General features: G+C 69.5%; 58 protein-coding genes, 2 pseudogenes and 1 riboswitch (2 of these 61 running past the window's edge). Of the genes and pseudogenes, 32 read left to right on the top strand and 28 right to left on the bottom strand.

Going from position 1 to position 55,020, the window contains the following annotated elements:
• From alaS to ACWF7A_RS14870, 4 genes are all read right to left on the bottom strand, one after another.
• Positions 1-103 carry the start of an alanine--tRNA ligase gene (gene alaS / locus ACWF7A_RS14885; protein ID WP_452250993.1) on the bottom strand. 2,567 nt of this gene lie to the left of the window's left edge, so only the first 103 of its 2,670 coding nucleotides appear in the window; its start codon is at positions 101-103; its stop codon lies beyond the left edge, outside the window.
• Positions 104-163: 60 nt separating this feature from the next.
• Positions 164-433 (bottom strand): hypothetical protein, encoded by a 270-nt coding sequence (locus ACWF7A_RS14880; RefSeq protein WP_452250992.1) that lies wholly within the window; start codon positions 431-433, stop codon positions 164-166.
• Positions 430-822 (bottom strand): DUF948 domain-containing protein, encoded by a 393-nt coding sequence (locus ACWF7A_RS14875; protein WP_452250991.1) that lies wholly within the window; start codon positions 820-822, stop codon positions 430-432. Before ACWF7A_RS14875 ends, ACWF7A_RS14880 begins: the two co-directional genes overlap by 4 nt.
• Positions 823-915: 93 nt before the next feature.
• Positions 916-1,407, bottom strand: a complete 492-nt coding sequence (locus tag ACWF7A_RS14870) for a DinB family protein (RefSeq protein WP_452250990.1) — start codon at positions 1,405-1,407, stop codon at positions 916-918.
• Between the two features lie 134 nt (positions 1,408-1,541).
• Between ACWF7A_RS14870 and ACWF7A_RS14865 the strand changes: the two genes are divergently transcribed.
• Positions 1,542-2,120: a GNAT family N-acetyltransferase gene (locus ACWF7A_RS14865; protein WP_452250989.1), complete on the top strand. Its 579-nt coding sequence runs from the start codon at positions 1,542-1,544 to the stop codon at positions 2,118-2,120.
• On the opposite strand, the gene ACWF7A_RS14860 is transcribed toward ACWF7A_RS14865, so the two are convergent.
• The 3 genes from ACWF7A_RS14860 to ACWF7A_RS14850 are packed head-to-tail and all read right to left on the bottom strand — an operon-like array spanning position 2,117 to position 4,538.
• Complete coding sequence (locus ACWF7A_RS14860; protein ID WP_452250988.1) at positions 2,117-2,752, bottom strand: maleylpyruvate isomerase N-terminal domain-containing protein; 636 nt, start codon at positions 2,750-2,752, stop codon at positions 2,117-2,119. The two genes, ACWF7A_RS14865 and ACWF7A_RS14860, sit on opposite strands and share 4 nt — an antisense overlap.
• 19 nt (positions 2,753-2,771) lie before the next feature.
• Positions 2,772-3,158 carry a RidA family protein gene (locus ACWF7A_RS14855; RefSeq protein ID WP_452250987.1) on the bottom strand — a complete coding sequence of 129 codons (387 nt, stop codon included), beginning with the start codon at positions 3,156-3,158 and terminating at the stop codon, positions 2,772-2,774.
• Between the two features lie 30 nt (positions 3,159-3,188).
• Entirely contained in the window at positions 3,189-4,538 is a 1,350-nt protein-coding gene (locus ACWF7A_RS14850) for a replication-associated recombination protein A (RefSeq protein WP_452250986.1), read from the bottom strand.
• Positions 4,539-4,575: 37 nt separating this feature from the next.
• Between ACWF7A_RS14850 and ACWF7A_RS14845 the strand changes: the two genes are divergently transcribed.
• From ACWF7A_RS14845 to ACWF7A_RS14820, 6 genes are all read left to right on the top strand, one after another.
• The gene (locus tag ACWF7A_RS14845; protein ID WP_452250985.1) at positions 4,576-5,154 is read left to right on the top strand and encodes a uridine kinase family protein; all 579 of its coding nucleotides are present in this window, start codon (positions 4,576-4,578) and stop codon (positions 5,152-5,154) included.
• A gap of 70 nt (positions 5,155-5,224) precedes the next feature.
• A complete protein-coding gene (locus tag ACWF7A_RS14840) occupies positions 5,225-6,235 on the top strand; it encodes a hypothetical protein (protein WP_452250984.1) in 1,011 nt (336 codons plus the stop codon).
• A complete protein-coding gene (locus ACWF7A_RS14835; RefSeq protein ID WP_452250983.1) occupies positions 6,222-6,821 on the top strand; it encodes a DUF4129 domain-containing protein in 600 nt (199 codons plus the stop codon). The genes ACWF7A_RS14840 and ACWF7A_RS14835 overlap by 14 nt, the downstream gene beginning before the upstream one ends.
• Positions 6,818-7,849, top strand: a complete 1,032-nt coding sequence (locus tag ACWF7A_RS14830) for a DUF4350 domain-containing protein (protein WP_452250982.1) — start codon at positions 6,818-6,820, stop codon at positions 7,847-7,849. The genes ACWF7A_RS14835 and ACWF7A_RS14830 overlap by 4 nt, the downstream gene beginning before the upstream one ends.
• The gene (locus ACWF7A_RS14825) at positions 7,846-8,808 is read left to right on the top strand and encodes an AAA family ATPase (RefSeq protein ID WP_452250981.1); all 963 of its coding nucleotides are present in this window, start codon (positions 7,846-7,848) and stop codon (positions 8,806-8,808) included. The genes ACWF7A_RS14830 and ACWF7A_RS14825 overlap by 4 nt, the downstream gene beginning before the upstream one ends.
• A 1-nt stretch (position 8,809) precedes the next feature.
• Positions 8,810-10,099, top strand: coding sequence for a DUF58 domain-containing protein (locus ACWF7A_RS14820; protein ID WP_452250980.1), 1,290 nt, complete (start codon positions 8,810-8,812; stop codon positions 10,097-10,099).
• Here ACWF7A_RS14820 and ACWF7A_RS14815 read toward each other — a convergent pair.
• Positions 10,096-11,103 carry a stage II sporulation protein M gene (locus ACWF7A_RS14815; RefSeq protein WP_452250979.1) on the bottom strand — a complete coding sequence of 336 codons (1,008 nt, stop codon included), beginning with the start codon at positions 11,101-11,103 and terminating at the stop codon, positions 10,096-10,098. The two genes, ACWF7A_RS14820 and ACWF7A_RS14815, sit on opposite strands and share 4 nt — an antisense overlap.
• 19 nt (positions 11,104-11,122) lie before the next feature.
• Between ACWF7A_RS14815 and ACWF7A_RS14810 the strand changes: the two genes are divergently transcribed.
• Both ACWF7A_RS14810 and ACWF7A_RS14805 read left to right on the top strand, forming a co-directional pair.
• Entirely contained in the window at positions 11,123-11,905 is a 783-nt protein-coding gene (locus tag ACWF7A_RS14810) for an RDD family protein (RefSeq protein WP_452250978.1), read from the top strand.
• A 40-nt stretch (positions 11,906-11,945) separates the two neighbouring features.
• Positions 11,946-12,233, top strand: coding sequence for a hypothetical protein (locus ACWF7A_RS14805; RefSeq protein WP_452250977.1), 288 nt, complete (start codon positions 11,946-11,948; stop codon positions 12,231-12,233).
• A 24-nt stretch (positions 12,234-12,257) separates the two neighbouring features.
• On the opposite strand, the gene ACWF7A_RS14800 is transcribed toward ACWF7A_RS14805, so the two are convergent.
• Positions 12,258-13,163 carry a phosphotransferase gene (locus ACWF7A_RS14800; RefSeq protein ID WP_452250976.1) on the bottom strand — a complete coding sequence of 302 codons (906 nt, stop codon included), beginning with the start codon at positions 13,161-13,163 and terminating at the stop codon, positions 12,258-12,260.
• A complete protein-coding gene (locus tag ACWF7A_RS14795) occupies positions 13,160-13,576 on the bottom strand; it encodes a nuclear transport factor 2 family protein (RefSeq protein ID WP_452250975.1) in 417 nt (138 codons plus the stop codon). Before ACWF7A_RS14795 ends, ACWF7A_RS14800 begins: the two co-directional genes overlap by 4 nt.
• A 76-nt stretch (positions 13,577-13,652) precedes the next feature.
• On the opposite strand from ACWF7A_RS14795, the gene ACWF7A_RS14790 reads away from it, so the two are divergent.
• The gene (locus ACWF7A_RS14790) at positions 13,653-14,168 is read left to right on the top strand and encodes a TetR/AcrR family transcriptional regulator (protein ID WP_452250974.1); all 516 of its coding nucleotides are present in this window, start codon (positions 13,653-13,655) and stop codon (positions 14,166-14,168) included.
• Here ACWF7A_RS14790 and ACWF7A_RS14785 read toward each other — a convergent pair.
• The 4 genes and pseudogenes from ACWF7A_RS14785 to ACWF7A_RS14770 form a co-directional block, all read right to left on the bottom strand.
• The gene (locus ACWF7A_RS14785; protein ID WP_452251155.1) at positions 14,147-14,893 is read right to left on the bottom strand and encodes an energy-coupling factor ABC transporter ATP-binding protein; all 747 of its coding nucleotides are present in this window, start codon (positions 14,891-14,893) and stop codon (positions 14,147-14,149) included. The two genes, ACWF7A_RS14790 and ACWF7A_RS14785, sit on opposite strands and share 22 nt — an antisense overlap.
• Positions 14,894-14,923: 30 nt before the next feature.
• Positions 14,924-15,562: pseudogene (gene cbiQ, locus ACWF7A_RS14780) on the bottom strand (cobalt ECF transporter T component CbiQ); the annotation flags it as partial.
• Entirely contained in the window at positions 15,559-15,843 is a 285-nt protein-coding gene (locus ACWF7A_RS14775) for a PDGLE domain-containing protein (RefSeq protein WP_452250973.1), read from the bottom strand. The pseudogene cbiQ and the gene ACWF7A_RS14775, both read right to left, overlap by 4 nt.
• The gene (locus ACWF7A_RS14770; RefSeq protein WP_452250972.1) at positions 15,840-16,526 is read right to left on the bottom strand and encodes an energy-coupling factor ABC transporter permease; all 687 of its coding nucleotides are present in this window, start codon (positions 16,524-16,526) and stop codon (positions 15,840-15,842) included. Before ACWF7A_RS14770 ends, ACWF7A_RS14775 begins: the two co-directional genes overlap by 4 nt.
• 102 nt (positions 16,527-16,628) lie before the next feature.
• Here ACWF7A_RS14770 and ACWF7A_RS14765 point away from each other — a divergent pair, with 102 nt between their 5' ends.
• On the top strand, positions 16,629-18,929 hold the full coding sequence (locus tag ACWF7A_RS14765) for a glycosyl hydrolase family 95 catalytic domain-containing protein (protein ID WP_452250971.1): 2,301 nt from the start codon (positions 16,629-16,631) through the stop codon (positions 18,927-18,929).
• Between the two features lie 51 nt (positions 18,930-18,980).
• A complete protein-coding gene (locus ACWF7A_RS14760) occupies positions 18,981-20,330 on the top strand; it encodes a pyridoxal phosphate-dependent decarboxylase family protein (protein WP_452250970.1) in 1,350 nt (449 codons plus the stop codon).
• A 94-nt stretch (positions 20,331-20,424) separates the two neighbouring features.
• On the opposite strand, the gene ACWF7A_RS14755 is transcribed toward ACWF7A_RS14760, so the two are convergent.
• Positions 20,425-21,000, bottom strand: coding sequence for a MarR family winged helix-turn-helix transcriptional regulator (locus tag ACWF7A_RS14755; protein WP_030481763.1), 576 nt, complete (start codon positions 20,998-21,000; stop codon positions 20,425-20,427).
• 304 nt (positions 21,001-21,304) lie between these two features.
• Here ACWF7A_RS14755 and ACWF7A_RS14750 point away from each other — a divergent pair, with 304 nt between their 5' ends.
• Both ACWF7A_RS14750 and ACWF7A_RS14745 read left to right on the top strand, forming a co-directional pair.
• Positions 21,305-22,639, top strand: a complete 1,335-nt coding sequence (locus tag ACWF7A_RS14750; protein ID WP_452250969.1) for a glutamine synthetase family protein — start codon at positions 21,305-21,307, stop codon at positions 22,637-22,639.
• Between the two features lie 10 nt (positions 22,640-22,649).
• The gene (locus tag ACWF7A_RS14745; RefSeq protein WP_452250968.1) at positions 22,650-25,136 is read left to right on the top strand and encodes a DEAD/DEAH box helicase; all 2,487 of its coding nucleotides are present in this window, start codon (positions 22,650-22,652) and stop codon (positions 25,134-25,136) included.
• A 3-nt stretch (positions 25,137-25,139) separates the two neighbouring features.
• Here ACWF7A_RS14745 and ACWF7A_RS14740 read toward each other — a convergent pair whose 3' ends face one another.
• Positions 25,140-26,405, bottom strand: coding sequence for a hypothetical protein (locus ACWF7A_RS14740; protein WP_452250967.1), 1,266 nt, complete (start codon positions 26,403-26,405; stop codon positions 25,140-25,142).
• Between the two features lie 279 nt (positions 26,406-26,684).
• On the opposite strand from ACWF7A_RS14740, the gene ACWF7A_RS14735 reads away from it, so the two are divergent.
• The 5 genes from ACWF7A_RS14735 to ACWF7A_RS14715 all read left to right on the top strand — a co-directional run bounded on the left by ACWF7A_RS14735 (position 26,685) and on the right by ACWF7A_RS14715 (position 31,454).
• A complete protein-coding gene (locus tag ACWF7A_RS14735) occupies positions 26,685-26,972 on the top strand; it encodes a hypothetical protein (RefSeq protein ID WP_452250966.1) in 288 nt (95 codons plus the stop codon).
• Between the two features lie 246 nt (positions 26,973-27,218).
• Entirely contained in the window at positions 27,219-28,130 is a 912-nt protein-coding gene (locus tag ACWF7A_RS14730) for a LytR/AlgR family response regulator transcription factor (RefSeq protein ID WP_452250965.1), read from the top strand.
• Between the two features lie 44 nt (positions 28,131-28,174).
• Entirely contained in the window at positions 28,175-28,528 is a 354-nt protein-coding gene (locus tag ACWF7A_RS14725) for a hypothetical protein (RefSeq protein ID WP_452250964.1), read from the top strand.
• Entirely contained in the window at positions 28,525-30,267 is a 1,743-nt protein-coding gene (locus ACWF7A_RS14720) for a sodium/solute symporter (RefSeq protein ID WP_452250963.1), read from the top strand. The genes ACWF7A_RS14725 and ACWF7A_RS14720 overlap by 4 nt, the downstream gene beginning before the upstream one ends.
• 11 nt (positions 30,268-30,278) lie before the next feature.
• On the top strand, positions 30,279-31,454 hold the full coding sequence (locus ACWF7A_RS14715; protein ID WP_452250962.1) for a sensor histidine kinase: 1,176 nt from the start codon (positions 30,279-30,281) through the stop codon (positions 31,452-31,454).
• A 70-nt stretch (positions 31,455-31,524) separates the two neighbouring features.
• Here the strand turns inward: ACWF7A_RS14715 and ACWF7A_RS14710 are convergent.
• Positions 31,525-31,923, bottom strand: a pseudogene (locus tag ACWF7A_RS14710) (transposase); the annotation flags it as partial.
• A gap of 633 nt (positions 31,924-32,556) precedes the next feature.
• On the opposite strand from ACWF7A_RS14710, the gene ACWF7A_RS14705 reads away from it, so the two are divergent.
• The 3 genes from ACWF7A_RS14705 to ACWF7A_RS14695 all read left to right on the top strand — a co-directional run bounded on the left by ACWF7A_RS14705 (position 32,557) and on the right by ACWF7A_RS14695 (position 35,595).
• Positions 32,557-33,375, top strand: a complete 819-nt coding sequence (locus ACWF7A_RS14705; protein ID WP_452250961.1) for a metallophosphoesterase family protein — start codon at positions 32,557-32,559, stop codon at positions 33,373-33,375.
• A gap of 2 nt (positions 33,376-33,377) precedes the next feature.
• The gene (locus ACWF7A_RS14700) at positions 33,378-34,031 is read left to right on the top strand and encodes a 4'-phosphopantetheinyl transferase family protein (protein ID WP_452250960.1); all 654 of its coding nucleotides are present in this window, start codon (positions 33,378-33,380) and stop codon (positions 34,029-34,031) included.
• Between the two features lie 85 nt (positions 34,032-34,116).
• A complete protein-coding gene (locus ACWF7A_RS14695) occupies positions 34,117-35,595 on the top strand; it encodes a glutamate--cysteine ligase (RefSeq protein WP_452250959.1) in 1,479 nt (492 codons plus the stop codon).
• Positions 35,596-35,645: 50 nt separating this feature from the next.
• Here the strand turns inward: ACWF7A_RS14695 and ACWF7A_RS14690 are convergent, their stop codons facing one another.
• Complete coding sequence (locus tag ACWF7A_RS14690; RefSeq protein ID WP_452250958.1) at positions 35,646-37,334, bottom strand: cellulase family glycosylhydrolase; 1,689 nt, start codon at positions 37,332-37,334, stop codon at positions 35,646-35,648.
• A gap of 156 nt (positions 37,335-37,490) precedes the next feature.
• Between ACWF7A_RS14690 and ACWF7A_RS14685 the strand changes: the two genes are divergently transcribed.
• The 4 genes from ACWF7A_RS14685 to ACWF7A_RS14670 are packed head-to-tail and all read left to right on the top strand — an operon-like array spanning position 37,491 to position 41,542.
• Positions 37,491-38,552 (top strand): AAA family ATPase, encoded by a 1,062-nt coding sequence (locus ACWF7A_RS14685; protein ID WP_452250957.1) that lies wholly within the window; start codon positions 37,491-37,493, stop codon positions 38,550-38,552.
• Positions 38,549-40,165: a vWA domain-containing protein gene (locus ACWF7A_RS14680; RefSeq protein ID WP_452250956.1), complete on the top strand. Its 1,617-nt coding sequence runs from the start codon at positions 38,549-38,551 to the stop codon at positions 40,163-40,165. The genes ACWF7A_RS14685 and ACWF7A_RS14680 overlap by 4 nt, the downstream gene beginning before the upstream one ends.
• A complete protein-coding gene (locus ACWF7A_RS14675) occupies positions 40,165-40,833 on the top strand; it encodes a DUF3800 domain-containing protein (RefSeq protein WP_452250955.1) in 669 nt (222 codons plus the stop codon). The genes ACWF7A_RS14680 and ACWF7A_RS14675 overlap by 1 nt, the downstream gene beginning before the upstream one ends.
• Positions 40,826-41,542, top strand: a complete 717-nt coding sequence (locus ACWF7A_RS14670; protein ID WP_452250954.1) for a class I SAM-dependent DNA methyltransferase — start codon at positions 40,826-40,828, stop codon at positions 41,540-41,542. Before ACWF7A_RS14675 ends, ACWF7A_RS14670 begins: the two co-directional genes overlap by 8 nt.
• 52 nt (positions 41,543-41,594) lie before the next feature.
• Here the strand turns inward: ACWF7A_RS14670 and ACWF7A_RS14665 are convergent, their stop codons facing one another.
• The 7 genes from ACWF7A_RS14665 to ACWF7A_RS14635 all read right to left on the bottom strand — a co-directional run bounded on the left by ACWF7A_RS14665 (position 41,595) and on the right by ACWF7A_RS14635 (position 45,485).
• Entirely contained in the window at positions 41,595-41,756 is a 162-nt protein-coding gene (locus ACWF7A_RS14665) for a hypothetical protein (RefSeq protein WP_452250953.1), read from the bottom strand.
• Positions 41,757-41,809: 53 nt separating this feature from the next.
• Positions 41,810-42,148, bottom strand: a complete 339-nt coding sequence (locus ACWF7A_RS14660) for a hypothetical protein (RefSeq protein WP_452250952.1) — start codon at positions 42,146-42,148, stop codon at positions 41,810-41,812.
• Between the two features lie 11 nt (positions 42,149-42,159).
• Complete coding sequence (locus tag ACWF7A_RS14655) at positions 42,160-42,726, bottom strand: TIGR03086 family metal-binding protein (protein ID WP_452250951.1); 567 nt, start codon at positions 42,724-42,726, stop codon at positions 42,160-42,162.
• Entirely contained in the window at positions 42,726-43,136 is a 411-nt protein-coding gene (locus ACWF7A_RS14650; RefSeq protein ID WP_452250950.1) for a hypothetical protein, read from the bottom strand. The genes ACWF7A_RS14655 and ACWF7A_RS14650 overlap by 1 nt, the downstream gene beginning before the upstream one ends.
• Positions 43,061-43,768 (bottom strand): DUF998 domain-containing protein, encoded by a 708-nt coding sequence (locus ACWF7A_RS14645; RefSeq protein ID WP_452250949.1) that lies wholly within the window; start codon positions 43,766-43,768, stop codon positions 43,061-43,063. The genes ACWF7A_RS14650 and ACWF7A_RS14645 overlap by 76 nt, the downstream gene beginning before the upstream one ends.
• Positions 43,769-43,869: 101 nt before the next feature.
• A complete protein-coding gene (locus tag ACWF7A_RS14640) occupies positions 43,870-44,610 on the bottom strand; it encodes an SDR family NAD(P)-dependent oxidoreductase (RefSeq protein ID WP_452250948.1) in 741 nt (246 codons plus the stop codon).
• A 17-nt stretch (positions 44,611-44,627) separates the two neighbouring features.
• On the bottom strand, positions 44,628-45,485 hold the full coding sequence (locus tag ACWF7A_RS14635) for a LysR family transcriptional regulator ArgP (protein ID WP_452251154.1): 858 nt from the start codon (positions 45,483-45,485) through the stop codon (positions 44,628-44,630).
• Between the two features lie 98 nt (positions 45,486-45,583).
• Here ACWF7A_RS14635 and ACWF7A_RS14630 point away from each other — a divergent pair, with 98 nt between their 5' ends.
• The 3 genes from ACWF7A_RS14630 (at position 45,584) to ACWF7A_RS14620 (ending at position 51,180) form a co-directional block, all read left to right on the top strand.
• Positions 45,584-46,132 carry a LysE/ArgO family amino acid transporter gene (locus ACWF7A_RS14630; RefSeq protein WP_452251153.1) on the top strand — a complete coding sequence of 183 codons (549 nt, stop codon included), beginning with the start codon at positions 45,584-45,586 and terminating at the stop codon, positions 46,130-46,132.
• Positions 46,133-46,328: 196 nt separating this feature from the next.
• Positions 46,329-46,540, top strand: a riboswitch (cobalamin riboswitch).
• Positions 46,541-46,648: 108 nt separating this feature from the next.
• Entirely contained in the window at positions 46,649-50,137 is a 3,489-nt protein-coding gene (locus ACWF7A_RS14625) for a ribonucleoside-diphosphate reductase subunit alpha (RefSeq protein WP_452250947.1), read from the top strand.
• Positions 50,137-51,180: a ribonucleotide-diphosphate reductase subunit beta gene (locus ACWF7A_RS14620; protein ID WP_452250946.1), complete on the top strand. Its 1,044-nt coding sequence runs from the start codon at positions 50,137-50,139 to the stop codon at positions 51,178-51,180. Before ACWF7A_RS14625 ends, ACWF7A_RS14620 begins: the two co-directional genes overlap by 1 nt.
• On the opposite strand, the gene idi is transcribed toward ACWF7A_RS14620, so the two are convergent.
• Positions 51,166-51,750, bottom strand: a complete 585-nt coding sequence (idi, locus tag ACWF7A_RS14615; protein ID WP_452251152.1) for an isopentenyl-diphosphate Delta-isomerase — start codon at positions 51,748-51,750, stop codon at positions 51,166-51,168. The genes ACWF7A_RS14620 and idi overlap by 15 nt on opposite strands.
• A gap of 112 nt (positions 51,751-51,862) precedes the next feature.
• Here idi and ACWF7A_RS14610 point away from each other — a divergent pair, with 112 nt between their 5' ends.
• Positions 51,863-52,051 (top strand): MbtH family protein, encoded by a 189-nt coding sequence (locus ACWF7A_RS14610; RefSeq protein ID WP_189156868.1) that lies wholly within the window; start codon positions 51,863-51,865, stop codon positions 52,049-52,051.
• A gap of 29 nt (positions 52,052-52,080) precedes the next feature.
• On the opposite strand, the gene ACWF7A_RS14605 is transcribed toward ACWF7A_RS14610, so the two are convergent.
• Positions 52,081-53,373 carry a YVTN family beta-propeller repeat protein gene (locus ACWF7A_RS14605; protein ID WP_452250945.1) on the bottom strand — a complete coding sequence of 431 codons (1,293 nt, stop codon included), beginning with the start codon at positions 53,371-53,373 and terminating at the stop codon, positions 52,081-52,083.
• 33 nt (positions 53,374-53,406) lie between these two features.
• Entirely contained in the window at positions 53,407-53,892 is a 486-nt protein-coding gene (locus tag ACWF7A_RS14600) for a GNAT family N-acetyltransferase (RefSeq protein WP_452250944.1), read from the bottom strand.
• Positions 53,893-53,971: 79 nt separating this feature from the next.
• Between ACWF7A_RS14600 and ACWF7A_RS14595 the strand changes: the two genes are divergently transcribed.
• A complete protein-coding gene (locus ACWF7A_RS14595; RefSeq protein ID WP_452250943.1) occupies positions 53,972-54,463 on the top strand; it encodes an RNA polymerase sigma factor in 492 nt (163 codons plus the stop codon).
• Positions 54,456-55,020, top strand: partial view of a hypothetical protein gene (locus ACWF7A_RS14590; protein WP_452250942.1) — the 5' portion only. Its footprint extends 293 nt past the window's final position; 565 of the gene's 858 nt are visible here — the first part of the coding sequence; its start codon is at positions 54,456-54,458; its stop codon lies off the right edge, out of view. The genes ACWF7A_RS14595 and ACWF7A_RS14590 overlap by 8 nt, the downstream gene beginning before the upstream one ends.

Raw genomic sequence — 55,020 nt, 5'->3', positions numbered from 1 at the left:
GCAGGTTCGGGTCGTCGAGCAGCAGCGAGGCGCTGGGGATGTACTTGTGCCCGGCCTTCTCGAAGTGCTCGCGGAAACGCTTGATGATCTCGTGGGTCTGCACGGGAAGTTCCTAAGTGTGTTGCTGGGGATCGTCAGGGCATGGGCACGAGGCGAACGGTGATCAGTGCTTCCCGTTCGCCCTGGGCGCTCGGCGCCCCGGCGTGAACCCCGTCTGACGTTCCACGGTCTCCTGCAACTCCTGCTCCCGCTCGGTCATTCCCGCGCGCACCTCGGCGCCGAAGGACCCGATGGCGCCGGCGAGCTCGCGCAGACCTTCACCCACGTTAGCTCCGATACCGGCCGGAGTCGCCTGCTTTGTCACCTCGGCGGCCTTCTTCGCGACGAAGAGACCGGCGGCGGCGCCCAGGCCGAACCAGAAGAGGCGGCTCACTTCGCACCTCGCCGGGGACGGCGCTTGGTGTGCTTGTTCGGCTGCTCGGCGGCCTTGCGGCGGGCCTTCACGGCCTTGCTCACGCCGTAGGACAGCGCGGCGGCCTTGACCAGCGGACCGCCGAGAGTGGCGGTGAACAGGCTGGTGAGCGCCGAGACGTTGCCCGTCACGGCGCGCGCGTTGGCCGTGATGCCGTCGACGCGCTCGAGCTGCGTGTTCACGTGCGTGAGCGTCGTGTTGGCCTCGACGAACAACGGGTCCGTGTTCTCGTGTGCCTTGCGCATCGCGATCGTCGCCTCGTCGAAGAACCGTGCCGCTTTGATCCCGACGAACACCAGCACGATCACGAGCAGAACGAAAGCACCGGCGGCGAGCCACCCTGGCGACACGGATCCTCCTGGTGAACAGGCGTTCAGGCTTGGTTGCGAGTGAGGTTACCGGGTGGGTCCGACACTCAAATGGGCGGCACCATTTGTTGATCTTCAACGACCGGTGGCGCCGTCGATCTGCTCGCGGAGAACGTCGGCGTGGCCCGCGTGCCGTGCGGTCTCGGCGGTCATGTGCGCGAGGACCCACCTCAGCGTTTTCGGCGCGTCGTCGATCGGAACCGCCGTCGGGGTCTCGGGGTGGCGGCCGCTGACGGCCTTGTCGCTGTCCGCGATCGCGGCACGGTAGTCCGCGACCACCTCGTCGGCCGAACGGTCCCGCGCCACGGTCATGTCCAGGGCGTCGTCGCCGGGGTCCTCGCCACCGGCCACGACGTGGGTGAACCAGAAGCGCTCGGCCCCGGCCAGGTGCTGGACCAGCCCCAGGATCGAGGTGCCGCTCGCGACCAGCGGCCGGCGGAGCTGCTCGTCGGTCAACCCCCGCGCCTTCTTGAGGACGCAGTGGCGCTGGAACGCGAGGAACGCGAGGGCGGTGTCGAGCTCGCCGGTGTCGACGCGGGGCACCGGCTCGCGCTGGGTCTCCTGCATGCCGAGAACGTACGGGACAGCTCATTGACGCGCGGCCGTCACAGCCTGTGAAATACCCGTCACACAGGGCTTGACACCGCGGCCTTGCGCAGTTGAAGTAAGGCAACCCTAAGTTGATCCGCGCAGGAGGCCCAGTGAAGCCGGTGTCGCACCTGGACTCCTACCGTCTCCAGATCACCGCGGGCCCGCCGCCGGTCCCGGAGCTGTCGATGCCGTGGGACGCCCGCGTCGCGCGGTCGGACGGCTACGACCTGCACCTCGTGCACCGCTGGAACCAGGCACCGCACGTGGCGGCGTTCTGGCGGCAGGCGTGGACGTTGCCGCACTGGGAGGAGGAGCTCCGGGCCCAGCTCGACGGCGACGACGTCCGGCCGGTGCTCATCAGCTGGCACGGCCGCCCGGTGATCTACGCCGAGGTCTACCGCGCGGCCCGGCGCGCCGTCGCCCGCTGCTACCGGGCGCGTCCGCACGACCTGGGACTGAACCTCGCGGTCGGCGAGCTGGCGATGACCGACCGCGGGCTGGTGCGGTCGGTGCTCCCCCGGCTCACCGACGCGCTGTTCGAGGCCGACCCGCACTGCACGCGGATCGTGCTGGAACCGGACGTGCGCAACACACGGGCCATCAGGTCGTTCGAAGCCGGTGGTTTCGTGGCCGCGGACGAGATCATGCTGCCAGGCAAGGTCGCACTGCTGATGGTGTGCAAGCGCTAGAAGGCAGTGATGTCCTGCGGTGCGCGTTCCTTGCGGCTGAGCGCGCGCACCAGGTCGATGGCGCGGTGCTTGTTGAGCGACATGCGGGTCAGCAGGTCGATGACGGTCTCGTTGACATGGCGCGGGAACTCGGGGGTCTCCACGCCGACGCTCACCGCGAGGTCGTCGGCGTGCACGACGAACTCCATGAGCCGGCTGACCAGGTACTCGTCGACCTGCACGGACCACGGGCCCCAGTGCGGCATGCGCAGACCGCGGTCCTCCAAGCCGGGCAACGACTTCTCGAGCTCCCGCAGCGTCCGCTCGAACCTGTCCGCCAGCGCTTCGGGTCCCTCCGCGGCCAGCTTCTCCCCGCCCGCCCGGATGCGCGTGTGGAACTCGGAGTCGACGTCCAGGTCGGTCCACTTCGCCCGCGCGTAGTGCTCCATCAGCGAGACGACCGGCTCGTCACCGGCAGGGGTCTCGATCATCGACGGCAGCGGCAGCACCTGGTAGGCGAGGTGGCCCGCGAGGCCGCTGACCCCGAACTCCGGCAGGGCGCTCGGCCTGTCCCAGTGCGCCGCGACCTGCTCGTGGCGCAGGAGGTCCAGGGCGATCCGGGCGGTGGTCAGGAAGTCTTCTCTGGTCGTCACCTCGCCGAACCTACCGACGTCACCCGGCGGCGATCACCTCGATTTCCACCAGCCAGTCGCTGACGAGCGTGGTGGCGACGATCGCCGTCGTCGGCACCGCCCTGCCGCCCAGAGCCGCGACGCGCGCGGCCGCGTTGGCCTCGGCGTAGGACGCGTCGCGCAGGTAGCTGGTGAGCCGGACGACGTTGTCGACGGTCATGCCGGCGGACGCGAGGATCGTGCGGATGTTGGACCAGATCAGGTCGAGCTGCTCGGCAAGGCCGGCGCCGGGGTCGCCCGCCGGGTCGAGGCCCATGGTGCCCGAGACGAACAAGAACCGTTCGGCGCCGCGGACCTCCATGGCGTGCACCCAGTCGCCGCCCGTCGCGTAGACGCCGTCGGTGGGGTCGTGCGGTACGAGTTCCATGCGTCGATCATGCGCGGGAAGCCAAGCGGTTTACTCGCCGCGGATGACCCTGCGCAGCCGGGGCAGCCGTTCCGCGACAGCGCGTTCGTTGCCGCGGCCGGTCGGCTCGTAGTAGTCGCGCCCCACCAGGTCGTCCGGTGCGTACTGCTGCGTCAGCACGCCCTCGGGCACGTCGTGCGGGTAGCGGTAGCCCTGCGCGTTGCCCAGCTTCGCCGCGCCCGCGTAGTGACCGTCGCGCAGATGGGCGGGCACGGACCCGATGGCACCCTTGCGCACGTCCTCGATCGCGCCGTAGATCGCGGTCGTCACGGCGTTCGACTTCGGCGCGGTGGCGAGGTGGATCGTGGCCTGCGCGAGGTTCAGCGCGCACTCGGGCAGCCCGATGAGCTGCACGGCCTGAGCCGCCGCCACGCACGTCTGCAACGCCGTCGGGTCGGCCATGCCGACGTCCTCGCTGGCGTGGATCACCAGCCGCCGCGCGATGAAGCGCGGGTCCTCCCCCGCCTCGATCATCCGTGCGAGGTAGTGCAGCGCGGCGTCGACGTCCGAACCGCGGATCGACTTGATGAACGCCGACGTCACGTCGTAGTGCTGGTCGCCGTCGCGGTCGTAGCGCACCGCCGCCTTGTCCACGGTGGACTCCAGCAGCGCCAGCGTGATCACGCCCTCGTTGGACGCGAGTGCCGAGTCCGCCGCGGCCTCCAGCGCCGTGAGCGACCGGCGCGCGTCACCCCCGGCCAGGCGGATCAGGTGGTCCTCGGCGTCGGGTTCGAGCTGGACGGACCCGCCCAGGCCGCGCTCGTCGGACACCGCGCGCCGGATCACCGCGCGCACCCCGTCGTCGGTCAGCGACTTGAGCTGCAGGACCAGCGACCGCGACAGCAGCGGCGACACGACGCTGAAGAACGGGTTCTCCGTGGTGGCCGCGACGAGCAGCACGATCCGGTCCTCGACCGCGCCGAGCAGCGCGTCCTGCTGGGTCTTGGAGAACCGGTGCACCTCGTCGATGAACAGCACGGTCGACTCTCCGGAGCGCACCAGGCGGCGCCGGGCCTCGTCGATGACGGCCCGCACCTCCTTGACGCCCGCCGACAGCGCCGAGAGGGCGACGAACCGGCGCCCGGTCGCCTTGGAGACCAGCGTCGCGAGGGTCGTCTTGCCGGTGCCGGGAGGGCCGTAGAGCATCACGGACGCCGGCGTGGCGCCCTCGACCAGGCGGCGCAGCGGGGCGCCCGGTCCGAGCAGGTGGTCCTGGCCGACGACCTCGTCCAGCACGGCCGGACGCATCCGCACGGCGAGCGGGGCGTTGGCCGCGATGCGCTCGGCCTTCTCCTCGTCGGTCGCGCCGAAGAGGCCCTCGTCGAACAGACCTTCGCTCATGCGTTCGAGCCTAGGTCATGTGCGAGGATCGCGTTCCGTGCCCATCCCTCGTGCCGTGCTGCTCGCCGGACCCTCCGGCTCCGGCAAGTCGACGCTCGCCGCCCACCTCGGCTGGCCGGTCCTGCGCCTCGACGACTTCTACCGCGACGGCGACGACCCGCTGCTCCCCCGCGACGAGCACGGCCGGGCCGACTGGGACGACATCGGCTCGTGGAACGCGGACAAGGCGTTGCAGGCCGTGATCGAGCTGTCGAACACGGGACGGGTCGAGGCGCCGGTCTACTCGATCAGCGAGGACCGCGCGGTCGGCACGCAGACGATCGAGCTCGGTGACGCGCCCGCGTTCATCGCGGAGGGCCTGTTCGCGGACCTGCTGGTGCGCGGTGCGAGAGAGGCCGGGGTGTTGCGGGACGCGATCGTGCTCGCGCCGAGTCCGCCCGTCACGTTCGTGCGCCGGTTCGCCCGGGACGTGGCCGAGGCCCGCAAGCCGGTGCCGACGCTGGTCAGGCGCGGGCTGCGGCTCATGCGCGAGCAGCCGCAGGTGGTCAGGAGGTGCGTCAGCGCGGGCATGCGGCGCACGACACCGTCCCAGGCGCGGACCGAGCTCGTTTCGTGATCAGGTTGCCGGGTGGCGGTGGCCCTGATCTGGCAGGATGCCGCTCACACCACGACCGGGGGTAGCCGAGATGTCCGAAACGCCCGGCTGGTCGTCACCCGACCAGCCATCCAACCAGCCGCAGCAGCCGCCGCACGGGCAGCAGCCGCCCCAGTACGGTCAGCAGCCGGGCTACAACGCCCCGCCGCCGCCCGGAGCGGGCCCGACGATCAAGCCCGGTGTGATCCCGCTGCGGCCGCTCGCCGTCGGCGAGATCGTCGACGGCGCCATCACGACGATGCGCCGCTACCCGAAGCTGATCATCGGCGCGGCGGCCGTCGTCGCCGCGGTCACGCAGATCGTCGGCCTGCTGGTGCAGCTGCCGTTCCTCGACGACCTCTCCGCGGTCGTGACGCTCGACCCGAACACGGTCACGCAGGAACAGGCGATGGACCAGCTCACCACGGCCATCACCGGGTTCTTCACCGGCACGCTGCTCAGCGTCCTGCTGCTGCTGATCGGCACGGTGTTCCTGTCGGGCTTCATCACCGTCATCGTGGGCCACGCCGTGCTGGGCAAGCCGGTCACGTTCGCGCAGGCGTGGGAGGAGTTCAAGCCCCGGCTGCTCCCGCTGCTCGGCGCGACGCTGCTCTCCGGCCTCGTGATCACCGTCGGCCTGATCCTCTGCATCGTGCCCGGCATCTGGCTGTGGGTGCTGTTCGCCCTGGTCACGCCCGCGCTGGTGCTGGAGCGCGCCGGCATCACCGCCGCGTTCGGCCGCTCGAAGAAGCTCGTGGACGGCGCCTGGTGGCGGACGTTCGGCATCCTGCTGCTCACCGTCGTCATCGGCTGGGTGATCAGCTGGATCATCAGCCTGCCGTTCGGTCTGCTGGGCGCGGCGACGACCGGCTTCTCCGCCGACCCGTCGGCGGCGTTCACCGCCGGTTCGCTGGTCCTGTCGACCATCGGCGCGATCATCGCCTCGACGATCACGCTGCCGTTCAGCTCCGCGGTGACCGTGCTGGTCTACGTCGACCGCCGCATGCGTTCCGAGGGCATGGACATCGAACTCCAGCGGGCCGCAGGGCATGGCGGTATCTGACGTACCGGTAGATCTCGGCCGCGACGAGGCGAGGGAGGCGGCCGTCCGGGAGCTCAGCGACCCGGCGTACGTCTCCGACGACCCGAACCCGCTGGAACGCGCCGTCGACTGGGTGCTGGAACGCCTCGGCGAGCTCTTCGCCGGGGCGGGCGGCATGAGCGGCCTCACCGCGGTCGTGATCGTCGTGGCGGTGGTGGTGCTGATCGTCATCGTCGTCCGCCTCCGTGTCGGGCGCACGAGCCGTGCGCTGCGCTCGAGCGGCAAGGTGTTCGGCTCGACCGTCCTGACCGCGGCGGAGCACCGGGCCGCCGCCGAGAAGGCCGCGGCGGAGGGCGACTTCGCCGAGGCCGTGCGTGAACGCTTCCGCGCGGTGGCGCGCGAACTGGAACAACGCGGCGTGCTCGACGCACGGGCCGGACGCACCGTGGACGAGGTCGCTTTCGAGGCGGGGCAAGCGCTTCCGGTGCTCGCCGGTGACCTGCGCGGCGCGGCGGTGCAGTTCGACGACGTCTGGTACGGCGGCAGGCCCGCGACGGCGGAGGGGTACCAGACGCTGGTCTCCGTGGACGGCAAGGTGCGCGGATGACGGCGGTGTCCCCCGACGCCGGGAGGATCTGGACTGCCGCGCGCGGTCCCGTGCTCATCGGCGTGATCATCCTCTTCGCGGCGATCGTGATCACGTTGCTGCGCGGCGGCGGCGAGGGCGGCGCGCTCGACCCCCGCTCGTTCCGGCCGGAGGGCAGCCATGCGGTCGCCGAGCTGCTGGAGCAGAACGGTGTGCGCGTCGAGCTGACCGACAACGCGTCCTCTGTGGACGGTGCGACGCTCTTCGTGACGCAGCCGAACCTGATCGACCCGGACCGGCTCGCGGACCTGAGCAGCCGGGCCTCGGCGACCGTGCTCCTCGCACCCGCGACGGGCGTGAGCAGGCTCGAACCCGAGACCCGCGAGCCGGGCTGCCCGCTCGCGGCGAAGGCCGGCCGGGCGACCACGGGCGGGTTCGTCTACGAGGGCGAACAGCAGTGCTACGACTCGACGCTGGTCCGCACCGGCACCGTGACGATGATCGGCTACGGCGGCATCTTCACCAACCGCGACATCGACTCCGAGGGCAACGCGGCACTCGCGTTGTCGTTGCTGGGCCAGCACGAACGCCTGGTCTGGTACGTGCCGTCGGCGGCGGACCGGTCGCAGCAGAAGTCGCTGACCGACCTGATCCCGGACGGCTGGAAGTTCGGCGCGCTGCAGCTCGGCATCGCGGCCGTGCTGATCGCGCTGTGGCGGGCCCGCAGGCTCGGGCGGGTGGTGCCCGAACCGCTCCCGGTCGTCGTGCGCGCCGCCGAGACCGTGGAGGGCAGGGCGCGGCTGTACCGCCGGTCGCACGCCGCCCCGCACGCCGCCTCCGTGCTGCGCCAGGCGGCCCGGGACCGGCTGGCGCCGCTGCTCGGGGTGCCGCAGGGCGACGATCCGTCCGAGGAGATCGCCCGCAGGACTTCGCGTCCCGTCGCAACGGTACGGGCGCTGCTTGACGACAGGGAGCCGGTGGACGACCGGGGGTTGGTCGCGCTGGCTCACGAGCTGGACGTTCTGGAGAACGAGGTGCGCAAGGGATGACGGCAGTGGTCACCACCGAGGAAGCCCGCACGGCGCTGGTGGCGTTGCGCGCGGAGATCGGCAAGGCCGTGGTGGGCAACGACGCCGCCGTGACGTCGTTGATCCTCGCGTTGCTGTGCAAGGGACACGTGCTGTTGGAGGGTGTTCCGGGCGTCGCGAAGACGTTGCTCGTGCGTGCTCTCGCGCGCGCGTTGGACCTGTCGACGACGCGTGTGCAGTTCACGCCGGACCTGATGCCCGGCGACCTGACGGGGTCCCTGGTCTACGACTCGCACAACGCGGCGTTCTCGTTCCGCGAGGGCCCGGTGTTCACGAACCTCCTGCTGGCCGACGAGATCAACCGGACGCCGCCGAAGACGCAGTCCGCGCTGCTGGAGGCGATGGAGGAACGGCAGGTGTCCGCCGACGGCAAGACGCGGCCGCTGCCGTCGCCGTTCATCGTCGTGGCGACGCAGAACCCGGTGGAGTACGAGGGCACCTACCCGTTGCCCGAGGCGCAGCTCGACCGGTTCCTGCTCAAGGTGACGATGCCGATCCCGGCGCGGGAGCACGAGATCGACGTGCTGACCCGGCACGCGTCCGGCTTCGACCCGCGGGACCTGTCGTCGCTGAACCCCGTTGCGAGCGCTGCGCATCTGGACGCGGGAACGGCGGCGGTGCGTTCTCTGGTCGTGGCTCCCGAGGTCATCGCTTATGTCGTGGACGTGTGCCGCGCGACCCGGCAGTCTCCGGCCGTGCGCCTGGGCGTCTCTCCTCGTGGCGCGACGGCTCTGCTTGCTGCTGCGCGCGCGTGGGCATGGCTCTCGGGCCGTGACTACGTGACGCCGGACGACGTGAAGGCGCTCGCACGGCCCGCGTTGCGGCACCGGCTGGAGCTGCGGCCGGAGGCCGAACTGGAGGGCGTGACGGCGGACGGCGTGCTGGACGGCGTGCTCGGCGCTGTTCAGGTGCCGCGCTGACGTGGCGCTCACGGGCCGCGCGGGGCTGCTCGCGCTCATCGGGGTTCTCGTCGTCGGGCTTCTGTTGCCTTCGTGGCAAGGGATTCTCCTCCTGCTCGGGGTGGTAGTGGCGTGTGTGGCCGTCGACCTGGTGCTGGCCGCCGGTGTCCGGCGGTTGACGTTCTCTCGCGCGGGAGCGACGTCTGTGCGCACGGGAGAGCCGTGTGCGGTGCAGCTGACGGTGCACAACCCTGGTCGTCGGCTGCGTGGCGTTCTGCGTGACGCATGGGCGCCTTCTGCCGGTGTGGTCGCCGATCGTGTTGCGGTAGACGTGCCCGCTGGCGGGTCGCGTGTGCTGTCGTTCGAGCTACGGCCCGTGCGTCGTGGCGATCGCGTTGCGGACCGTGTGACCGTGCGTTCGTACGGCCCGTTGGGCATCGCGGCACGGCAAGGCTCACACGTCGTGCCGTGGACAGTGCGCGCGTTGCCGCCGTTCCACAGCCGCCGCCACCTCCCGCCACTGCTGGAACGCCTGCGTGAACTAGACGGCCGCCGCGCGTCGTTGATCCGTGGCGCGGGCACGGAGTTCGACTCGTTGCGCGCGTACGTCATCGGTGACGACGTGCGTTCGATCGACTGGCGTGCGTCGGCCCGGTCGTCGGACGTCGTGGTGCGCACCTGGCGCCCGGAACGCGACCGTCAGGTGACGATCGTGCTCGACACCGCCCGCACCTCGGCGGGCCGCGTGGACGGCGCCCTGGGCGGCCTGCCGCGCCTGGACACGTCGATGGACGCCGCGCTGTTGTTGTCCGCCTTGGCATCGCAGGCCCGCGACCAGGTCGACTTCCTGGCGTTCAGCCACAAGGTGCGCGCATCGGTGCCGCGGGCCACGCTGCCCGTCCTGGTGCAGGCCATGGCGCCGCTGGAGGCGGAACTGGTCGAGTTCGACGCCCGCGGGGCCGTCGCCGAGGTGCTGCGCCGCGCCGGTCGCCGCTCGCTGGTCGTGCTGCTGACGTCGCTGGAGCCGTCGATCGAACACGGCCTGATCCCGTTGCTGCCGACGCTGGCCACGCGGCACCACCTGTTGATCGCCTCGGTGGCCGACCCTGCGGTGCACGCGATGGCCGCCGGACGTGACGACCTGGAGGCCGTTTATGCCGCTGCTGCCGCGGAACGGACTCTGGCCGAACGCCGCCGGCTCACCGCGTTGCTCGCACGGCACGGTGTCGACGTCGTGGACGCACTGCCCGATGACCTGCCGCGCGCTCTCGCGGACCGCTATCTCTCGTTGAAGGCCGCGGGCAAGCTCTAGACCGCGACGGGCGCGACGTCCTCACGTTCGCTCGCGTCCATGTCGCCCGTCTCGCCCTGCTTCGCGGCCCTGCGCCCGATCACGAAGACGTAGAGCAGGAACAGCACCTCGGCCACCACGCCGATGCCGACGCGAGCCCACGTCGGCAGCCCGGACGGCGTCACGAAGCCCTCCAGCACACCGGAGACCAGCAGGACCAGCACCAGCCCGAGCGCCACCGCGACGACCGAACGGCCCTCCGTCGCCAGGGCTTGGGCACGGGTGCGCTTGCCCGGGTCGATCACCTGCCAGCCGAGCCGCATGCCGATGCCCGCAGCCACGAACACGGCCGTGAGCTCCAACAGTCCGTGCGGCGCCAACAGCCCGAGGAACAGCTCTCCGCGGCCCGCGCCGAACATCACGCCGATGCCGACGCCGACGTTCAGCGCGTTGGTGAAGAGCAGGTAGATCGGCGGGATCGCGAACAGCACGCCCAGCAGCAGGCAGGCGGCGGCGATCCAGGCGTTGTTCGTCCACACCTTCGCCGCGAACGAACCGGCCGGGTCGCTGGAGTAGTAGGACTCGTACCCGCCGCCGACCCGCGTCATCTCGCGCAGCTCGTCGGGCGCGGCGATGGTCGCCTGCACGTCCGGGTTCGCCGCGATCCACGCCGCGATGATGCCCGTGACCAGGTAGAACGCGAGCCCGGCCGGTACCCACCACCGCCAGCCGCGGTAGATCGCGGCGGGCAGCCGGTGGGTGAAGAAGCGCGTGAACGTCCGCCAGGCAGGCGTGTGCGTGCCCGTGAGCACCGACCGCGCCCGTGCGACCAGCGCGGAGAGCCGTTCCACCGTGGCGGGGTCCGGCATCTGGCTGCGCACGACCGACAGGTGCGTCGTCACCTGCTGGTAGAGCTCGATCAGCTCGTCGGCCTCGGCCCCGTCGAGCCGGCCGGACCGCTTGACCAGCTGCTCGAGCCGCTGCCACGACGCGCGGTGGCGATCGATGAACACGTCCAGATCCACGATGAGTCACACTATCCGCGTGGGGGACCTCGTCACCGGTGAAGCGGTAGTTCTGGACCTGCGCGTCGCACAGCTGGCGAGCAGGGCGGTCGCGTTCGCGATCGACGTGGCCGTGCAGTTCGGCCTGCTCGTGCTCGTGTTCGTCCTGGCTCCGGTCGACGTCGACACCGCGCTGCAGTCCGCGCTCGCGCTCTCGCTGCTGATCGTCGTGATGATCGGCTTCCCGACCGCGGTGGAGACCGCGACGCGGGGGCGGTCGCTCGGCAAGCTCGCCATGGGCCTGCGCGTCGTGCGCGACGACGGCGGCGCGATCCGCTTCCGCCACGCCCTGGTGCGCTCGCTGACCGGTTTCGTCGTGGACTTCTGGCTCCTCGGCCTGGGCGGCGCCATCGCGCTGTTCGTGTCGCTGTTCTCCGAGAAGGGCAAGCGGGTCGGCGACTACCTCGCGGGCACCGTCGTGATCCACACGCGTGTGCCCCGGCAGGAGGTGGAGCTCGCCGTCATGCCGCCGCAGCTCGCGGACTGGGCTTCCGGGCTCGACCTGTCGCAGCTGCCGGACGAGCTGGCGCTGGCGGCACGGCAGTACCTGAGCCGCTATCACGAGCTCTCCGAGCAGGCCCGGTGGGATCTGGGGACCCGGCTGTCGGACGACGTGGGGGCGGCGATCCGGTCGCCCCGCGTGGAGTACACGCATCCGCACCCGTACCTGTCGGCGGTGCTGGCGGAGCGTCGGCGGCGCGCAGCAGGCCAGGAGCAAGCGCGCGATACCGGTCCACGGCAGGAGCAACCCCCTCGCACCTGACGCGTCCGACAAGTCGAGATCGACTTGGGGGGTAAGAAGAATGCGCGTTCCCATCACACTGTTGTTCGCCTGCCTGGCCCTGACCGCGTGCTCCGAGCACCGCATCGAGGCCGACCCGACGTTCCTCGTCCTCGACGTCCAGGAGACCAGGTACGAGATCAACGTGACCACCGGCCGGCCGGAGAACCTGCGGTCGGACAACTGGCACCGTGCGATGGTCGACAAGACGGAGTTCGAGACCGAGGTGCGGAAGGGTGACCACGTGGTCTGCCATCTGACGGAGACCGACGCCGTCCGGGTCACGAAATGCCGGAAGTCCACGCCCTGACCGCGAGGTGAGCAGGCCCGCCGGTCACGCGTTCGCCAGCCGGAGGCGCTCGGCGGCCTGCTCACGCACCGCGTCACCGGACGGCGTCGGATCGCCGTGCAGCACCTCCCACCGCGCGTTGTGCACAGCGGTCCACAAGCTCGCGGCCCACGCGATCTCCATTTCCTCCAAGGAGAACGCACGTCCGCGGACGCGTTGATACGTCTCGATGAACGCCGCCGAGCTCTCCACCGGCACCAACGAGGGCGGCGAGAAGTTGGCGAACGCTCCGGCCGCCGCACCCACCAGGGCCGATTCCGGTTGCCACGCCAGGCTGTCCCAGTCGTGCACCGCCAGCACCTCGCCGTCCTGCCAGGTCAGGTTCTGCGCCTCGAAGTCCGCGTGCCCCAGCACGCACGGCAACGAGGTGGCCAGCAGCCGCGCGCGAACCCGTGCGGCGACGTCGAGCACGAACGACGGCACCACGCTCTGGTCCCGCGCGTCGAGGAAGTCGATCGCCGGCCACAGCCCGGGATCGCCGTGGTCCCACCGGGCCCAGCGCGGTGAAGGCAGCGGCGGCGGGACGGAGACGTCGGCCAGCAGGGCCATCAGCCGGGCGAACACCTCCGCGTAACGCCGGACCACCGAGGGGGAGGTGCCGAGCAGCATCTCACCACCCGGCAACGGTTCCTCGGCGTGCACGGCCACCCCGTCCGACACCACCACCGACGTCAGCGGGCGGGGACACGGGAATCCCCGCGAGGCCAGAAAAGCCTGTGCGGCAAGGCACGACGCGCCGCGGCCGTCGTCCGGGCGGGCCTTCACGTAGACCTCGCGACCGTCCACCAGGCGCACGCCGAAGACCGACGAGATCGACTCGCGCGAGTAGAACACCGAGGACGAGGCGCTGCCGAGCGCCGAGGTGCACCAAGCGGACAGGTCGAACGTCATACGCCGAGGAGTTCCTGCAGCAGCAGCGGGTTCATGTAGTCGTCGTAGCGGACGATCTCGCCGTCGCGCAAGTGGATGATCGCCACGGCGGTGAACGTGTAGTAGTCCTGCTTCACCTTCGACCAGCCGCGGTGGGTGGTCTCGGCGATGACGACGGACGGGTCGTCGGTGCGCCAGCCCTGGGTTTCCACGTCCTGGACCTCGATCTTCTCCCGCACGTTGGCGCCCCGGACCTTCCCGAAGTACGCGCGGATCTCCTCGCGGCCCTGGATCTCCGGCGGCTGGTGGTGCGTCGGGAACCGGTAGGCCATCACGCCGTCCTCGGCGAAGAGGTCGGCGAACTGGCCGTGCGTCTGCTCCCCCGCCACCATCCTGCGGACGTGTTCGACGATCTGCTCGGGTGTGCGCGTCATGTCGTCTCCCCAAAAGTAGAATCGGAACGGTGACCCCGCTTAGGACGATACGGAACGCGCGCCCCGGTTGGCAACGATGAGAGCCGACGCGGTGCGGAACCGCGAGAAGGTGCTGGACGCGGCACGGGAGCTGTTCGCCTCCCAGGGCTTCGAGGTGCCGCTGGACGAGATCGCCGCCAGGGCAGGCGTGGGACCGGGGACGGTCTACCGGCACTTCCCGACGAAGCAGGCGTTGTTCCAGGCCGTCACGGAGACGCGGGTGGCCGCCATGATCGCGTCGGCGGAGGAGCCCGCGGACAGCCCCGAGCAGGCCCTGTTCGCGTTCCTCACCAAGATGGCGGACGAGGCCGCGGTGAAGCGGGACATGTCCGACGCGATCACCGTGTCACCCGAGCTGCGCAAGGGTCTGCACAAGACCCTCGGCGGTCTCCTCCAGAAGGCTCAGGAGGCGGGCGGCGTGCGTCACGACGTCACGGCGACGGACCTGGTGGTGCTCATGAAGGGGATGCTGCAGAGCATGCACGAGGGGGCGAACCCCGTCGTGCTGCTGGAGATCGTGCTCAACGGCCTTCAGTCGAGGCGGAAGCCGTAGGGCAGTTCGAGGCGGTGGCGGGCGAGCAGTTCCGAGTCGGCGAGGATCTCGCGGGTCGGCCCGTCCGCCACGACGACGCCGTCGTCGATCAGCACGCTGCGGGGGCAGATCTGCAGCGCGAACGGCAGGTCGTGCGTGACCATGAGCATGGTGGGCGCCAACGAGAGCAGCAGCTCGGCCAGTTCGCGGCGGGCCACCGGTTCGAGGTTCGCCGACGGCTCGTCGAGCACCAGGATCTCCGGCGCGCACGCCAGCACGGAGGCCAGGGCGACACGGCGGCGCTGGCCGCCCGACAGGTGCAGAGGTGAGCGGTCGGCCACCGACTCCATGCCGACCGCGCCCAACGCCCTCGACACCCGTTCGTCCACATCGGACATGCCGAAGTTGCGCGGCCCGAACGCGACGTCCTCGGCGACCGTCGGGCAGAACAGCTGGTCGTCGGGATCCTGGAAGACGAGCCCGACGCGGCGCCGGATCTCGCGCAGGTTCTGCCTGCGGACCTCGAGGCCCGCGACCGAGATCGACCCCGAGCCGCCGGAGAGGACTCCGTTGAGGTGCAACGCGAAGGTGGTCTTGCCGGCGCCGTTCGGGCCGAGCACCGCGACGCGTTCGCCCTGCTCGACGCGCAGGTCGACGCCGAACAGCGCCTGGTGCCCGTCGGGGTAGGCGAAGGCCAGCTTCGAGACCTCCAGGGCAGCGGCGGCGGGGGTCTCCGGCACGATCATCGCGGAACCTCCGGGGCTGCCCGTCCAGCCGCGCGACACCATCGCGAGGTGCACCCTCTCTCCGCGTTCGTAGGACCGGATGAACAACATGCCGACCGCACGTGCGGTCGCGCCCGCCTGCCACAGGAACCGCGGGTCGTCACCGCGGGAGATGCGGGCGACGCGCATGCGCTTCGCCTCACCCATGACGACCTCGCCGTAGCGCAGCATCAGCGTGGCGATCATGATCAACGGCGCGGGCACGCGCAACGTCTGCAGACCGCGCAACAACTCCCCCGGCGCCGTCGTGGCGGCCAGGGTCAGGCTGATCAGCACGCCCAGGGTGCCCTTGGCGAGGATGTTCCAGCCCGCCAGAGAGCCCTCGATCGACACCGAGAGCCCGAGGAGCTCGGTGCGCGGGTCCGTGCCGAAGATCGGCAGCAGGAACGCGAGCACCACGAACGGCACCTCGATCACCGCGCGCTTCAGGAACCACAGCACCGGTACCCGAGCGACGAACCACACCGCGACGATCACCAGCAGGTACAGGCCGAACAGCGGGAACACCGTGCGCGGCGTCGCCACGACACCCAGCACCGCCCCGAACGCCACGAGGATCTTCACGTGGGGTGCGAGGCGGTGCACCGGCGAGTCGCCGGCGTGGTGCAGGACGTCGTGGCTCCCGCTCATCGAACGTCGGACTTCTTGCGCAGCAACCAGAAGAGACCGAACGAGAGACCGAGCACCACGACCACGCCGAGCACGCCCGCGAGACCGGTGAACTTGTCGTCACCGCCGAGCGCGTAGTCGGCGAACGTGCTGCCGGAGAACGGGTGCTCCTGCGCGTGCTCGGCGATGCCGGTGTCCTCGACGGTCTTGTCGAGGCCGTCCGGGTCGCCGGACGCGAAGTACGAGAGCACCCCCGCGATCAGCAGCGACACGAACGCGAACCCGATGAAGAACTTCTTCACGACCGCACCTCCAGCGGCTTGCGGCCGCCCTTGAGCAGGTGGACGAGATCAGGGCGGATCGACGCGACCGACGTGACGGTGACGGCGGTGATCAGGCCCTCGCCGATGCCGATCAGCGCGTGCAGGCCCCACATCAGCAGCGCGACCTTGCCGATCTCCACGCCGCCCGCGCCGCCGATCGCGTACTCGACGACGAACCCGGTGGCGGCCAGCATCGTGTTGACGAACGCCGAGACGAACGCGACGGCCGCGAGACCGCCCTTGCCCTTCTCGGCGAGCCTGCGCAGCGCCACCGCGACGAGGAACCCGGCCGCGGTGCCGATCAGCGCCATGTTGGTGACGTTGGCGCCCAGCGCGGTGAGGCCGCCGTCCGCGAACAGCAACGCCTGCACCACGAGCACGATCGTCACGCACAGCGCGCCGACGTACGGACCGACCAGGATCGCCGCGAGCGCGCCGCCGAGCAGGTGGCCCGAGGCGCCGGGCAGGATCGGGAAGTTGATCATCTGGACGGCGAAGACGAACGTGGCCACCAGGCCCGCCATCGGCGCCGTGCGGTCGTCGAGGTCCGCACGGGCCTTGACCAACGCGAACCCGACGCCCACCGCCGCGACGACGAGGAAGACGACCGAGACCGGCGCGTTCAGGAGACCGTCGCTCATGTGCATGGCAACAGGTGACATGTGCCCAGACGCTAATTGCCGGACCTGGGCTATGGCTAGGACTGTGCAACAACGATTTGCAGGCAAGAAGGCGGTGGTCGTCACAGCCTCGCTAGTCATCGGATGACTTCTGCGGTTAGATCCGTTCGCCGCCGCCACGGCACGGAGGGACGAACAGTGACAGAGCTGTCGCGTAGAACCTTTTTGTACGGGACGGGTGCGGCCGTGGGGGCCTCCGCACTGGGCACGGGCATCTCGGTCGCAGCGCCGACGATCCCCGAAACATCGGGTCACAACGTGCACCGGGACGTCGTGAAGGACGCCCGGATGGAATGGAGGCGGCTGCCGGCGAATTGGGGCGATAGTCCCTTTCTCGCCAACGGCTTCCTCGGCGTCCAGGTCTACGCGGGACGCACCGCGAACGAGCTGAAACTCATGCTCAGCCACTCGGAGGTGCAGGACCAGCGCGAGCACTGGGAGGCCGCGGTCGGCCTCTCCCGGCTGCCCATCGGGTACCTGACCCTGCAGTTCGCCGGCGCGATCACCGCCGTCGACTGGACGCTCGACCTGTGGAACGCCGAGCTCACGGGCTCCGTGACGACCACGCAGGGCTCAGCGACGTTCACGATGCTCGTGCACAACTCGCGCAGCACGTTCCTGGCGTCGGTGAAGGGGGACGCGACCTGGGGTTTCCAGCCGCTGGAGTCGTCGACGACGCGGCAGATCCGCAGGCCGGCGGACTACACGGCCAACCCCGCGCCGACCCTGGGCACGGCCAACGGCGTCTCCTACGCCGCGCAGCCGCTGCTCGCGGGCGGTGGGTACACAACGGCCTGGCAGACCCGCAACGGCCGGTTCGCGGCCCACGTGGCGTACACACACCCTGCGGACACGCACACGTCCGACGCGATCCGCGAGGTGCGACAGGCGCTCGCGATCCCCTCCGAGGTGCTGACGTTGCAGCATCGCCGCTGGTGGAACGCCTACTTCGCGAAGTCGCTGGTCTCGGTGCCGGACAAGCTCGTGCAGCGCTTCTACTGGGTGCAGCTCTACAAGATGGCGGCTGCCACCAGAGCCGACGCGCCGGTCATCTCCGAGTGGGGTCCGTGGTTCCCCGAACAGGGCAACAGCTGGACGGCCGTGTGGTGGAACCTCAACGTCCAGATCTCGTACCCGCTGGTCAACGGCTCGAACCACCACGAGCTCGACGCGGTGACGACGACGCTAAAGCGGTTCGAGCACAACCTGGAACTCAACGTGAACCCCGCGTACCGCGACGGGAACTCGTACGCGATCTGCCATCCCGGCGACCGCACGCTCCGTTCGGGACCGCGCTACTGCGGCGTTCCCGGCGTCGCGCCGAATGACCATACGGGCAATCTTCTGTGGGCCTGCCACAACGTCTGGCTGGGCTACCGGCACACGATGGACAAGAAGATCCTCAAGGACGTCCTCTTCCCGATCCTGACGAAGGCGGTCAACTACTACGCCCGGTTCCTCGTCGAGGGAACGGACGGGAAGCTCCATCTGCCGGAGACGCGCTCACCGGAGTACGCGAACGCCACGGACACGACGTACGACCTCTCGTTGATCCGCTGGGGTGTGCGCACACTGTTGTCCATCGAGGAGAACGCCCGCTGGCGCGACATCGCGAACCGGCTCGTGCCCTACCACCTGGGCCCGGACGGCGCGTTGATCGGCAAGGACGTGGCGCTCAACGACTCGCACCGCCACTTCTCTCACATGCTGTGGTTCTACCCGTTGCGCGAGCTGACCTACGACATGCCGGAACACCGCGCGCTGATCGACAGGACGTTCGACCACTGGGTCTCGCGGCAGCAGGCGTGGGCCGGATACAGCTACGGGGCCGCGTCCGCGATGGCGTCGGCGATGGGCCGCCCGGAGGAGGCGCTCCGGTTCCTGCGCTACTTCCTCGACCGCAAGCAGGTCGGCACGAACGCCGTGCTCACCGAGAACACCTTCTACCGCGAGGGCGGCAACCTCGCGATCGAGTCGCCGCTGATGTCCGGCCAGGCCGTGCTGGAGATGATGGTCCAGTCGCACAACAACGTCGTGCGCGTGTTCCCGTCGGTGTCGTCCACTTGGGCCGATGCCTCCATCTCGTCGTTGCGCACGCAAGGGGCGTTCCTCGTCGACGCGTCGCGGTCTGGAGGCCGGACCGACTGGGTCAAGGTCCATTCCGAGGCGGGCTCGCCTTTGGTGCTGGAGCACGGGATCACCGGCGACATCGACGTCCGCGACACGTGGGGCCGCCGACTGGAGTACAAGACTCGCGGCTCTGCGGTCGAAATCCCGCTCCGCCGAGGTCAGAGCGCCGTGATCTCCCGCCGTGGCACGCGTCCCGACACCTCGGCGCGTGATGTGAAGGCCAACGGCTCGTCTTCGCGCTGGGGTCTGCCGTAACGTCCAAATTCGAACATTCGGATGTGTGCGGGAACGAGTGGGGTGTGCGCTGTGGATCTTCAACACTGGCTCAACGAGGCGCTGGCCAACCACGAGAAGTGGACCGCCGACTACGGCACCTTCACACCCCACTCGTCCCTGCAGGTCGACCCGGCGGTCTTCGGCTCGGCACTCGCCGAGCTGCAGGACCGCCTGCGCGACAACTACCCGTTCTTCCACCCGCGCTACGCGGGCCAGATGCTCAAGCCGCCGCACCCCGCGGCCGTCGTGGGCTACCTGTCCGCGATGCTGATCAACCCGAACAACCACGCCCTCGACGGCGGCCCCGCGACCGCCGCGATGGAACGCGAGGTCGTCGCGGGCCTCGCGACGATGTTCGGCTACGGCGAGGAGCACCTCGGCCACCTGACGTCCAGCGGCACGATCGCGAACCTCGAAGCGCTCTTCGTCGCCCGTTCGCTGCATCCGGGCCGTGGCATCGCGTACTCCTCCGAGGCGCACTACACGCACTCACGGATGTGCGGCGTCCTCGGCATCGAAGGCCACCCCGTCGCCGTGGACGGCCTCGGCCGCATGGATCTGGACGCTCTGGAAGAGCTTCTGAAGACCGGCAAGGTCGGCACGGTCGTCGTCACGCCCGGAACTACCGCTTTGGGTGCCGTCGAACCGGTGCATCTCGTGCTGGACGTCGCACGCCGCTACGACGTGCGGGTGCACGTGGACGGCGCGTACGGCGGCTTCTTCACCCTGCTCGCCGGCACGGACCTCGCGCCGGAGCCGTGGAAGGCCATCGGCTCGTGCGACTCCGTCGTCGTCGATCCGCACAAGCACGGCCTGCAGCCCTACGGCTGCGGGGCGGTCCTGTTCCGCGACCCGTCCGTGGGCCGCTTCTACCTGCACGACTCCCCGTACACCTACTTCACGTCCGACGAGCTGCACCTGGGCGAGATCAGCCTGGAGTGCTCACGGGCGGGCGCGGCGGCGGCGGGTCTCTGGCTGACGCTGCGGCTGCTGCCGTTGACGCGGGACGGCCTGGGCGAGGTGCTGGCGGCCGGACGGCGGGCGGCCGTGCGCTGGGCGTCGATCATCCGCGAGTCCGAGGCCCTGGAGCTCTACCAGGAACCCGAGCTGGACATCGTGACGTACTTCCCGCGCACCGACCCGCTCACGCTGTCGGCCGTGGACGCCGCCTCGCACCGCGTCATGGACACCGGCATGAACGCGCCCGTCGACCCGATCTTCCTGAGCGTGGCACGGGCCTCGAAGAGCGCGTTCGCCGCGCGCCACCCCGGGGTGACGGCCGATGCGGACGGTGCGCGGGTGCTGCGGAGCGTGCTGATGAAGCCGGAGTCCGAGGACTACCTCGACACGCTGCACGCGCGGGTGCTGAGCCTGCTCTGACGCCTGGTCAGGGGGTTGCCCTCTGACCGGCCAGACTGCGAACGAACGCCGAAATGGGCGACTCACCCCCGGTGAGTCGCCCCGTGGCGACCGATCATCCGTGCTTGGCGCGCCGCCCGGACCGCCGAGGCGGCAGCGGCGTGTCTCCACGCAGGTCCAGCCGACGCTGCTCCCCGTTGGCCTCGAGGTGCGTCACCATGCGGCGCAGCATCTCGGCCAGCGACTGGGCCTCGGAGGACTCCAGCGGGTCGGAGACGAAGACCTCCTCCTCGTTGAACTTGGGGAAGAGGTCCGCCATCAGTTCTTCACCCTCAGGGGTGAGCCGCAGAACCGCGAGGCGCCCGTCGGTCGGGTGGCCCATGCGCTCCAGCAGGCCCCGTGACTGCAGCGTCTTGGCGACGCCCGTCAGGGTCCCCTTGGAGATACCGGCCTCCTCGGCGACGTAGCGCGTCTCCATCTCGCCCCAGATCCACACGACCCAGAGCACGACGAAGCCGGTCCAGGTCAGATCGCTGGTGCGCAGCACCGAGTTCTCGAGGTGCTGGCGGATCGCGGTGGCGGCGCGGTGGATGTTCGACACCGCCGCCATCTGCTCGCGACGCAGCGGCACCGCACCGAGCTTGGCCTGGACGGCTTTCTCGGTCTCGGCAATCGTGTGGTGACCAGACAACTCAAAGTCTCCCGTGCTCGAGCTCAGGTGTTCCCGGCACAATACTTGCGGTTCCGAACTATGTCTGTGATGTGGGGCGGGTCTTTCCGCAACCACTTTGATCACGATCCCACATCGTGCATGATCTCGTGACGGTCGTCACCCGTCCAGTTACGGACTGTTGCCCCGTGGTGGACGATGAGTGCGGAGCACCGACTGGTCTTTGCTCCACGGACGGGTCCATGGCGTTTGCCCCTCAACGTTATCCCCTCCGTGCCAGCGACACACTGTGCCGGAAAGGTAGTCCGACGTGGTCGGTGAACAGGTGACCCGGGAACTCGCGTCGAAGCTCGGCGAGGACGGTATCGACGTGGTGCGCGTCGTCTTCCCCGACCTGCTCGGCACCGATCGGGGTCGTGACGTCCTAGTAGAGCACCTACCTGCGGTTACTCAGCGAGGCCTGTCCTTCTGCAGGGCCGTCTACAGCACCACCCCTGGCGGCAAGACGACCGAGAACGGGGGTGTGCTCGACGCCGGGCTGCCCGACGTGATCGTCGTCCCGGACCTCGACACGCTGCTCCCGATCCCGTGGGAACCGGGCGTGGCGTGGTGCATCGGGGACGCGGTGAGCCCGGCCGACGAGAGACCGGTCGACGAGTCGCCCCGGCAGGTGCTGCGGCGCGCGCTCGAAATATTCGAGACCACGGGACTCACCCCCGTCGTGGGACCCGAGTTGGAATATTTTCTGTGCGAACCCGACGAAGATCGCCCGAACGGGTGGCGGCCTTACTGCGACGAGCCGGGCAACGTCTACGCGACGGGCCGCCGGGGCGATTCAGACGGTCATCTGTTGAGAACTCTTCGCACGCTCAGCAGCGCCGGTCTGCAGACCACCGGCGGCAACCACGAGTACGCCGGCGGGCAGTTCGAAATCAACCTCGTCCATTCGCCCGCCATGGACGCGGCCGATCGCGCGTTCCGCTTCAAGACGAGCGTGAAGGAACTCGCCCGGCGCGAGGGCCGGATGGCGACGTTCATGGCCAAGCCGTTCAACGACGGCGGCGGCAGCGGCTTCCACCTGCACCTGTCGTGCCACGAGAAGGACGGCCGCAACGCGTTCCAGGCGCCGGGCACCACGAGCGGCCTGTCGGACGAGGCGCGCTGGGCCATCGGAGGCATCCTCAAGCACGCTCCGGCGCTGGCCGCGCTGCTCAACCCCACGGTCAACTCCTACAAGCGGTTCGGGCCGGACTCGCTCGCGCCGTGGCTGATCGACTGGGGCCTCGACAACCGCAGCGCGATGCTCCGGGTCCCGGCCGAGCGCGGGGACACCACGCGGCTCGAACTGCGGCTCGGGGACGCGAGCGCGAACCCGTACCTCGGCATCGCGGGCCTCATCGCCGCCACCTACCTGGGCATCCGCGACCAGATCGAGCCGCCGCGCCCGTCCGCCGGGTACGGCTACGACCCGTCGAAGGCCCCGACGCTGCCCGCCACGCTGCCCGACGCCCTCGCCTACCTGGAGGAGGACACGGCGATGGTCGACGTGCTGGGCAAGGACTTCGTGCGGTCCTATGTGGACTTCAAGTGGGAGGAGGTGGCCCGGTTCCAGCGGTTCGTGACCGACTGGGAGTTCACCGAATACGCGTACCACCTATAGTTCACCTGCGATGACTGCACTCACGGACCGGCTCACCTCGATCGCCGACGAAGACGAACTGTTCGACGCTTTCTCCCACTGGGCGACCGAGCGCGGCCTCGCGCTGTACCCGGCGCAGGAGGAAGCGGTCATCGAGCTCGTCTCGGGCGCCAACGTCATCCTCAGCACGCCCACGGGGTCGGGCAAGAGCCTGGTGGCCATCGGCGCCCACCTGGTCGCGATGGCGGGCAACCAGCGCAGCTTCTACACCGCGCCGATCAAGGCGCTGGTCTCGGAGAAGTTCTTCGCGCTGTGCGAGGTGTTCGGGCCGGAGAACGTCGGCATGATGACCGGCGACGCCAGCGTCAACGACCAGGCGCCCATCATCTGCTGCACCGCGGAGATCCTCGCGAACATCGCCCTGCGCGACGGCCACACGGCCGACGTCGGCCAGGTCGTCATGGACGAGTTCCACTTCTACAGCGAGCCCGACCGCGGCTGGGCCTGGCAGGTGCCGATCGTCGAGCTCCCGCAGGCCCAGTTCCTGCTGATGTCGGCGACGCTCGGCGACGTCTCGTTCTTCGAGAAGGACCTGACCCGGCGCACCGGCCGCCCGACTGCGGTGGTCCGCTCGGCGCAGCGCCCGGTGCCGCTCAACTTCCAGTACGTCTCCACGCCGTTGCACGAGACGATCGAAGACCTGCTGCACGGCCGTGAGGCGCCGATCTACGTCGTGCACTTCACCCAGGCCGCGGCCCTGGAACGCGCGCAGTCGCTGATGAGCGTCAACGTCGCGACGAAGCCGGAGAAGGAAGCGATCGCGGCGAAGATCGGCAACTTCCGGTTCTCGTCCGGGTTCGGCAAGACGCTCTCGCGGTTGGTCCGGCACGGCATCGGCGTGCACCACGCCGGCATGCTGCCGAAGTACCGCCGCCTGGTCGAGCAGCTCGCGCAGGCCGGTCTGATGAAGGTCATCTGCGGCACGGACACCCTCGGCGTCGGCATCAACGTGCCGATCCGCACGGTCGTGTTCACCGCACTCTCGAAGTACGACGGCACGCGCACACGCATCCTCAAGGCCCGTGAGTTCCACCAGATCGCCGGACGGGCGGGCCGCGCGGGCTACGACACCGTCGGCACGGTCGTGGTGCAGGCGCCCGAGCACGAGGTCGAGAACATCAAAGCGCTGGCGAAGGCCGGCGACGACCCGAAGAAGCGCCGCAAGGTCGTGCGCAAGAAAGCTCCCGACGGGTTCGTGTCGTGGGGCGAGTCGACGTTCGAACGGCTCGTCGGTGCCGAGCCCGAGCCGCTGACGTCGTCGTTCCAGGTCTCGCACGCGATGCTGCTGAACGTGATCGGCCGGCCTCTCGGTGGCGCGTTCCAGGCGATGCGGCACCTCCTCGAGGACAACCACGAGGACCGCCCGAAGCAGCTCCGGCACATCAAGCGTGCTCTGGCGATGTACAAGGCGCTGGTCGCGGCCGGTGTCGTGGAACGCGACGGCGACGACTTCCGGCTGACGATGGACCTGCAGTTCAACTTCGCGCTGAACCAGCCGCTGTCGCCGTTCGCGCTGGCCGCGATCGAGCTGCTCGACCGCGAGGCACCGGGCTACGAGCTGGACGTGCTGTCGGTGATCGAGTCCATTCTGGACGACCCGCGGCAGATCCTGGGCGCGCAGGAGCACAAGGCGCGCGGCGAGGCGATTGGCGCGATGAAGGCCGACGGCATCGAGTACGACCAGCGGATGGAGCTGCTGGAGGAGGTGACGTACCCGAAGCCGCTCAACGAACTGCTGGAGGCCGCGTTCTTCACCTACCGCCGCGGCCACCCGTGGGTCGGCGACTACCACCTGTCCCCCAAGGCCGTCGTGCGCGACATGTACGAGCGCGCGATGACGTTCTCGGAGTACGTGGCGTTCTACGGCCTCGCACGGTCCGAGGGCCTCGTTCTGCGGTACCTGGCCGACGCCTACAAGGCGCTGTCGCAGACGGTGCCGGACGAGGCGAAGACCGAGGAGCTCAACGACCTGATCTCGTGGCTCGGCGAGCTCGTGCGCCAGGTCGACTCGTCGCTGATCGACGAGTGGGAGAAGCTCACCAACCCGGACGCGCCCGTCGAGGAGGTCCGCGTCGACCTCCCGCCCGCCGTCACCCGCAACGTCCGCGCGTTCCGCGTGCTGGTCCGCAACGCGCTGTTCCGCCGCGTCGAACTGGCCGCCAAGCGCGACTGGTACTCCCTGGGCGAGCTCGACCACGAGTCGGGCTGGACGGCCAAGGAGTGGATGGACGCGCTGGAGCCGTACTTCGAGGAGCACCGCGACCTCGGCGCGGGCCCGAACGCGCGCGGCCCGGCGTTCCTGATCATCAACGTCGAGCGCGAGCGCTGGGTGTGCCGGCAGATCTTCGAGGACCCGGCCGGGGACAAGGACTGGGGCTTCAACGCCGAGGTCGACCTGGCCGCGTCGGACGAGCTGGGCGAGGCGGTCGTGACGATCACGGACGTCGGCCGGCTCTGACGGTCAGCGGGCGTCGAGGAGCTCCATCAGCCGCCGGGCCTCGTCCGGGCTGACCGGCAGTTCCTCGTAGGTGTTGCCGCCGTTGCCGACGCCCCGGAGCAGCGAGCACCGCGTCCACTCCCCCCGGCGGTACTGGTACTCCTCCCAGGCGTCGCCCTCGACGAGCGCGATCGCGTTCGTGAGGTCGAGGGCTTTTCGGATGTCGGTGAAGATCGCGTGGTACCGAGGTCCCTGCCACTCGTGGCGCTGCCACAGCCTGCGCTGCGCGAGGGCCAGCCGGTACGCGGCGTTGTCGGCTGACGTGCCCGGTGAGAGCTCCTCGACCCACCGGCCGCGGTGCTCGCGCACCTCCGCCAGCAGGGTCGACGGTCCCCACACCAGGTCGCGCGTGAACGCCTCCTCGTGCTCGCCGTCCACCTGGACCACGGCGAACGGGAGGTGCGGCCCTTCCACGGACAGCACGCGGAAGCGCCGCCGCGCGGGCTTGGCCGCGATGATCGCCCCGGCCTCCTCCTCGCTGACGGGAAGCGCCTTGTGGAGGGTGTCCTCCAGGCGCCGCAGCACTCTCGTCGGCTGCCAGCCCCCGCGCCCGGTGTGGATCTCCTCGGCACCCAGCGCGGTCCGCCTGATCACGGAGTGCAGGTGACGTGGTTCGGCCTCGTTCCCGTCCCACAGCGCGAAGTACCGGGTCCAGCCGCCGTGCCGCCGGCCGCGCACGGCGACCTCGATGGCGGCTCTCGCGTCCCTGGCGGCGTACTCGTCGACCTCCTCGACCCGCAGGCCGGTGTGCCCGAGCAGGTCGGACGGCTCCCAGCTCAGCTCGCGCGTGAAGGCCTCCTCCGCGGACGGGATCTTCCTGACCACGGCGCGCACCCGGTCGTTCGGCTCGTGCAGGACGAACCACGACGGCCGAGCGGCCGTCCACAGGTGACGGCCGAGCTCTTCCTCGCCGATGGGCAGCCGGATCGTCCCGCCGGGGTCTCCCGTCCGCCAGACGTTGTCCCTGCCGAGCCACTCCTCGACGCCGTCGCGCCGGCGCAGCACCGCGCTCACGTAGACGAACTCGTCGACGCGGTAGGTGGACGAGAGCACCGCCACGCACGCCAGCCCGGCCCGTGCCTCGCGCATCGCCTCGTACACGTGGTCGTAGAACTCGTGCGCCGCGGTCTCCGTCACGGTCCACCCCGGCTCGGGCGCGGCGAGCAGGGCGGAGCCGGCCCACTCCCCCGTGCCGACGAGCTTCTGCTCCCGGTCGCCGTCCGTGCGCACGAGAGCGAGTGGAGCGGGGCCACCGTCCTGAATCACGAAAAATTTCACCGCATCCCCCCAGATCGGCTGAGCACAAGTACTAGCACTCGAAACCGCGTGCTTTTCGGGATACCACCGATTGTGCGCCATTTGAGACGTGCGGCCTGGTGAGACGGAATGCGCAATCGATTGACCGCGTGACGCCGTTGGGGGCAACATCATTGCACTGGGACACCGTGGTCGGGATATGGTGTCGCCCAGTGGCGGAAATGGCTGGCGCAGCCTGTCTGGAGGACTGAAGTGGACCCGGCACTGGACGCCTTGCGCGACCGGCTGGCGGAGATCGTCGAGTCACCGCCGGACAACACCGAGGAGCTCGTGGACACGCTGAGCGGTCTCGCGAAGCTCTCGAACCAGTGGTCCGAGGCGATCCAGGCGTTGCGCGCCCCCACCCGCAGACTGATCGGCCCGGCCGCCGCCGCCTCCGTGAGCGTCGCCGCCCGCCGTGCCGAGGAGTCGTTCATCGAGCTGGAGATCACCCTCGGTGACGCGCTGGCGGCCAAGCCGCGCGCGCTCCGGCAGTCCTGACACCCGATCGGAGGGTTCCGGCTCGTCCTCTCCCTGGCGGATGATGCGCCCGATCGGCGTTTCAGGGGGGAGGGGGTGCTCGTTTCGTGCACACGCTGTGCAACCGGACCCCCGCAGCGGCTCACCCTCCGTGAGGGGGCATGATCGCGTATCCGACGCCCTCGGCTCACCAGGCGCGCGATGACCGAACGTGGTCCAATCGCGCCACGTGAGGATCGGCCGTACACAGTTTGGACTCGATCTCGAATGACCTCAGGTCTGCCCTGCCCCATCTGCGAGGGGCCGGATCGACGTGGCAGCCTCGAGCGCTCGCTGCGGGTGCTCGCCGTCGACGACGAGGCGCCCGCCCTGGAAGACCTCACCTACCTGTTGCGCTCCGATCCGCGCATCGCCCACGTGGAGGCGGTCACCGACGCGACCAAGGCGTTGCGGGTGCTGCACCGCGCGATGGACGCCGGTCAGCCGTTGGACGCGGTCTTCCTCGACATCCGCATGCCCGGGCTCGACGGTCTCGACCTCGCCCGCGTGCTCTCGCGGTTCGCGCAGCCGCCGCCCGTCGTGTTCGTGACGGCGCACCAGCAGCCCGCCGTGGAGGCGTTCGAGCTCAAGGCGCTCGACTACCTGCTCAAGCCCGTGCGTCCCGAACGGCTCGCGGAGTCCGTGCACCGCATCGTGCACGAGGTCTGGGACTCCAAGACCCCCGCCGAACCCTCCGCCGCGACGCCCCCGCAGCCCACCAACTCCACGCCGCCGGAGATGGGTGACGAGGTCATCCCCGTCGAGCTCGGCGGCGTCACCCGGTTCATCCGCCTCGCCGACATCCGTTACGTGGAGGCGCACGGCGACTACGCCCGCCTGCACACCGCGACCGGCAGCGGCCTCGTGCGCGCGGCGTTGAACGGCCTCGAGGAACGCTGGCGCAGCGCCGGGTTCGTCCGCATCCACCGCAGCCACCTGGTGTCGCTCGGTCACATCGACGAGCTGCGGCTGGAGGACGGCCACCTCAGCGTGACGATCGGTGGCGCGGTGCTGCCCGTCAGCCGCCGGCACGCCCGTCATCTGCGCCAGCTGCTCGTCCGCCGCGCCCGGCCGACGCCGGTGACCGGTCAGGCCGCCCCCGCCGGAGTCCTGCAACCGAGGAACGGGCTCGGGTCGTGACGACGCCGCCACCCCGGAGACCGGACCCGAGGCCGACTCAGCGCGTGGTGGTGACGAGCCCGCGCACGCGGGCACCCCGTGCGCGCCGCCCCTACCCGGGTACGCGCGAGATCAACGAGCAGAGCGAGCTCGGCGCCGTCTACATGCGCACGCTGATCCGGGCGCAACGGCGGCTGGGCCTGTCGGTGTGCCTGGTGGCGACCGGTGCGCTGGGACTGCTGCCGCTGCTGTTCGCGATCGAGCCGGAGCTCGGCCGGTTCCGGATCCTCGGGCTCGGGCTGCCGTGGTTCCTGCTGTGCGTGGCGACGTTCCCGATGCTCCTGCTGGCCGGCTGGTTCTACGTGCGCCAGGCCGAGCGCAGTGAACGCGAGTTCGCGGAGCTGGTCGAACGTCCATGACGAGTGGTTACGCCATCGTGGCGGTGCTGGTCGTCGCACTGGGCACGATCCTGGTCGGTACCTATGGACTGCGCGTCTCCCGCACGACGTCGGACTTCTACGTCGCCTCGCGCACGGTCTCGCCGGGGTGGAACGCCTCCGCGATCGGTGGCGAGTACCTCTCGGCGGCGTCGTTCGTCGGCATCGCCGGGCTGATCTTCGCCTACGGGCCGGACATGTTGTGGTTCCCGGTCGGCTACACCGCCGGGTACCTGGTGCTGCTGACGATGGTCGCGGCGCCGCTGCGGCGGTCCGGCGCCTACACGCTGCCGGACTTCGCCGAGGCCCGCTTCCGGTCCCGCGGCGTGCGGGCGGTCGCGTCGATCCTGGCGCTGGCGATCGGCTGGCTGTACCTGTTGCCGCAGCTCGAAGGCGCGGGCCTGACGCTGAACACGGTGACGGGCGCGCCGGACTGGGTGGGCGCGCTGATCGTCACCGCGGTCGTGACGGCGAACGTGATGTCCGGCGGGATGCGGTCGATCACGTTCGTGCAGGCGTTCCAGTACTGGCTCAAGCTCACCGCGATCACCGTGCCGATCGTGTTCCTGATCGCGGTGTGGCAGGTGCACGGCGCCGAGTCGCTGACCGAGCCCGAGTACCCGGTGTTCCGGCAGGACACCGAGGTCGCGTTCCAGCGCTCGACCACGGTCCACGCCGAGCAGTCGATCCTGGTCAGGGGCACCGGCGAGATCGACGGCGTGCGGATCGAGAACGACACCTTCACGCTCAACGACGGCTACCACCGCATCGCGCAGGGCTCGGAGTTCACGTTCCCGAAGGACGCGCCGGTCCCGCACCTGACGACGATGGAGCACAACACCAACGAGATGTGGTCGCTGCCGATGTCGAGCGGCCAGGACTTCCCGTTGTACGGGGCCTATTCGCTCATCATCGCGACGTTCCTCGGCACCATGGGGCTGCCGCACGTGATCGTGCGCTTCTACACCAACCCGAACGGCACGGCCGCGCGCCGCACGACGTTGATCGTGCTGGGCCTGCTGTCCGTCTTCTACCTGATGCCACCGATGTACGGCGCTCTCGGCCGCCTGTACACACCTGAGCTGCTGATGACCGGCCAGACCGACGCCGTGGTGCTCGTGCTGCCGACGCGGATGATCGACGGCGTGGGCGGCGAACTGCTCGGCGCGCTGGTGGCGGGAGGCGCGTTCGCGGCGTTCCTCTCCACCTCGTCGGGTCTGGTGGTGTCGCTGGCGGGCGTGCTGTCGCAGGACGTGCTGCGGCTGGGCGGCGTGCGCGGGTTCCGGATCTCGACGGTGCTCGCGGGCCTCGTGCCGCTCGCGATGACGTTCGTGTCGACCGGCATGCCCGTGGCGGACATGGTCGGCCTCGCGTTCGCCGTCGCCGCGTCCTCCCTGTGCCCGTTGCTGATGCTGGGCATCTGGTCGAGCCGCATCACGACGGTGGGCGCGATCGCGGGCATGCTCGCGGGCGGCGTGCCGGCGTTGACCGCGGGTCTCGTCACGATGTTCACCGACACCGGCGACGCCTGGTACGAGATCCTGCTGTCGCGTCCGGCCGCGTGGACGGTCCCGCTCGGCTTCTCCGTGATGTACGTGGTCTCGCTGCTCACCCAACGGCACGTGCCGCCTGGTGTGCAGCGCACGATGGTCAAGCTCCACGCGCCCGAGAACCTCGGGCTGGACGGCTCGGGCCCGAACTCGGGCGAAGAGCGAAGCTAGAGGGTGACGCGATGCAAGACTTCCTCACCGCCGCCGCGATCCTGATCGTCGGCGGGGCGGCCGTGCTCGTCCTGTGGCGGGGCACGCGCAACAAGCAGTCGCTCTCGACCGAGGCCCAGCGCGTCACCTACGAGACCCTCCACACGGCCTGGTCCGCCGCTCCCCCGCTGCGCGCGGGCCTGGTGCCGGACGCGGCGAAGAAGTCGGCGCGGCACCTGCGGACGTTGCTGGACACGCCCGCGCTGGCGTTGACCGACGAGACCGAGGTCGTGGCCTGGGAGGGTGTCTCCGAGCACCACGCCCACGAGGCCATGGCGCAGGCCGAGGACGTCTTCCTGACGGGCCGCACCCAGGCGTTCGACATCGGCTGCACCGAACCCAACTGCCCGATCAACTGCGCCGTCGTCGCCCCGCTGACCGTCGAGGGCCGCGTGGTCGGCACGCTGGCGGCGTACTCCCGCGAGGCGTCGGCCGGGCTGGTGCGCGCCACGAACCAGGTGGCGCGCTGGGCGGCGGGTCAGCTGGAGCTGGCCGAGCTGGACCGCTCGCGGACGCGCCTGGTCGAGGCCGAGGTGCGGGCGCTGCGCGCGCAGATCTCGCCGCACTTCATCTACAACTCGCTGTCCGCCATCGCCTCCTACGTGCGCACGAACCCGGAGCGCGCGCGGACCCTGCTGCTCGACTTCGCGGACTTCACCCGGTACTCGTTCCGCCGCCACGGCGACTTCACGACGCTGGCCGAGGAGCTGCGGTCGATCGACCAGTACCTGGCGCTGGAGCGGGCCCGCTTCGGTGAACGGCTGAAGGTGACGTTGCAGGTGGCGCCCGAGGTGCTGCCGGTGACCGTGCCGTTCCTGTGCCTGCAGCCGCTGGTGGAGAACGCCGTCCGGCACGGCATGGAGGGCAAGGTCGAGCCCGGCCACATCCAGATCTACGCGAACGACGGCGGCGCCGAGGCCCACATCACGATCGAGGACGACGGCATCGGCATGGACCCGGAGAAGCTGCGCCGCACGCTCGCCGGGCAGGTGGACGAGTCCGCGGGCATCGGCCTGGGCAACATCGACGAGCGGTTGCGGCGGGTCTACGGGGACGAGTACGGCCTGGTCGTCGAGACGGCGTGCGGGCTGGGCACGAAGATCACCGTGCGGGTGCCGAAGTACCACGCGGGCATCAACGGCATGTGAGCCCATGAAAACGCCGGAGCCACCCTTCCGCAGGGTGACTCCGGCGAAGCACAGGGTCTCAGCCGGCGGCCTTCGCCGCACGGCGGTCGGCGGCGTCGAGCACGGCGCGGATCCAGTCGAGCTCCTCGGTCCCGCAGGCCCCCTCGGCCGCGGCACGGCGCAGGCGGACCCAGAGGCCCAGGTCGGTCCACTCCTGGAAGCGGCGGTGCACCGTCGGCACGGTCACGCCGAACGACGCGGGCAGGTGCCTCCAGGCGCAGCCGGACGACAGCACGAACACGATCGCGGTGAACACCGACCGGTTGCAGACCCGGCCGCGGCCGCCACCCTGGCGGCGGACCTTGGCCGGCGGGATCAGCGGCTCGACCACGGCCCACAGGTTCGCGGACACGAGCCGTGCCGACAGCTGCTCGATGACGTCACCACGACCGGACTCCACCGGGGCCTCGGGCCACGCCGAGGCGCGCATCCACGAGTCGCGGGGCATCACGTCGGCGGGCCGCGGGTCCTGGCGGGCGGACTCGGCGCGCTGACGGGAGCGGAGCAGGGTGGCCAGGGCCGTGTCCTCGGCCGTGGTGCGGCGCTGCGGGACGGCGTAGGCCTGGTGCTGCTGGGCGTGGCGGGCGATCTCGGCGCCGACGGTGCGGCGGAACGACGGGTTGCCCTGCAGGCGCGGGTCGACCGGCTGGCCGTAGCGGACCGGGGCCTGGCCCACGGCCGCCTGACGCGGCGGGACCACCGGCTGGCGCGGGGGTACGGGACGCCCTGGCACCTGACGGGGCGGGACCTGCCGCGCGAGCCGCGGGTCCGGGGTGCGAGCGAACTGTGAGTCGGTCATGGTGTGGTCCTCCGCCAGGACTTTTCCGTCAGGTGACAGCGCTCACAGTAAGAAGCAGGTCGGAAAACAGGTAAGTAGGTAGGCCGTGAAAGGCGACGAGCGGCCCCACGACGGCGACGCACGGCTGGTCCTGTTGAGACGAGTGGCGCACTGTCTGCGACGAACGGATAACCGGTCGTGGTACCGCTCTCACGATCGGGTGGGACCTGGTCACTCCACCGGGCGGCGATCATCCTTCGTTGACGGCCCGGTTACCGTCGAAGCGTGAAGCTCTTGGCCACCAGCGACCTGCACGTCTCCTACCAGGACAACCGCGATGTCGTGGCGGCGATCGCCCCGGCGGACCCGGACGACTGGCTGATCATCGCCGGGGACGTGGCGGAGAAGTTCGACTCCATCGAATGGACGCTGCGGACGCTGCGCCCGAAGTTCGCGAAGCTGATCTGGTCGCCGGGCAACCACGAGCTCTGGACCACCAAGGACGACCCGAACCAGTCCCGCGGCGAGATGCGCTACAAGCAGCTCGTGGAGCTGTGCCGCAGCCTCGACGTCATCACGCCCGAGGACCCGTACGTCACGTTCGACGGTCCACGAGGCCCGGTCACCGTCTGTCCACTGTTCCTGGGCTACGACTACTCCTTTCGGCCGCAAGGTGCCACGGACGTGAAGTCGGCGCTCGCCATCGCGCACGAGGCCGGCGTGGTGTGCACGGACGAGTACTTCCTGCACCCCGACCCGTACCCGTCCCGCGAGGCGTGGTGCCAGGCACGGGTGCAGGAGACCGAGGAGCGGCTGGCCCGGGTCGACGGCCCGACCGTGCTGATCAACCACTACCCGCTCGTGCGCGACCCCACGTTCGTGCTGCGCTACCCCGAGTTCGCGCTCTGGTGCGGCACGGAGCTGACCGCCGACTGGCACAAGCGATTCAACGTGGTCGAGATGGTCTACGGCCACCTGCACATCCCCCGCACGACGCTCTACGACGGCGTGCGCTTCGACGAGGTCTCGCTCGGCTACCCGCGCGAGTGGAAACCACGCGGCACCACCCAGGTGAAGCTGCACGACGTGCTGCGGGAGTCGTAGAAGTGCTGGAGCAGCTCTTCCCGGCGACCATCGCGGTGGCCGAGCGGTTCAACGACGACGAGCCGGTCGAACTCTTCCCCGAGGAGGAGGCGCAGCTCGGCAACGCCGTGCCCAAGCGCCGCTTCGAGTTCAGCACGGTCCGCGCGTGCGCCCGCGAGGCCATGCGCGCCCTCGACGTCGCGCCGGCCGCGATCCTGCCGGGCCCGAAGCGCGAGCCCCTGTGGCCGGAAGGTGTCGTCGGCAGCCTCACGCACTGCGCGGGCTACCGGGCCGCGGCGCTCGCGATGAACACGGACTTCGAGACGATCGGCATCGACGCCGAACCGCACAAGCCCGCGCCCGACGGCGTGCTGGGCGCGATCGCGATCCCCGCCGAGATCGGCAGGATGGCCGGGCTGCAGGCCGCCGACCCGAAGATCTGCTGGGACCGGCTGCTGTTCAGCGCCAAGGAGAGCACCTACAAGGCCTGGTTCCCCCTCACCCGGCGCTGGCTCGGTTTCGAGGACGCGGACATCACCCTCGACCCCGACGGCACGTTCCACAGCCGCGTCCTGCTGCCCGACACCCCGATCACCGGGTTCGACGGCCGCTGGCTCGTGCAGGGTGATCTCCTCGTCACCGCCATCGCGGTGCCCGCGGGAGGCCTGTCCGTTTAGATCCGGAAACAAGACACACGACTGTCGGCTTGATCAATCATGGTGCACAGTGGTGGGGTGAACCCTCGACCGCCGGGAGGCCACCATGGGCGAGGACGTCGCGAAGCACGAGTTCACGCGCGAGGACCGCACGCGGTACCGCACCAAGGTGCGCAGATGCCTCGACGTGTTCGCGCGGATGCTGCGTGAAGCGAGGTTCGACTTCGAGAGGCCGATGACCGGCCTCGAGATCGAGATCAACCTGATCGACGAGCACGGCGACCCCGCGATGAAGAACCACGAGGCGCTCAACGTCATCGACGACCCCGACTTCGTGACGGAGCTCGGCCAGTGGAACATCGAGATCAACGTGGCTCCGCGCCGGCTCGCGGGCGGCGGCATCACGGCGTTCGAGGAGACGGTCCGCCGCAGCCTCAACGACGCCGAGAAGAAGGCCCGCGAGGTCGGCGCGCACATGGTCATCAACGGCATCCTGCCGACCCTGCGCTCCAGCGACATCTCGCCGGACCTGCTCTCCGGCAACCCGCGCTACGCGTTGCTCAACGAGCAGGTGCTGGCGGCGCGTGGTGAGGACCTGCAGATCTCCATCGACGGCGTCGAACGCCTGCACCTCACGGCGAGCTCGATCGTCCCCGAGGCCGCGTGCACCAGCACGCAGCTGCACCTGCAGGTCAGCCCCGAGCAGTTCCCCGCCTACTGGAACGCGGCCCAGGCCATCGCGGGTGTGCAGGTCGCGGTCGGCGCGAACTCGCCGTTCTTCCTCGGCAAGGAGCTGTGGCGCGAGACGCGCATCGCGTTGTTCCAGCAGGCCACCGACACCCGCGGCGACGAGCTGAAGGCTCAGGGCGTGCGGCCGCGCGTGTGGTTCGGCGAGCGGTGGATCAACTCGATCTTCGACCTGTTCGAGGAGAACGTCCGCTACTTCCCCGCGTTGCTGCCGATCACCGACGAAGAGGACCCGCTGGCCGTGCTCGACAAGGGCGACACGCCCTCGTTGAGCGAGCTGAAACTGCACAACGGCACCATCTACCGCTGGAACCGGCCGGTCTACGACGTGGTCCGCGACCGTCCGCACCTGCGCGTCGAGAACCGGGTGCTGCCCGCCGGGCCGACCGTCGTCGACACGCTGGCCAACGCGGCGCTGTACTTCGGGCTGGTGCGCGCGCTGGCCGAGGACGAGCGTCCACTGTGGTCGCAGATGAGCTTCCAGGCGGCGGAGGAGAACTTCAACGCCGCCTCGCGCAACGGCATGGACGCGCAGATGTACTGGCCCGGTGTCGGCACGGTGCCGGTGGTCGAGCTGGTGCTGCGCCGACTGTTGCCGCTGGCGCACGAGGGTCTGATCCGGTGGGGCGTCGACTCCTCGGAGCGGGACCGTTTACTGGGCGTCATCGAGCAGCGGTGCCTGAGCGGCGTGAACGGCGCCACCTGGCAGGCCCGGGAGTTCCACCGGCACTACGACCACACGCACATGGACCGGGCGGACGCGCTGCGCACGATGCTGCGGACCTATGTGGACCTGATGCACGCCAACGAACCCGTGCACACCTGGCCCCTGACGTAGAAGAACAGGGGGTGTGACCGCACGCGGTCACACCCCCTGTTCAGTTCAGATCAAGAAGTCGGGAAGTTGTCCGGCGTCCTGATGCGCTCGCGCACCCAGACTCCGGCCGGCTTCAGGACGTTCGTGCCCGCGAACGTGGTGCCGGAGCAGGTGCCGGTCTTGAACACCGCACCCGTCAGGCCGTCGTCGGAGAAGTTCCAGTTGGCCCACGAGATCTTCTTGCGGGCCATCAGGTCGATGTACCTCTGCGACATCGTGAAGTCGTTCGACCCACCGCCGGAGGCGGCCTGCGTGCCGAACTCGGTCACGAACACGGGGACCTGGCTCGACACCTGGTCGAGGACGCTGAGGTACGCGTCCTTGTGGGCCTGGGCGTAGAAGTGGAACGAGTACATGAAGTTGGTCGCGTTGACCCTGTTGTTCAGCACCTGCGACGGGCTGTCGCCGTCGGAGTGGCCGAAGGTCGACCAGCCGTTCGTGCCCGAGACGATGAGGCTGTCCGGGTCGATGGCGCGGATGACCGGGATCATCTGCTCGGCGTAGGACTTCACGCTCGCCCACGACGTGCCGTTCGGCTCGTTGGCGATGTCGTAGATGATGTTGGTCTTGTCCTTGTGCCGGTTGGCGATCTCCGTGAAGAACGTCTTGGCGCGGGACAGGTTGTAGTTCGGGTCACCGGGCGAGAGCTGGTGCCAGTCCACGAGGACGTAGATGCCACGACGCGTGGCCTCCTCGATGTACCCGTGCATCATGTCGGTGAACTTGCGGGGGTCGGTCTCGTACCCGTCCTCCTGGATGTACATGGCGACGCGGATGAAGTCCGCGTTCCAGTCGTTCACCAGCGCGTCCCACCACTGGGACTTGGCGCACTGGTGGTACCACTGGATGCCGTGCGTGCTCATGCCCCGAAGCTGGATCGGGTTGCCGTACTGGTTGCAGAGCTGCACACCGCACACGCGCAGCAGGCCGTTGATGTCGTGCGGCCTGGTGCCGCCGGGCGTGCCCGGCTGCGTGCGCACCGAGAGCGGGCTCGACGCGCCGGACAGGTTGCCCGCCGCGTCCCTCGCCCGCACGGTGAAGGTGTACGCGGTGTCCGGCGTCAGGCCGGAGACGGTGTGCGTGGTGCCGGTCGCCGTCTGCCCGTTGGACAGCACGTAGTCCGTCACGCCCACGTTGTCGGTGGACGCGTTCCACGCCAGTGACACCGAGGTCGCCGTCGTGCCGGTCGAGCGCAGGCTGCCGGGGACCGAGGGAGCCACGGTGTCCGGCGTGCCGCCGCCTTGCGCGTCGACGTCGATCCGGTCCAGGTTCGGGCCGCCGTTGGACGTCGTCGCGACCGTCTTGATCTTGTTGGAGCCCGCCACGAGCGTGACCGAGGTGGACTTGGTGGTCCACGACGTCCAGGCTCCCGTGCTCGGGAACGACAGGGCGCTCGCCACCACCGCGCCGTTCACCGAGATGTCCATGGGGCGGTTGGCCGTCTGACCGTTGGCGAACCGGAAGGTGAGGTTCGCCGGGCCGGCGGCCGGGGCGTTCACGGTGAACTCGACGGAGCTGCCGACCTCGTTGTCGTAGTTGACGAAACCGGAGCCGGTGAAGCCGGCGTGGTTCGACTCGACGAGGCCGTTGGAGATGGTCGCGCTCTCCGCCTGGTACTGGACCACGGCGGCGTTGGCCACGGCCGGGACGACAGCGATGGCTAGTGCTGCGGGGACGACCAACAACAGGGATCTGGCCACAGGGTGCCTCCTGTGTGAGGGGGACTGCAGGTCGCGGCGGCGATTTAGTTAAGAAGGTTTCCTATCAGTGAGGCTTGCATCACAGCACCAGACCACTGCTCGTGTCAATAAATTCGGGCGACCGGAACAAGTCGGATCCGGCATCCTCGAACCCTCATGCGATCCACAACCACCGTGACACCAGCACAGCTTCCGGAGGTGCTGCTGCACGTCGCCGTCGTCCGACCGGTCTTCCTCTGGGGAGCACCGGGCATCGGCAAGTCCTCACTCGTCCGCGAGTTCGCCACCGCGCTGGGTCTCGAGTGCGTCACGCTGCTCGGCACGCAGCTCGCGCCGGAGGACCTCATCGGAGTTCCGGAGCTCGTCGGTGGCCGATCCCGGTTCGCGCCGCCGGAGTCGATCGCGCGGCACGACCCCTACTGCCTGTTCCTCGACGAGCTCAACGCCAGCTCCCCCGAGGTGCAGAAGGCGTTCTACTCGCTGATCCTCGACCGCCGGATCGGCTCCTACGAGCTGCCCAAGGGCTCCATCGTGATCGGGGCCGGCAACCGGGCGGTCGACAACGCCCTGGCGCGCCCGATGGCGTCGGCGCTCGTCAACCGCATGATCCACGTGCACCTCACGGCGTCCGCGCGCGACTGGCTGGCGTGGGCGCGGGAGAACGACATCCACCCGTGGGTGCTGGAGTACCTGACCCAGCGCCCCGACCACCTGTGGAGCGCGGCACCGAAGGTCGAGGAGACGTTCTCCACGCCGCGTGGCTGGCACATGCTCTCCGACGCGCTGCACTCGTTCGGCGACGACATCTCCGAGGACCTGCTCGGGGTGCTGGCCTTCGGGACGGTCACCGCGAACCACGCCTCGATGTTCAAGGCGTACGTGAAGACCGTGCGCAACGCGTTCGGGCTGGAGGCCGTGCTGCGCGGGGACGTCCGCTGGCCGTCGGCTCCCGGCGACCGGGACCTGTTGTACTTCCTGGGTGAGGCGTTCCGCGCGCGGCTGGTGAAGGAGCTGCCGCACGACAAGGCCCACGCGTCCGCGGCGGGCAAGCGGCTCGCGCACCGCGGCAAGGCACTGCTGCTGGAGCTGGCCGAGCTGTCGCTGGAGATCGCGCAGATGGTGATCGCGGCCGACGACGACGGCAACCCCGTGCTGCCCGCGTGGTTCCTCGTCGAGGTCACCCGCGACCTGCCCCGGCTGGTCGCGGCACGCGCATGAGCCGCCGTGCGTCGAAGTCCCACGCCGATCCCGCCGCGCTGGCGTTCGCCGCGGCGAACAAGCGGATCGACTCGCATCCGCTGTTCGCCGCGCTCGGCACCTGGGTGCGGCGGCAGTCCGGCCACCCGTGGGCGGACATCTCGCTGGACGGCTCGCTGTTCGCCCATCCCACGAGGAGGGCGACTGAGGACGAGTGGACGTGGGTGTTCGCGCATTGCCTGCTGCACCTCGGTTTCGGCACGCACTCGTGCGCGGACGTCCTCGACTTCCAGCCCGCGATCAAGTTCGGCACGCGCCCGTTCTCGTGGGAGCCGGATAGCTGCGTGCGCGGTGGTGAGTCGGCGAACCCGGAGAAGTGGGCTCAGCGGTTCGCCGCCGGACTGTCCAACGCCGCCGTGGCCGCGATCGACGTCGCGGGTGGCGCGCGGTCGTCGCTGACCGACTCGCGGCCGGCCAGGACCGAGTGGCAGCTCGCGCTCGGCTGGTTCGTGTCGCACTACCCGCTGCTGGGCGCGCTCGCGTCGACGATGACGGTCGTGGCGGACGCGGAACTGGCGCGGGGCTGGGACATCTCGATCGCCGCGGTGTCCACGGCCTCGGCCGAGATCTACGTGAACCCCTTGGCGGGCTTGACGAGGCCGGAGTGGCGGTTCGTGCTCGCGCACGAGATGCTGCACGCCGCCCTGCGCCACTGCGACCGCGTCGGCGGCCGCGACCCGTACCTGTGGAACATCGCCGCGGACTTCGTGGTGAACGGCTGGCTCGTCGAGATGGGCGTCGGCACGGCACCGGAGGGCGTGCTGCACGACCCGGAACTGCGCGGCCTGTCGGCGGAGTCGGTGTACGACCGGATCGCGGTGGACCTTCGCCGGTACCGCAAGCTGCTCACGTTGCGGGGCCACCATCAGGGCGACCTGCTCGGAGAACCGTTGCGCGGGCCCGCGAACGTCACCGACCTCGACGAGTTCTACCGGCGCGCGCTGCTGACCGGGCTGGGCCACCACACGTCCTCGCGCGGGCTCCTGCCCGCCGGTCTGGTCGAGGAGATCCGGGCGCTGGAGCACCCGCCGCTGTCGTGGGACGCCCAGCTGGCGCGGTGGTTCGAGGAGTTCGTTCCGGCCGTGGAGAAACGGCGCACCTACGCGCGTGCGTCCCGGCGGCAAGCGTCCACTCCGGACATTCCGCGGCCCGGCTGGGTGCGGCCGGAGTCGCTGGAGTCGCGGCCGACGTTCGGGGTCGTGCTCGACACGTCCGGCTCGATGGACCCGAAGCTGCTGGGCAAGGCGCTCGGCGCGATCGCCTCCTACTCCGCGGCACGTGACGTACCCGCCGCACGCGTGGTTTTCTGTGACGCGATGGCATATGACGCCGGGTACGTGCCCGTGGAGGACATCGCGGGACGGGTGACGGTGCGCGGGCGCGGCGGCACGGTGCTGCAGCCCGGTGTCGACCTGCTCGAACGTGCCGGCGACTTCCCCGCCGCGGGCCCGATCCTGGTCATCACCGACGGCGGGTGCGACGTGCTGCGGATCCGCCGCGAGCACGCGTTCCTGATACCGGCGGGCGCGCATCTGCCGTTCCGCGCCCGAGGGCCCGTGTTCCGGATGTCCTGATGGAGATCGCCTGCGACGAGTCCGGGTCCGAGGGCGAGAAGCTCGTCGGCGGGGTCACGGCGGTCTTCGCGCACGCCGGGGTCTCGTTGTCCGAGGCGGAGGCGTCGCGGTGCGTCGAGACGCTGCGCGAGATGATCAAGTCGCCCGCCCTGGAGTACAAGGCGAACCACCTGCTGCGGACGAAGAACCGCTGGGTGCTGCTGTGGTTCCTCGGGCCGGACGGACCGCTGGCCGGGCGCGCCCGCGTGCAGCTCGTGGACAAGCGGCGGTTCCTGGCCTCGCGGGTGCGGGCGGAGTTCGGTTCGGTGACCGGACCACTGGAGCTGTACAACGACCTGCTGCGCGCCAGGGGACCTCGCGGGAACCTCGACCCGTTGTTCCCGGCTATCCTTCGGGCCGTGGCCCAGTGGGGAGGGCCGGTGTCGATCGTGCACGACCAGCAGCTGTCGCTGACCGCAGGCCGGATACAGCAGCTCAAGAACCTGGCGCCGTGGCTCGAAAGCCTCACTTTGGTCGATTCGCAGTACGACGCCCGCGTGCAGGTGGCCGACTTCCTGGCCGGCATCGCGCGACGCGTCGCCGAGGAAGAGCTGTACGGAAAGCCTGACCGAGAGGTGATCGAGTTGCTGATGCCGTTCGTCGTGGGACCGAGGTTGTGGAATGCCTGACGCGATTTTCGCCGATCCGCGACTGGCCAGGGTCTACGACGCCTTCGACGGCCCGCGTGACGACCTGGACCTGTACGTGGGGATCGCGGCCGAGCTCAGGGCGTCGAGCGCGCTGGACGTCGGCTGCGGCACGGGCTCCCTCGGGACGTTGCTGGCCGACGCCGGGCTCACCGTCGTCGGCGTGGACCCCGCTCTCGCGTCGCTGGAGCTCGCACGTGCCAAGGACTCCAGGGTCACCTGGATCCACGGCGACGCGACGACGCTGCCCGCGATGCAGATGGACCTCGTGACGATGACCGGGAACGTGGCGCAGGTGTTCCTGGGCGAGGACTGGGAGGCCGCGCTGCGCGGCGTGCGGGGCGCGTTGCGGCCCGGCGGGCACTTCGTGTTCGAGACCCGGCGTCCGGAGCAACGGGCGTGGGAGGACTGGGCACGGGCGGAACCGCGGGTGCGCGGCGGGGTCCGGCAGCAGCTCGAGCTGCTCGACGTGAGCCTGCCGTTCGTCTCGTTCCGCCACACCTACAAGTTCACGGACGGGTCGGTGATCGCCTCGGACTCGACGCTGCGGTTCCGCTCCCGTCCCGAGGTGGAGCAGAGCCTGGTCCGCGCCGGGTTCGAGGTCGTCGACGTGCGGGACGCGCCGGACCGGCCCGGCCGCGAGTACGTGTTCGTGGCGAGGAAGGTCAGCGGCCCGGCCTCCACACGATGACCTCGGGCAGCAGCTGACCCTTGTCGACGAGCTTGATCCACGCGACGTCGCCCTACTCGGACGTCACGCGGAACCTGCCGCCGCGCGGGTCGATCTCGAAGTCCTGCGGGCAGTTCGAGATCGTGGGCCTGTCGTCGTCGGGGGCCAGTTCGTCGATGTCGGGGGTGCCCTCGCCCTCGGCGTCACCCTCGCGCAGGGCTTTCCGGTCGGGCACGGCGGTAAGCCCGAGGACCCGTTCTCGGCCACTGCCCACCAGCCGGCAGCGAATCAGCCGACGAGCGCCGGCTGCCTCCACGCGTGCACCAGCCAGGGCAGGATCCGGGGCAGCCGGTCGGCCACGACGTCGTGCAGCGCCAGGACCATCCGGCCGGAGTGCGCGGGCCCCGCGTCGAGCCACACCACGTGCATCAGGACGCCGGTCCGCAGGTCGAGACCCGCCTCCGCCTCCGCGAGGGCCGCGGGGGTGGCGGCGGCGGGATCCGCTACCTCGTGGTGCGCGAAGCCGGAACGACGCAGCTCAGGATGCAGTTCCACCAGGGACTCCATGGCGGCGGCCAGGCGTCCGGCGCCCAGTCCTGCCCGAACCTGCACCGTGATGGCTCCCACGTCAGGAGACCCTAATCCAGGCTCCACCCGGGATTCCGCCCACTGAGTCCCAGGACACGGTCGAGCAGGGGCGCGGTCGCGTCGACCTCCACCTCCGCTCCGAAGAGGGAACCGTCGCGGTCGTCCGGGCCGATCGACGACACGAAGCCGTGGACGACCTGGAGCAGGCCCTCGTCGACCTCGAACGGCTGCCCGGTCGCCTTCGCCAGGTCCCAGCCGTGCAGCACGACCTCGTCCAGCGCCACGGCGGCGGCGACCTCACCGGGCAGGTCGACTCCACCCGCGCGGGTCATGCCCTCCCACGCCTGCGGCGACTGCCAGGCCGTCGCGAGCTCGGCCAGCCGCCCCGGCACGGACTCGCGGAAGTCGATCGGCAGCCGGGCCGCGTCGCCGGCACCGGTGCCCTCCAGCGGGGTCTTGCGCGCCGCCATCGTGAAGGCGAGCGCGAGGCCGTTCACGTGGTCCAGCAGGTCGCCGACCGTGTAGTCGGGACATGGCGTCGGCGCTTTCAGGTCGCCGTCCGTCACGGTGCGCACCAGTCCTGCGAGCTGGTCGGCCGCAGGAGTCAGGTCGAACATCAGTAGCCGTCGCCTCCCCAGAACTGTTCTTCCAACGTGTCCGCGGTACCGGCGAGCAACTGGAGCGGATCGGTGAACTCGTGGATGTCGAGGTCCTTGAGCGGCAACGAGTGCCGGACCACCACGTGCTCACCCATGATCGCGAGGCCGCAGGCGACGGTGGAGTTGCCCACCTCCGCCAGGACGTCGTGGAGGTTCACCTGCGACGCCAGCCCGCACGGGGAGGCGATCTGCACCCACTCGTGCATCTTGTCGAGCACTTCCCGGACGATGATCACGACCTGCGTGCGGTCGTCCTCGTCCTCCTCCACGTCCCCGAAGGTGAAGAGGACCCTCAGCTCCTCGCCGTGGTCCTCGATGACGTCGTACTCGGCGCGGACGTAATCCGCGAGGTCTCCCCAACTCGCCATGGCGCAACCCTACTTGCCGAGATGGCCCACAGCCCGACGACGAGCACGGCCAGCACCTCGGCCGCGAGCAAGATCCTCTCGATGTACCCCAACGGGAACACGCGCCACCACCGAACGTCGGAGACCATGCCCAGCACAATGGCGTAGAGCAGCGGCATGAATGCGACAACGCTCAACAAACCGGACGCCATCGTCCACCTGGCGTGTCGTCCCCACACGGGGTGCCGCAGCCACGGCCGGGCGAGCGCGATGATCGCGATCGGCAGGCTCACGAACGCGACCATGCTGCCGAACCGGTGGATGCTGCCGCTGAGCTCGTTGGTGCCCATCGCCCAGTTCGTCTTCGGGAAAGCCACCACGAGGAACAGGCCGGCGGACCACAGGGCGAGGGCGATCGAGCCGGCCGACCGCCACCGCGCCAGGCCCTTGTGGATCAGCACGCCGAGGATCGCGAGCGACCCGACGGCCAGCAGCAGCACGGCGACGTCGAACACCGGCCGGTAGTCGCCCAGCGCGTACTCGCTGATCGTGCGGCGCAGCGGCCCGACCGTCAGGTCCAGCACTCCGACCATGGCGATCGTCGCGACGACGGCGAGGGAACCGCCGGCGGCGGCTAGTCGAGGTATCAGCACATATCGGACAACGCCCAGGCCGGGGCGCCGGGTTCCTGGGTTCAGCAACCCGACAGGTTCGCCCCAGGACTTCGACAGCTTCAACCCGGGACGGCGCCGCCTCAGCTCAGGATGGCGCCGCACGTGATGTTGACCTGCGCTCCCGTGATCGTGCGGCCCCAGTCCGAGGCGGCGAACATCGCGGCCCTGCCGACGTCCTCCAGGGTCGCCGCCCTGCCCAGCGCCGTCTGGCCGACGATGTCGGGTTCGACCTGGTCGCGGAACTCGCCCGGGACGGACTCGGGGATCCCGCCGGTCTGCAGCGTCACGGCCCGGACCCCGTGCGGCCCCAGTTCGGCCGCGAGCTGCCGGCGCAGCGCCTCGACCGCGTCGAACGCCGCGACCAGGCCTCCCAGCCGCCAGCGCCGGTGCACCTGCCCGTCGCTCGTGCCGCCGAAGAAGAGGACGACTCCCCCGCCCTGCCTGATCATGTGCCGGGCGGCGGCGCGGGCGGTGAGGAACTTCGAGCGGACGTTCGTCACGACCGGGCTCAGGTAGTCGTCGACGCTCATCTCGTGCAGCGCGGTGCCCTGGACGTCGTTGTCGGAGATGACGTTGACCGAGATGTCGATCCGGTCGAACGTGGCCGCGTGCTCGTCGACGCTCCGTTCGTCCAGCGCGTCGACCACGGCGTACTCGACACCCAGTGCCTCGGCCTTGGCCTTGAGCGACTCCTCGGTGCGCGCGGCCAGGTGGACCTCGGCACCCGCCTGCGCGAACGCCCGGGCGATCGCACCGCCGATCGTGCCCGCGCCGTAGATGACTGCGATCTTTCCGTTGAGGTTCATCGGTTCGCCGGTCATGCCGTCGAGGCTAACTCCTAACGCAGCGCCACGCGCGCTTCGGCGGCCACCGCCCCGGCGACCGCCGTCAGCGCCGGTGAGTCGAGCTTCCACTGCTGCCAGTACAGCGGCACGGAGATGGTGCGGCCCGGCGCGAGGTCGACCAGTCCCGCCTGGAGTTGTTGCGGCGGAACCATTCCCCAGCCGAGGCCCGCCACGATCGCCCGCACGTACACCTCGGACGACGGGACGTAGTGACGGTGCTCCGACGCGCCGCGGCCGCGGGTCAGCGTGCGCACGAACCGGTCCTGCAGGTCGTCGTTGCGGTCGAACACGACCACAGGCGCCCGAGGCAGCCACGACTTCGGCGGGCCGTCCTCGTGCAGGTCCACGAAGGACTGTGAGGCCATTGCCGCGTAACGGATCTCGCCGAGCTTGGTCACCGAGCAGCCCGCCACCGGTTCTCGTGAGGACGTCACCGCCGCCATCACCTGACCCTGTCTCAGCAACGCCGTCGTGTGGTCCTGGTCCTCGCGGTGCAGGTCGAACGAGATCCTCAGGTCCGGCGAGACCCGTTGCAGGGCGGGCAGGAACCACGTGGCGAGCGAGTCGGCGTTCACCGCGATCGGCACGCGCACCACCGCGTCCTCGCCCAGTGCCGCGTCGAGGTCCTGGTCCAGGGCGAGCAGTTGCCGACCGTAGCGGACGATCACCTCGCCCGACGGCGTCAGCCGCACGGGGCGCGCCCGCACCAGCAGCACGCGGCCGGTTCGCTGCTCCAGGGCCTTGATGCGTTGGGACACAGCGGAAGGCGTGACGTGCAGCGCGGTGGCGGCAGCGTCGAACGTGCCCGCGTCGACCACCGCGAGCAGCGTCCGCACCAGATCCAGATCCATCACAGCCGCTAATGCTACGTAAGAATCTTTAGCTGGTCTCATCAAGAACGCGTCAATACCGTGAACGCGTGACTGACCTGCTGCTCGGCTTCGGCACCATGATGACCCTGATCGTCGCGATCGGCGCGCAGAACGCTTTCGTGTTGCGCCAAGGGCTTCGCCGGCAGGCGGTCGCGAAGGTCGTCGCCGTGTGCGCCGTCTCGGACGCGATCCTGGTCGCGGTGGGCGTCGCCGGGTTCGGGGCGATCGTGAAGAGGTTCCCGGCCGTGATCACCGCGGCGGCGATCGCCGGAGGTCTTTTCCTGCTGGGGTACGGTTTTCTGGCCGCACGCCGGGCGTTCCGGCCGTCGGTCCTGGACGCGGGTACCGAGACCAGCAGCCGGCCCGTGCTGACCGCGCTGACGCTGACGTGGCTCAACCCGCACGTCTACCTCGACACCCTGCTGCTGCTCGGCTCGATCGCGGCCGGGCGGTGGCTCTTCGGCGTCGGCGCGGTGACGGCGAGCATCACCTGGTTCGTCGCGCTCGGCTTCGGCGCCCGGCTGCTCGGCCCGCTGTTCGCGAAGCCCCGCGCGTGGCGGGTGCTCGACGGCCTGATCGCCGCCGTGATGATCACTCTCGGGGTGACCCTGATAGCCGGGTGGTGATCATCACCAGCACCGCCGACACCGCCAGGACACCGCTCGTCACGGGTGCCGCCGCACCGACGAAAAGGGACGCCGAAGCGAGCCCCGCACTGACCAGAGCACCGAAGACGACCCGAGGCCGAAGATCACCCACGTTTCGACCATAACCCACGACACGCGCATGTTGGGTGGTGATCCAGACCCCACCACCACATGTAGTATCTGCCGCGCTAGTGGTTCACCGACTCGGCTCAACCTGGTCGGTGAGGCAAGAGGGAACCCGGTGAAAGTCCGGGACTGCCCCGCAGCGGTGAGTGGGAACGAAAGCCGTCAACGAAGCACTGGGTCTCACGACCTGGGAAGCGACGGCCGGTAGGCGCGAGAGGTGTGCCCACGAGTCCGAAGACCTGCCATTGGTGTGCGCGCAAGCCTGCGCGCACGACACGGTGCCCCGAGGGAGGGCGGCTGTGTGCACCAGTGGTGTCCTCCGCTGGTGCGCGCACGCGTTCTTCCCGGGCCGATCTCGGAGGAGAGAGCGTGCCCGACCGCCTTTCAGTGGTCATCGACGAAGCCTGCGCCGACCTGCCCAACGCGTCGGCCGAGGCGGTCCTGGCCGAGACCAAGCGCAACCTCTACGACGGCATCACCGACGCCGAACTGGCGCTCGCGCCGATCATGGCCGCCCGCACCATGGTCGAACACGACCCGGACTACTCCTACGTCAGCGCCCGCCTGCTGCTGGACAAGCTGCGCGCCGAGGCCTGCGGAGAACCGCTGTCGCACGCCGAGATGACCGAGCGCTACCCGGCGTACTTCGCCGGGTTCGTCCGCGACGGCATCGAGTTCGGCCAGCTCGACCCGCGCCTCGCCGACTTCGACCTGGCCCGCCTGGGCGCGGCGCTGGACGCCTCGCGCGACCTGAACTTCCAGTTCCTGGGCATGCAGACCCTGTACGACCGCTACTTCCTGCACCACGACGACCGCCGCTACGAGCTGCCGCAGGCGTTCTTCATGCGCGTCTCCATGGGCCTCGCCCTGGAGGAGGACGACCGCGACGCCCGCGCGATCGAGTTCTACGAGCTGCTCTCGTCGTTCGACTTCATGTGCTCGACGCCCACCCTCTTCAACTCGGGCACCACGCGTCCGCAGCTGTCGTCGTGCTTCCTCACCACCGTCGACGACGACCTGGCCGCGATCTTCCACGGCATCAGCAACAACGCGCTGCTGTCCAAGTTCGCCGGCGGGCTGGGCAACGACTGGACTCCGGTGCGCGGGATCGGTGCGCACATCAAGGGGACGAACGGCAAGTCCCAGGGTGTGGTGCCGTTCTTGAAGATCGCGAACGACACGGCCGTTGCCGTGAACCAGTGCTTCGCGCCGGACACCGGCATCTACACCGCCGACGGTGTCAAGGCGATCAAGGACGTCCAGGTCGGCGACCTGGTGCTCGGGGTGAGCGGCACCTACCGCGAAGTCACCGAGGTCATGCTCTACGACCAGGTCGACCCGATGGTCGAGGTGAAGGTCAAGCACTCCGTCGAGACGCTCGAGGTCACCGCCGGGCACCCGTTCTACGCCATCAAGGGTGTGCCGCTCGGCCAGGAGAACGCGCGGACCCTCAAGTGGCTCGCCAACGACAAGGTCCGCCCTGAGTGGGTGGACGCCGGTCAGCTCGAGAAGGGTGACTACGTCGCCCAGGTCATTCCCGAGGAGATCGTCCCGGTCGCCGGTCTCGGCGAGGACGACGCCCGGCTGTACGGGATCCTGCTGGGAGACGGGCACCTGTCGAAGGACGGGATGCAGTGGGGTGTCTCCGGCAACCCCGAGCTGGACGTGCACCTGGACTTCGTGCGCGAGTACCTGTCGGCGCGCGGCATCCACTTCTGGGAGAACGGGCGCGACGACACGTACCTGCAGATCCACTGGGCCTCCGGACGCGGGGTGCTGCGTGACGCCGAGACCGGCCGCATCACCGGTGCCGGCGAGGCCACTCTCCCGTTCACCTACGAGGACCTCTACGACGGCGAGCACCGGAAGCGGATCTCCCGCAGGTTCTCCCACCTTCCCCACGCGCAGGCGCGGAAGCTGTTGCAGGGCCTGCTGGAGACCGACGGCGGAGTGTCCCGTGGCGTCGAGGTCTACTTCACCACGACGTCGTCGCCGCTCGCCGCTGGTGTCCGCTACCAGTTGCTGCGCCTCGGCGTTCCGTCCGCCGGCCAGTACCGCGAACGCGAACAGAACCACCTCGGCACGCGCTCGGACGGCACCGAGATCTCCTTCTCCGGTGTCGTGAAGGCGTTCGACATCAGGGTTCCCGCCGTCGCGGGCATCGCCGAGCTCGTCGGCTGCCGGCCGATCACCAAGCACAACTGGGTCGAGCACCAGGGCATGGTGTTCTCGCGCGTCCGGGACGTGCGGGAGACCGAGGTCGTCCCGGAGGTCTTCGACCTCAAGGTCGAGACCGACGAGTCCTACATGACCACCGCCGGTCTCGCCCACAACGGCGGAAAGCGCAAGGGCGCCGTCTGCGCGTACCTCGAGACCTGGCACATCGACGTCGAGGAGTTCCTCGACCTCCGCAAGAACACCGGCGACGAACGCCGCCGCACCCACGACATGAACACCGCGAACTGGGTGCCGGACGAGTTCCTGCGCCGCGTTCGCGCGAACGGCCAGTGGACGCTCTTCTCCCCCGACGAGGTCCCGGACCTGCACGACGCGTTCGGCACGGAGTTCGCCGAGAAGTACCGCGCCTACGAGCAGAAGGCCGACAACGGCGAGATAAAGGTCTTCCGCCGCCTCCCTGCGGTCGACCTGTGGCGGCGCATGCTCACGATGCTGTTCGAGACCGGCCACCCGTGGATCACGTTCAAGGACCCGTGCAACCTGCGCTCACCGCAGCAGCACAACGGTGTCGTGCACTCGTCCAACCTGTGCACCGAGATCACCCTGAACACCACGATCGACGAGGTCGCGGTCTGCAACCTCGGCAGCGTCAACCTCGCGCAGCACGTCACGGACCAAGGCATCGACCACGCGCGGCTCGAGAAGACCGTGCGCACCGCGGTGCGGATGCTCGACAACGTGATCGACGTGAACTACTACACGATCCCGGAGGCGAGGAACTCCAACCTCCAGCACCGGCCGGTCGGTCTGGGCCTGATGGGCTTCCAGGACGCGTTGTTCACGCTCGGCACGCCGATGGCGAGCAAGGAGGCCGTCGAGTTCGCGGACCGCAGCATGGAGGAGATCAGCTACTACGCGATCGAGGCGTCCGCTGATCTCGCCGCCGAGCGCGGTGCGTACCAGTCGTTCGACGGGTCGTTGTGGAGCAGGGGGATCCTGCCGATCGACTCGGTCGAGCTCCTCGCGCAGACGCGCGCCGAGGGTGAGCTGGAGCAGAACCGCGAGTCCACGATGGACTGGGCGAAGATCCGCGAGAAGGCACGCAAGGGCATGCGGAACTCGAACGTCATGGCCATCGCGCCCACCGCGACGATCGCGAACATCACCGGCGTGAACCAGTCGATCGAGCCGCTCTACCGCAACCTGTACGTCAAGTCGAACATGTCCGGCGACTTCACCGTCATCAACCCCGACCTGGTGCGGGCGCTCAAGCAGCGCAAGCTGTGGGACGAGCGGATGATCTCGGACCTGAAGCTGCACGACGGCAGCCTGGGTGCGATCGACCGGGTGCCGCCGTACCTGAAGGCGTTGTACGCCACGGCGTTCGAGGTCGACAGCTCGTGGCTGATCGAGGCGGGCTCGCGCCGGCAGAAGTGGATCGACCAGGCCCAGTCGCTGAACCTGTACCTGTCTGCGCCGAGTGGCCGCAAGCTCGACGAGCTGTACCAGCTGGCGTGGTTGCGCGGGCTCAAGACCACGTACTACCTGCGCACTCAGAGCGCCACACACGTGGAGAAGTCCACGCTGCAAGGGACGGACGGCAAGCTCAACGCCGTCTCGCCCGTCGCCGTGGACCCCAACTGCTCCATCACCGATCCCGACTGCGAGGCGTGCCAGTAATGACCGACAACCTGATCGAGGCAGGCGCCGCGCGCGTCTCCGTCGACGACAAGGCGATGATCAACTGTCGCGCCGACGTCAACCAGCTGCTGCCGCTCAAGTACCACTGGGCGTGGGAGAAGTACCTGGCCGGCTGCAACAACGCGTGGATGCCGACCGAGGTCTCCATGCAGGCCGACATCGGCCTGTGGAAGTCGAAGGACGGGCTGACCGACGACGAGCGCCTGATGATCAAGCGCAACCTCGGGTTCTTCGCGACGAGCGAGTCGTTGGTGGCCAACAACATCGTGCTCGCGGTGTACCGGCACCTGACGAACCCGGAGTGCCGCCAGTACCTGCTGCGCCAGGCCTTCGAGGAGGCCGTGCACACCCACACGTTCCAGTACATCTGCGAGTCGCTCGGTCTCGACGACGGCGAGCTGTTCAACATGTACCGGGAGATCCCGTCCATCACGGACAAGGCCGCGTGGGCGCTGCAGTTCACGCAGCACCTGGAGGACCCGGAGTTCCGGACGGGCACGCCCGAGATGGACCAGGCGTTCCTGAAGGACCTCGTGGCGTTCTACGTGGTCTTCGAGGGCATGTGGTTCTACACGGGGTTCGCGCAGATCCTGTCGCTGGGCCGCCGCAACAAGATGGTCGGCATCGCCGAGCAGTACCAGTACATCCTGCGCGACGAGTCGATCCACCTGAACTTCGGCATCGACGCGATCAACCAGATCAAGATCGAGAACCCGCACCTGTGGAACGACGTGTTCCAGAAGGAGGTGCGGACCATGCTCGCGGAGGGCTGCGAGCTGGAGATCGCCTACGGCCGCGACACCATGCCGAACGGCATCCTGGGGCTGAACGCCGAGCTGTGCGAGCAGTACATGCGGTTCATCACGAACCGCCGGTGCGCACAGCTCGGCCTGGAGCCGGTGTGGGAGACGACGGAGAACCCGTTCCCGTGGATGTCGGAGATGATGGATCTGAAGAAGGAGAAGAACTTCTTCGAGACCCGCGTCATCGAGTACCAGAACGGCGGATCACTGGAGTGGTGACAGCACCACCGCGCTAGGGAGCCCGGCCCGGTCCGCGACAGGCCACGCCAGCGGATCGGGCCCGAGCTGCACGAGCTCGGCGACCTGCAGCCTGGACCACGGCGAGATCTCGCGCGTGCCGTCCAGCACGGAGGCCGCGAACGACTCCCACGGAACCCGTTCGGTGGAGTCGACCTCGTCCGGGTTCGGCGCAGGCTCGTCGTCGGACAGGACGCGGAACACCGGGCACATCTCGTTCTCGACGACGCCGTCCATGACCGCGCGGTAGCGGAAGGCGGGCAGCAGCAGCTCGGCGGAGGAGACCTTCATGCCGAGCTCGTCCCGCAACCGCCGCAGCACGGCCTGTTCCATGTCCTCGGCGGGCAGCGGGTGGCCGCAGCAGGTGTTCGTCCACAGTCCCGGGAAGGTCTTCTTGTGCAACGCCCGGCGGGTGAGGATCGTGTTGCCGGCCGAGTCGAAGACGTAGCTCGAGAACGCCAGGTGCAGCGGGGTGTCCGCGTGGTGCACCACTGCCTTGTCCTCGACGCCGATGGCCGAACCGTCCTCGGCCAGGAGGACCACCTGTTCCACAGTCACGGGCACCACGTAATCACACGCGGGCGGGGACGGGAACCGCGCGGTCGGGTGAGAGCTCGAGCGCGCGGATAGCCGCGCCCTAGGTGGCGCAGGTCACTCTGGGGACATGACATCCCCGTTAGCTCAGGCTCACACCATGTTCCTGGTGCTGGTCAGCCCGACGGGCCAGTACTCGATCTGGCCCGCGGTGCTGCAGGTGCCCGCCGGCTGGCAGGTCGTGCACGGAGTCGCGTCCAGGCAGTCCTGTGCGGACTACGTGGACGCGCTCCGCGTCGACGTGCCGATGGCGGCTTAGCGAAGTTCCACCACCACCGGCGGTTTTCTTCACAGCAGAGTGATGTACCCGTGCGACGAGGCGCCACCGTGCTCGTTGTTGCCCGCGTACGAGGCCGTGAAGCCCTGCAGCAGGGTGGACAGGCCGACCAGCAGTGCGACGTTCGCGTCACAGGTGGCCTTGCCGGACGAGTTGGTCGTCGCGGTGCAGAGAGGGTTGCCCTTCACCGTGCGGAAGACGACCTGCTGACCGGCGATCGGTGCCCCGGTGTGCTTGTCGGTCAGCGTCGCGTCGAGCGAGCGGACCGTGAAACCGAGCAGCCGCAACTGCAGCTGGGCGGACCCGGCCGCGAGCTTCGACTTGGCGGGCGGCACGAAGTTGATCGCGACGCCGACCGGGCGCTGGCCGACGGCGATGGTGCCGGTGACCGTGTCGGACGCGGTGTCGATGATCGACACCGAGTTGCTGTTGTAGTTCGTCACGTAGGCCGACGCGCCGTCCGGCGTGAGGGCCACGCCGATCGGGCGGTCGCCGACGACGATCTTGCGCAGCTCGGTCATCGTCGTGAGGTCCACAACGGACACCGAGTCGAACTCGCTGTTCGTCACGTAAGCCCGGGTTCCGTTGGGCGCCAGCGCGATGCCGTGCGGCGTGAAGCCGACGGCCGCGGTGCCGACGACGGTGCGCGAGGCGACGTCGATGGCGGAGACGCTGTCCGAACCCTTGTTGACCACGTACATCCGCGTGCCGTCGGCCGAGGCCGCGATGGCGGTGGCGGCGTTGCCCACCGCGATCGTGGAGACGACGGTGTTGGACGTCGTGTCGATGACCGAGACCTTGCCCGGACCGGGGAGGTCGTGCGTGACGTAGACGGCGGAACCGTCCTTCGTCACGACGACGCCGTCGGCGTTCGAGCCGACCGTGACGGTCGCGGTGACGGTGAGCGTGGCCGTGTCGACCACGGACACCGTGCCGTCGAGGTAGTTGGTGACGTAGGCGAAGCCGCCACCGGGGGCCACCGCGACGCCTGCCGGGTGGAGCCCGACGGGAATGGACTTGTCGACCGTGTTGGTCGGCGTGTCGATGACCGTCAGCGTGTTCTGCACGGAGTTCGTGACGTAGCCGCGGGTCCCGTCGAACGCGACCGCCGCCATGTACGGCGAGTTGCCGCCGCTGTCGGCGATCGTCGTGGACACCGCGTTCGTGGCCGTGTCGATCACCGACACCCCGCCGCCGTTGTTGGCGACGTATCCCAGAACCCGGCCGGCGGGCGCCGCCTGAGCCGGGGTCACCACCAGTGCCGAGGTGACGGCAGCCGCCATCACCAGTGGACGTAACCGCATTGTGAAAGCCTCCTGGCGAGTCATCCCGACCCTTCAGGACATCGCGGCTGGAGGAGAGGACGTTAGCCGCTTCTCGAACCAGTGATCGGAGTAGCGGGCTGCGTTGTACGGAGCAATCTCCACGAACCCGCGCTTGGCGTAGAGACTCCTCGCCTCCACGAGATCTTCGCGGGTGTCGAGCCGCAGGGTCGTGATGCCGCGCGCCGTCGCCTCGGTCTCCATCGCGGTGATCAACGCCGACGCGACGCCCTGGCCGCGGAACGGCTCGCGCACGAACATCCGCGTCAGCTCGCCGACACCGTTGTCGAGGAAGCGCATCCCCAGACAGCCGACATCGTTGCCATCACGGGACGCGACGAGGAACACCGGCACGTCGTGATCCTGTTCGTCGCGCTCGTACGCGTCGATCTCGGCGTCGTTCGCCGGCCGGTCCCAGTAGCGGCTGATCATCTCCGCGTTGTACTCGCGGCTGAGCGGCGAACGCGCGGCGTCGGCGGCCGTCACGGTCCAGTTGGTCATGGGACCATCATCGAAAGCCCATCAACTGTGATTCAGGTCACTGCAACGCCGACACCGCGGGAAGCCAACTGGGGGCGTGATGTTCGCGGAGCTGTTCGACGAGCACGCCCACCCGTTGCACCGCTATCTGGCGAGACGGGTGGGCGTCGACGTCGCGGATGACCTGGTGAGCGAGACCTTCCTCGCGGCCATGCGCGGTGAGTCCGGCTACGACCCGGAGAGGGGCAGCGTCGTCGGCTGGCTCTACGGCATAGCCACGAACCTGTTGCGCGGCCACGCCAAACGCGAGGCCCGCCTGCTGCGCACCGCCGAACGGTACGGCGTCGACCTCGGTGTCGCCGAGTCGCTGGAGCACACCGTGGTCACCCGCATCGACTCCCGCGCCCACCTGCGCCGGATCGCGCGCGAGCTGGCCAGGATGACGCAGGCCGACCGCGACCTCGTGCTGCTCGTGTCGCTGGCGGGCCTGACCGTGCAGGAAGCCGCGGAAGCCCTCGACCTCAACCCCGGCACCGCCCGGTCGCGTCTGCACCGCCTGCGCGCGAAGCTGAAGGAAGTGGAACATGCGTGACGTGCTGGACGACGACCTCGCCGAGCTCTACTCGGTGAGGCCGGCCGACGACGTGCGGATGGCCCGGTTGCGCGAGCGGCTGTTCGCCGAGGAGCCGCCACGCCGGTCGCGGCGCTGGGTGGGCATCGCCGCGGCGGTCGTGGCGGTGGTCATGATCACCGGGCTCGTGGTGACGCTGCGACCGGCCTCCCGGGACGCGCCCGCCACGTTGCCGGTCAAGCCCGCGACGTCGTTGCCGGAGGCCGCGACGCTGCTGGAGGTGGCGGAGCAGCCGACGACCAGGTACCACCGCACGACCTACCGCGTCTGGCAGGTGATGGGAGTGGGGGAACCGTACTCGTCCTCAGCGATCGAGTTCGAGATCGACGTGTGGCTGCCCACCGCCGCCGGCGAGATGGTCGTGATCTACCGCAGGTCCACCGGCGGCCAGCGGCTGATCGCGGGTGCGCAGCGCCCCGTCTCGGACTTCCTCCGCGACTCCTTCCGCGCTCCCGTGCTGTGGAGCTCGTTCTGCGCGAGCACCCCGTGCAAGGAGGAGACCGCCGGGCAGCCGTTGA

It is taken from the genome of Lentzea sp. NPDC055074 (assembly GCF_053608005.1).
Note: the sequence above shows the minus strand (reverse complement) of the source record. Positions and strands in the feature narration are given on the sequence as shown.

Excerpts from the sequence above, each read along its gene's own strand:
- ACWF7A_RS14695 (WP_452250959.1), top strand. The coding sequence starts at position 34,117 with ATGGGCGAGGACGTCGCGAAGCACGAGTTCACGCGCGAGGACCGCACG.
- ACWF7A_RS14640 (WP_452250948.1), bottom strand. The coding sequence starts at position 44,610 with ATGACCGGCGAACCGATGAACCTCAACGGAAAGATCGCAGTCATCTAC.
- ACWF7A_RS14680 (WP_452250956.1), top strand. The coding sequence starts at position 38,549 with ATGAGCCGCCGTGCGTCGAAGTCCCACGCCGATCCCGCCGCGCTGGCG.
- ACWF7A_RS14855 (WP_452250987.1), bottom strand. The coding sequence starts at position 3,158 with ATGGAACTCGTACCGCACGACCCCACCGACGGCGTCTACGCGACGGGC.
- ACWF7A_RS14595 (WP_452250943.1), top strand. The coding sequence starts at position 53,972 with ATGTTCGCGGAGCTGTTCGACGAGCACGCCCACCCGTTGCACCGCTAT.
- ACWF7A_RS14840 (WP_452250984.1), top strand. The coding sequence starts at position 5,225 with ATGTCCGAAACGCCCGGCTGGTCGTCACCCGACCAGCCATCCAACCAG.
- ACWF7A_RS14850 (WP_452250986.1), bottom strand. The coding sequence starts at position 4,538 with ATGAGCGAAGGTCTGTTCGACGAGGGCCTCTTCGGCGCGACCGACGAG.
- ACWF7A_RS14785 (WP_452251155.1), bottom strand. The coding sequence starts at position 14,893 with ATGATCGTGCCGGAGACCCCCGCCGCCGCTGCCCTGGAGGTCTCGAAG.
- ACWF7A_RS14790 (WP_452250974.1), top strand. The coding sequence starts at position 13,653 with ATGAGAGCCGACGCGGTGCGGAACCGCGAGAAGGTGCTGGACGCGGCA.
- ACWF7A_RS14870 (WP_452250990.1), bottom strand. The coding sequence starts at position 1,407 with ATGCAGGAGACCCAGCGCGAGCCGGTGCCCCGCGTCGACACCGGCGAG.
- ACWF7A_RS14630 (WP_452251153.1), top strand. The coding sequence starts at position 45,584 with ATGATGACCCTGATCGTCGCGATCGGCGCGCAGAACGCTTTCGTGTTG.
- ACWF7A_RS14825 (WP_452250981.1), top strand. The coding sequence starts at position 7,846 with ATGACGGCAGTGGTCACCACCGAGGAAGCCCGCACGGCGCTGGTGGCG.
- ACWF7A_RS14745 (WP_452250968.1), top strand. The coding sequence starts at position 22,650 with ATGACTGCACTCACGGACCGGCTCACCTCGATCGCCGACGAAGACGAA.
- ACWF7A_RS14685 (WP_452250957.1), top strand. The coding sequence starts at position 37,491 with ATGCGATCCACAACCACCGTGACACCAGCACAGCTTCCGGAGGTGCTG.
- ACWF7A_RS14600 (WP_452250944.1), bottom strand. The coding sequence starts at position 53,892 with ATGACCAACTGGACCGTGACGGCCGCCGACGCCGCGCGTTCGCCGCTC.
- ACWF7A_RS14765 (WP_452250971.1), top strand. The coding sequence starts at position 16,629 with ATGACTTCTGCGGTTAGATCCGTTCGCCGCCGCCACGGCACGGAGGGA.
- ACWF7A_RS14670 (WP_452250954.1), top strand. The coding sequence starts at position 40,826 with ATGCCTGACGCGATTTTCGCCGATCCGCGACTGGCCAGGGTCTACGAC.
- ACWF7A_RS14605 (WP_452250945.1), bottom strand. The coding sequence starts at position 53,373 with ATGCGGTTACGTCCACTGGTGATGGCGGCTGCCGTCACCTCGGCACTG.
- ACWF7A_RS14610 (WP_189156868.1), top strand. The coding sequence starts at position 51,863 with ATGACATCCCCGTTAGCTCAGGCTCACACCATGTTCCTGGTGCTGGTC.
- ACWF7A_RS14635 (WP_452251154.1), bottom strand. The coding sequence starts at position 45,485 with ATGGATCTGGATCTGGTGCGGACGCTGCTCGCGGTGGTCGACGCGGGC.
- ACWF7A_RS14800 (WP_452250976.1), bottom strand. The coding sequence starts at position 13,163 with ATGACGTTCGACCTGTCCGCTTGGTGCACCTCGGCGCTCGGCAGCGCC.
- ACWF7A_RS14805 (WP_452250977.1), top strand. The coding sequence starts at position 11,946 with ATGCGCGTTCCCATCACACTGTTGTTCGCCTGCCTGGCCCTGACCGCG.
- ACWF7A_RS14720 (WP_452250963.1), top strand. The coding sequence starts at position 28,525 with ATGACGAGTGGTTACGCCATCGTGGCGGTGCTGGTCGTCGCACTGGGC.
- ACWF7A_RS14770 (WP_452250972.1), bottom strand. The coding sequence starts at position 16,526 with ATGTCACCTGTTGCCATGCACATGAGCGACGGTCTCCTGAACGCGCCG.
- ACWF7A_RS14650 (WP_452250950.1), bottom strand. The coding sequence starts at position 43,136 with ATGGCGAGTTGGGGAGACCTCGCGGATTACGTCCGCGCCGAGTACGAC.
- ACWF7A_RS14795 (WP_452250975.1), bottom strand. The coding sequence starts at position 13,576 with ATGACGCGCACACCCGAGCAGATCGTCGAACACGTCCGCAGGATGGTG.
- ACWF7A_RS14675 (WP_452250955.1), top strand. The coding sequence starts at position 40,165 with ATGGAGATCGCCTGCGACGAGTCCGGGTCCGAGGGCGAGAAGCTCGTC.
- ACWF7A_RS14655 (WP_452250951.1), bottom strand. The coding sequence starts at position 42,726 with ATGTTCGACCTGACTCCTGCGGCCGACCAGCTCGCAGGACTGGTGCGC.
- ACWF7A_RS14715 (WP_452250962.1), top strand. The coding sequence starts at position 30,279 with ATGCAAGACTTCCTCACCGCCGCCGCGATCCTGATCGTCGGCGGGGCG.
- ACWF7A_RS14830 (WP_452250982.1), top strand. The coding sequence starts at position 6,818 with ATGACGGCGGTGTCCCCCGACGCCGGGAGGATCTGGACTGCCGCGCGC.
- ACWF7A_RS14835 (WP_452250983.1), top strand. The coding sequence starts at position 6,222 with ATGGCGGTATCTGACGTACCGGTAGATCTCGGCCGCGACGAGGCGAGG.
- ACWF7A_RS14730 (WP_452250965.1), top strand. The coding sequence starts at position 27,219 with ATGACCTCAGGTCTGCCCTGCCCCATCTGCGAGGGGCCGGATCGACGT.
- ACWF7A_RS14620 (WP_452250946.1), top strand. The coding sequence starts at position 50,137 with ATGACCGACAACCTGATCGAGGCAGGCGCCGCGCGCGTCTCCGTCGAC.